The sequence below is a fragment of the Candidatus Diapherotrites archaeon genome, assembly GCA_040755695.1.
Classification (GTDB): domain Archaea; phylum Iainarchaeota; class Iainarchaeia; order Iainarchaeales; family 1-14-0-10-31-34; genus JBFMAK01.
In genome coordinates, this window is sequence record JBFMAK010000001.1 from 110215 (window position 1) to 166605 (window position 56391).

The 56391-nt window shown below is 37.6% G+C and carries 61 protein-coding genes and 4 pseudogenes (2 of these 65 cut by a window edge); 40 read left to right on the forward strand and 25 right to left on the reverse strand.

The window, feature by feature from the left end; genetic code table 11:
* The 7 genes and pseudogenes from AB1467_00665 to AB1467_00695 all read left to right on the forward strand — a co-directional run.
* On the forward strand, positions 1-1875 hold the 3' portion of the coding sequence (locus AB1467_00665; protein ID MEW6294793.1) for a DNA topoisomerase. 1821 nt of this gene lie to the left of the window's left edge; the window shows 1875 of its 3696 coding nt (coding positions 1822-3696); its start codon lies off the left edge, out of view; it ends in the stop codon at positions 1873-1875.
* A gap of 239 nt (positions 1876-2114) precedes the next feature.
* Positions 2115-2651, forward strand: coding sequence for a hypothetical protein (locus AB1467_00670; GenBank protein MEW6294794.1), 537 nt, complete (start codon positions 2115-2117; stop codon positions 2649-2651).
* A 1-nt stretch (position 2652) separates the two neighbouring features.
* Entirely contained in the window at positions 2653-3261 is a 609-nt protein-coding gene (locus AB1467_00675; protein ID MEW6294795.1) for a hypothetical protein, read from the forward strand.
* Positions 3258-4061 carry an NFACT RNA binding domain-containing protein gene (locus AB1467_00680; protein ID MEW6294796.1) on the forward strand — a complete coding sequence of 268 codons (804 nt, stop codon included), beginning with the start codon at positions 3258-3260 and terminating at the stop codon, positions 4059-4061. The genes AB1467_00675 and AB1467_00680 overlap by 4 nt, the downstream gene beginning before the upstream one ends.
* Before the next feature lie 4 nt (positions 4062-4065).
* Entirely contained in the window at positions 4066-4629 is a 564-nt protein-coding gene (locus AB1467_00685) for a hypothetical protein (GenBank protein ID MEW6294797.1), read from the forward strand.
* 184 nt (positions 4630-4813) lie between these two features.
* Positions 4814-6625 (forward strand): annotated as a pseudogene (locus AB1467_00690) (LAGLIDADG family homing endonuclease).
* 3 nt (positions 6626-6628) lie between these two features.
* Positions 6629-8128 (forward strand): annotated as a pseudogene (locus tag AB1467_00695) (CDC48 family AAA ATPase).
* 239 nt (positions 8129-8367) lie between these two features.
* Here the strand turns inward: AB1467_00695 and AB1467_00700 are convergent.
* Positions 8368-9048 (reverse strand): site-2 protease family protein, encoded by a 681-nt coding sequence (locus AB1467_00700; protein MEW6294798.1) that lies wholly within the window; start codon positions 9046-9048, stop codon positions 8368-8370.
* Between the two features lie 118 nt (positions 9049-9166).
* On the opposite strand from AB1467_00700, the gene AB1467_00705 reads away from it, so the two are divergent.
* Positions 9167-9343 carry a hypothetical protein gene (locus AB1467_00705; protein ID MEW6294799.1) on the forward strand — a complete coding sequence of 59 codons (177 nt, stop codon included), beginning with the start codon at positions 9167-9169 and terminating at the stop codon, positions 9341-9343.
* A 5-nt stretch (positions 9344-9348) separates the two neighbouring features.
* Positions 9349-9780: a hypothetical protein gene (locus tag AB1467_00710; protein ID MEW6294800.1), complete on the forward strand. Its 432-nt coding sequence runs from the start codon at positions 9349-9351 to the stop codon at positions 9778-9780.
* On the opposite strand, the gene AB1467_00715 is transcribed toward AB1467_00710, so the two are convergent.
* The 6 genes from AB1467_00715 to AB1467_00740 all read right to left on the reverse strand — a co-directional run bounded on the left by AB1467_00715 (position 9757) and on the right by AB1467_00740 (position 13879).
* Positions 9757-10116, reverse strand: coding sequence for a hypothetical protein (locus AB1467_00715; GenBank protein MEW6294801.1), 360 nt, complete (start codon positions 10114-10116; stop codon positions 9757-9759). The two genes, AB1467_00710 and AB1467_00715, sit on opposite strands and share 24 nt — an antisense overlap.
* A complete protein-coding gene (locus AB1467_00720; GenBank protein MEW6294802.1) occupies positions 10109-10576 on the reverse strand; it encodes a hypothetical protein in 468 nt (155 codons plus the stop codon). The genes AB1467_00715 and AB1467_00720 overlap by 8 nt, the downstream gene beginning before the upstream one ends.
* Positions 10560-10919: a hypothetical protein gene (locus tag AB1467_00725; protein ID MEW6294803.1), complete on the reverse strand. Its 360-nt coding sequence runs from the start codon at positions 10917-10919 to the stop codon at positions 10560-10562. The genes AB1467_00720 and AB1467_00725 overlap by 17 nt, the downstream gene beginning before the upstream one ends.
* Positions 10916-11452, reverse strand: coding sequence for a hypothetical protein (locus AB1467_00730; protein MEW6294804.1), 537 nt, complete (start codon positions 11450-11452; stop codon positions 10916-10918). The genes AB1467_00725 and AB1467_00730 overlap by 4 nt, the downstream gene beginning before the upstream one ends.
* 499 nt (positions 11453-11951) lie before the next feature.
* Positions 11952-12224: a hypothetical protein gene (locus AB1467_00735; protein MEW6294805.1), complete on the reverse strand. Its 273-nt coding sequence runs from the start codon at positions 12222-12224 to the stop codon at positions 11952-11954.
* A 104-nt stretch (positions 12225-12328) separates the two neighbouring features.
* Positions 12329-13879, reverse strand: a complete 1551-nt coding sequence (locus tag AB1467_00740; protein ID MEW6294806.1) for an L-histidine N(alpha)-methyltransferase — start codon at positions 13877-13879, stop codon at positions 12329-12331.
* A 120-nt stretch (positions 13880-13999) separates the two neighbouring features.
* On the opposite strand from AB1467_00740, the gene AB1467_00745 reads away from it, so the two are divergent.
* The 4 genes from AB1467_00745 to AB1467_00760 all read left to right on the forward strand — a co-directional run bounded on the left by AB1467_00745 (position 14000) and on the right by AB1467_00760 (position 15904).
* A complete protein-coding gene (locus AB1467_00745; protein ID MEW6294807.1) occupies positions 14000-14242 on the forward strand; it encodes a hypothetical protein in 243 nt (80 codons plus the stop codon).
* A complete protein-coding gene (locus tag AB1467_00750; protein MEW6294808.1) occupies positions 14239-14511 on the forward strand; it encodes a hypothetical protein in 273 nt (90 codons plus the stop codon). Before AB1467_00745 ends, AB1467_00750 begins: the two co-directional genes overlap by 4 nt.
* Before the next feature lie 327 nt (positions 14512-14838).
* Positions 14839-15105 carry a winged helix-turn-helix domain-containing protein gene (locus tag AB1467_00755; GenBank protein MEW6294809.1) on the forward strand — a complete coding sequence of 89 codons (267 nt, stop codon included), beginning with the start codon at positions 14839-14841 and terminating at the stop codon, positions 15103-15105.
* Positions 15106-15133: 28 nt separating this feature from the next.
* Positions 15134-15904 (forward strand): site-specific DNA-methyltransferase, encoded by a 771-nt coding sequence (locus tag AB1467_00760; GenBank protein MEW6294810.1) that lies wholly within the window; start codon positions 15134-15136, stop codon positions 15902-15904.
* Here AB1467_00760 and AB1467_00765 read toward each other — a convergent pair.
* Positions 15901-16440, reverse strand: a complete 540-nt coding sequence (locus AB1467_00765; GenBank protein ID MEW6294811.1) for a hypothetical protein — start codon at positions 16438-16440, stop codon at positions 15901-15903. The two genes, AB1467_00760 and AB1467_00765, sit on opposite strands and share 4 nt — an antisense overlap.
* A 237-nt stretch (positions 16441-16677) precedes the next feature.
* Complete coding sequence (locus tag AB1467_00770; protein ID MEW6294812.1) at positions 16678-17277, reverse strand: winged helix-turn-helix domain-containing protein; 600 nt, start codon at positions 17275-17277, stop codon at positions 16678-16680.
* 160 nt (positions 17278-17437) lie between these two features.
* Here AB1467_00770 and AB1467_00775 point away from each other — a divergent pair, with 160 nt between their 5' ends.
* The 3 genes from AB1467_00775 (at position 17438) to AB1467_00785 (ending at position 20363) form a co-directional block, all read left to right on the forward strand.
* Positions 17438-18823: a hypothetical protein gene (locus AB1467_00775; protein ID MEW6294813.1), complete on the forward strand. Its 1386-nt coding sequence runs from the start codon at positions 17438-17440 to the stop codon at positions 18821-18823.
* A 41-nt stretch (positions 18824-18864) separates the two neighbouring features.
* Positions 18865-19983 carry an AAA family ATPase gene (locus AB1467_00780; GenBank protein MEW6294814.1) on the forward strand — a complete coding sequence of 373 codons (1119 nt, stop codon included), beginning with the start codon at positions 18865-18867 and terminating at the stop codon, positions 19981-19983.
* Positions 19984-20048: 65 nt separating this feature from the next.
* Positions 20049-20363, forward strand: coding sequence for a hypothetical protein (locus AB1467_00785; GenBank protein MEW6294815.1), 315 nt, complete (start codon positions 20049-20051; stop codon positions 20361-20363).
* A gap of 7 nt (positions 20364-20370) precedes the next feature.
* On the opposite strand, the gene pheT is transcribed toward AB1467_00785, so the two are convergent.
* Together pheT and AB1467_00795 are read right to left on the reverse strand one after the other, a co-directional pair.
* On the reverse strand, positions 20371-22023 hold the full coding sequence (pheT, locus tag AB1467_00790; protein ID MEW6294816.1) for a phenylalanine--tRNA ligase subunit beta: 1653 nt from the start codon (positions 22021-22023) through the stop codon (positions 20371-20373).
* A gap of 2 nt (positions 22024-22025) precedes the next feature.
* Positions 22026-23537 carry a phenylalanine--tRNA ligase subunit alpha gene (locus tag AB1467_00795; protein MEW6294817.1) on the reverse strand — a complete coding sequence of 504 codons (1512 nt, stop codon included), beginning with the start codon at positions 23535-23537 and terminating at the stop codon, positions 22026-22028.
* A gap of 67 nt (positions 23538-23604) precedes the next feature.
* On the opposite strand from AB1467_00795, the gene AB1467_00800 reads away from it, so the two are divergent.
* Positions 23605-23985 carry a hypothetical protein gene (locus AB1467_00800; GenBank protein ID MEW6294818.1) on the forward strand — a complete coding sequence of 127 codons (381 nt, stop codon included), beginning with the start codon at positions 23605-23607 and terminating at the stop codon, positions 23983-23985.
* 12 nt (positions 23986-23997) lie between these two features.
* On the forward strand, positions 23998-24522 hold the full coding sequence (locus AB1467_00805) for a hypothetical protein (protein MEW6294819.1): 525 nt from the start codon (positions 23998-24000) through the stop codon (positions 24520-24522).
* 6 nt (positions 24523-24528) lie between these two features.
* Here AB1467_00805 and AB1467_00810 read toward each other — a convergent pair whose 3' ends face one another.
* From AB1467_00810 to AB1467_00830, 5 genes are all read right to left on the reverse strand, one after another.
* Positions 24529-24720: a hypothetical protein gene (locus tag AB1467_00810; GenBank protein MEW6294820.1), complete on the reverse strand. Its 192-nt coding sequence runs from the start codon at positions 24718-24720 to the stop codon at positions 24529-24531.
* A gap of 51 nt (positions 24721-24771) precedes the next feature.
* Complete coding sequence (locus AB1467_00815; protein MEW6294821.1) at positions 24772-24942, reverse strand: hypothetical protein; 171 nt, start codon at positions 24940-24942, stop codon at positions 24772-24774.
* Between the two features lie 86 nt (positions 24943-25028).
* Positions 25029-25511 carry a hypothetical protein gene (locus AB1467_00820; GenBank protein MEW6294822.1) on the reverse strand — a complete coding sequence of 161 codons (483 nt, stop codon included), beginning with the start codon at positions 25509-25511 and terminating at the stop codon, positions 25029-25031.
* Between the two features lie 4 nt (positions 25512-25515).
* A complete protein-coding gene (locus AB1467_00825; protein ID MEW6294823.1) occupies positions 25516-26721 on the reverse strand; it encodes a redox-regulated ATPase YchF in 1206 nt (401 codons plus the stop codon).
* Between the two features lie 24 nt (positions 26722-26745).
* Positions 26746-27957, reverse strand: coding sequence for a hypothetical protein (locus AB1467_00830; protein MEW6294824.1), 1212 nt, complete (start codon positions 27955-27957; stop codon positions 26746-26748).
* Positions 27958-28109: 152 nt separating this feature from the next.
* Here AB1467_00830 and AB1467_00835 point away from each other — a divergent pair, with 152 nt between their 5' ends.
* The 3 genes from AB1467_00835 to AB1467_00845 all read left to right on the forward strand — a co-directional run bounded on the left by AB1467_00835 (position 28110) and on the right by AB1467_00845 (position 33738).
* Positions 28110-31841 (forward strand): Ig-like domain-containing protein, encoded by a 3732-nt coding sequence (locus tag AB1467_00835; protein MEW6294825.1) that lies wholly within the window; start codon positions 28110-28112, stop codon positions 31839-31841.
* A gap of 61 nt (positions 31842-31902) precedes the next feature.
* On the forward strand, positions 31903-32232 hold the full coding sequence (locus AB1467_00840) for a hypothetical protein (protein MEW6294826.1): 330 nt from the start codon (positions 31903-31905) through the stop codon (positions 32230-32232).
* A 66-nt stretch (positions 32233-32298) separates the two neighbouring features.
* The gene (locus AB1467_00845) at positions 32299-33738 is read left to right on the forward strand and encodes a replication factor C large subunit (GenBank protein ID MEW6294827.1); all 1440 of its coding nucleotides are present in this window, start codon (positions 32299-32301) and stop codon (positions 33736-33738) included.
* 28 nt (positions 33739-33766) lie between these two features.
* Here AB1467_00845 and AB1467_00850 read toward each other — a convergent pair whose 3' ends face one another.
* Positions 33767-34426, reverse strand: a complete 660-nt coding sequence (locus tag AB1467_00850) for a class I SAM-dependent methyltransferase (GenBank protein ID MEW6294828.1) — start codon at positions 34424-34426, stop codon at positions 33767-33769.
* Between the two features lie 26 nt (positions 34427-34452).
* Complete coding sequence (locus tag AB1467_00855) at positions 34453-35796, reverse strand: hypothetical protein (protein ID MEW6294829.1); 1344 nt, start codon at positions 35794-35796, stop codon at positions 34453-34455.
* A gap of 260 nt (positions 35797-36056) precedes the next feature.
* Here AB1467_00855 and AB1467_00860 point away from each other — a divergent pair, with 260 nt between their 5' ends.
* Positions 36057-36743: a metal-dependent hydrolase gene (locus tag AB1467_00860; protein ID MEW6294830.1), complete on the forward strand. Its 687-nt coding sequence runs from the start codon at positions 36057-36059 to the stop codon at positions 36741-36743.
* Between the two features lie 5 nt (positions 36744-36748).
* On the opposite strand, the gene AB1467_00865 is transcribed toward AB1467_00860, so the two are convergent.
* Positions 36749-37450: a sugar phosphate nucleotidyltransferase gene (locus AB1467_00865; GenBank protein MEW6294831.1), complete on the reverse strand. Its 702-nt coding sequence runs from the start codon at positions 37448-37450 to the stop codon at positions 36749-36751.
* A gap of 96 nt (positions 37451-37546) precedes the next feature.
* On the opposite strand from AB1467_00865, the gene AB1467_00870 reads away from it, so the two are divergent.
* From AB1467_00870 to AB1467_00880, 3 genes are all read left to right on the forward strand, one after another.
* Positions 37547-37786, forward strand: coding sequence for a DUF4258 domain-containing protein (locus AB1467_00870; protein ID MEW6294832.1), 240 nt, complete (start codon positions 37547-37549; stop codon positions 37784-37786).
* Positions 37787-37792: 6 nt separating this feature from the next.
* A complete protein-coding gene (locus tag AB1467_00875) occupies positions 37793-38137 on the forward strand; it encodes a hypothetical protein (GenBank protein MEW6294833.1) in 345 nt (114 codons plus the stop codon).
* 62 nt (positions 38138-38199) lie between these two features.
* Positions 38200-39300 carry a DUF763 domain-containing protein gene (locus tag AB1467_00880; protein MEW6294834.1) on the forward strand — a complete coding sequence of 367 codons (1101 nt, stop codon included), beginning with the start codon at positions 38200-38202 and terminating at the stop codon, positions 39298-39300.
* A 2-nt stretch (positions 39301-39302) separates the two neighbouring features.
* On the opposite strand, the gene AB1467_00885 is transcribed toward AB1467_00880, so the two are convergent.
* Entirely contained in the window at positions 39303-40130 is an 828-nt protein-coding gene (locus AB1467_00885; GenBank protein ID MEW6294835.1) for a hypothetical protein, read from the reverse strand.
* Positions 40131-41060 (reverse strand): ribonuclease Z, encoded by a 930-nt coding sequence (locus AB1467_00890; protein ID MEW6294836.1) that lies wholly within the window; start codon positions 41058-41060, stop codon positions 40131-40133.
* A gap of 87 nt (positions 41061-41147) precedes the next feature.
* Between AB1467_00890 and AB1467_00895 the strand changes: the two genes are divergently transcribed.
* From AB1467_00895 to AB1467_00915, 5 genes and pseudogenes are all read left to right on the forward strand, one after another.
* Positions 41148-43556 (forward strand): LAGLIDADG family homing endonuclease, encoded by a 2409-nt coding sequence (locus AB1467_00895; protein ID MEW6294837.1) that lies wholly within the window; start codon positions 41148-41150, stop codon positions 43554-43556.
* Positions 43557-43608: 52 nt separating this feature from the next.
* Entirely contained in the window at positions 43609-44310 is a 702-nt protein-coding gene (locus tag AB1467_00900; GenBank protein MEW6294838.1) for a hypothetical protein, read from the forward strand.
* 169 nt (positions 44311-44479) lie between these two features.
* On the forward strand, positions 44480-46363 hold the full coding sequence (locus tag AB1467_00905) for a sigma 54-interacting transcriptional regulator (GenBank protein MEW6294839.1): 1884 nt from the start codon (positions 44480-44482) through the stop codon (positions 46361-46363).
* A pseudogene (locus AB1467_00910) lies at positions 46363-46479 on the forward strand (hypothetical protein). The gene AB1467_00905 and the pseudogene AB1467_00910 overlap by 1 nt, the downstream one beginning before the upstream one ends.
* Before the next feature lie 3 nt (positions 46480-46482).
* Positions 46483-47577: pseudogene (locus tag AB1467_00915) on the forward strand (S16 family serine protease).
* 9 nt (positions 47578-47586) lie between these two features.
* On the opposite strand, the gene AB1467_00920 reads toward AB1467_00915, so the two are convergent.
* On the reverse strand, positions 47587-48840 hold the full coding sequence (locus AB1467_00920) for a DUF373 family protein (protein MEW6294840.1): 1254 nt from the start codon (positions 48838-48840) through the stop codon (positions 47587-47589).
* Positions 48841-48934: 94 nt separating this feature from the next.
* Here AB1467_00920 and AB1467_00925 point away from each other — a divergent pair, with 94 nt between their 5' ends.
* The 4 genes from AB1467_00925 to AB1467_00940 all read left to right on the forward strand — a co-directional run bounded on the left by AB1467_00925 (position 48935) and on the right by AB1467_00940 (position 51183).
* The gene (locus AB1467_00925) at positions 48935-49951 is read left to right on the forward strand and encodes an SPFH domain-containing protein (GenBank protein MEW6294841.1); all 1017 of its coding nucleotides are present in this window, start codon (positions 48935-48937) and stop codon (positions 49949-49951) included.
* Complete coding sequence (locus AB1467_00930; GenBank protein ID MEW6294842.1) at positions 49948-50454, forward strand: hypothetical protein; 507 nt, start codon at positions 49948-49950, stop codon at positions 50452-50454. Before AB1467_00925 ends, AB1467_00930 begins: the two co-directional genes overlap by 4 nt.
* 118 nt (positions 50455-50572) lie before the next feature.
* A complete protein-coding gene (locus AB1467_00935; protein ID MEW6294843.1) occupies positions 50573-50833 on the forward strand; it encodes a hypothetical protein in 261 nt (86 codons plus the stop codon).
* Positions 50830-51183 (forward strand): hypothetical protein, encoded by a 354-nt coding sequence (locus AB1467_00940; GenBank protein ID MEW6294844.1) that lies wholly within the window; start codon positions 50830-50832, stop codon positions 51181-51183. Before AB1467_00935 ends, AB1467_00940 begins: the two co-directional genes overlap by 4 nt.
* A 98-nt stretch (positions 51184-51281) precedes the next feature.
* Here the strand turns inward: AB1467_00940 and AB1467_00945 are convergent, their stop codons facing one another.
* Positions 51282-51647, reverse strand: a complete 366-nt coding sequence (locus tag AB1467_00945) for a hypothetical protein (protein ID MEW6294845.1) — start codon at positions 51645-51647, stop codon at positions 51282-51284.
* A gap of 3 nt (positions 51648-51650) precedes the next feature.
* Positions 51651-52550, reverse strand: coding sequence for a stage II sporulation protein M (locus AB1467_00950; protein ID MEW6294846.1), 900 nt, complete (start codon positions 52548-52550; stop codon positions 51651-51653).
* A 156-nt stretch (positions 52551-52706) separates the two neighbouring features.
* Here AB1467_00950 and AB1467_00955 point away from each other — a divergent pair, with 156 nt between their 5' ends.
* The 6 genes from AB1467_00955 (at position 52707) to AB1467_00980 (ending at position 56152) form a co-directional block, all read left to right on the forward strand.
* The gene (locus AB1467_00955) at positions 52707-53273 is read left to right on the forward strand and encodes an exosome complex RNA-binding protein Csl4 (GenBank protein MEW6294847.1); all 567 of its coding nucleotides are present in this window, start codon (positions 52707-52709) and stop codon (positions 53271-53273) included.
* A gap of 21 nt (positions 53274-53294) precedes the next feature.
* The gene (locus tag AB1467_00960) at positions 53295-53570 is read left to right on the forward strand and encodes a DNA-directed RNA polymerase subunit L (protein MEW6294848.1); all 276 of its coding nucleotides are present in this window, start codon (positions 53295-53297) and stop codon (positions 53568-53570) included.
* On the forward strand, positions 53567-54112 hold the full coding sequence (locus tag AB1467_00965) for a DUF99 family protein (protein ID MEW6294849.1): 546 nt from the start codon (positions 53567-53569) through the stop codon (positions 54110-54112). The genes AB1467_00960 and AB1467_00965 overlap by 4 nt, the downstream gene beginning before the upstream one ends.
* 17 nt (positions 54113-54129) lie before the next feature.
* On the forward strand, positions 54130-54984 hold the full coding sequence (locus tag AB1467_00970; protein MEW6294850.1) for a hypothetical protein: 855 nt from the start codon (positions 54130-54132) through the stop codon (positions 54982-54984).
* A 49-nt stretch (positions 54985-55033) separates the two neighbouring features.
* Positions 55034-55783: a proliferating cell nuclear antigen (pcna) gene (gene pcn / locus AB1467_00975; GenBank protein ID MEW6294851.1), complete on the forward strand. Its 750-nt coding sequence runs from the start codon at positions 55034-55036 to the stop codon at positions 55781-55783.
* 87 nt (positions 55784-55870) lie between these two features.
* Positions 55871-56152 (forward strand): ribbon-helix-helix domain-containing protein, encoded by a 282-nt coding sequence (locus AB1467_00980; protein MEW6294852.1) that lies wholly within the window; start codon positions 55871-55873, stop codon positions 56150-56152.
* Here the strand turns inward: AB1467_00980 and AB1467_00985 are convergent.
* A protein-coding gene (locus tag AB1467_00985) for a hypothetical protein (protein MEW6294853.1) crosses the window boundary here: on the reverse strand, positions 56103-56391 show its 3' portion. 155 nt of this gene lie beyond the right edge of the window; 289 of the gene's 444 nt are visible here — the last part of the coding sequence; the start codon falls outside the window, past its right edge — the gene reads right to left on this strand; the stop codon is at positions 56103-56105. The two genes, AB1467_00980 and AB1467_00985, sit on opposite strands and share 50 nt — an antisense overlap.

A 56391-nucleotide genomic window follows, 5' to 3' on the forward strand; every position in this document is an offset into this window, starting at 1 on the left:
TTTAATGATGAATGCGCCGAATGCGAAGAAATCAATTTCAAAGATTTTTTAAAAATGTGCAATAAAAGCAGTTGTCTTTTTGCTTTGAAAAATGACAATGAATTAAAAAAAATCAGAAAAAAAGTAAATATGAGCCAAAGAGAGTTTTCACGTTTTTTGGGTTGCTCTCAAGGCAATTATGCAGCTTATGAAGCAAATAAAAGGCCTATTCCATTTTGGATATTAAAAAAATTGAACATTATCCCAAAAAAAATCACTACATTAAATAGAAAAGTTGTAATTCAAAATCCATTTCCGTTGAAAAAAAACAAGGCTTTTTCCAGGGTTCTAGCAAATCTGATAGGTGATGGTTCAATTGATTCAGAAAAGCTGAAAAGAGAGAATTGCATAGATTTTCGGTACCATAACACCAACCCAAACTTGATCCAAAGGTTTATTGGAGACATTGAAGAAATATTTAAAATAAAATTAAAAAAAATAAAACTTGCTCCTGAAAAAGGAAGAAAACAGCGCTATTTTGTAAGAATTCCTGCAACCATTGGACGAATTTTCTTAATTTTAGCTCCAGAGCTAACCTCAAAAAATGTTTCCTTGGTTCTACCAAAAAAGTTTTTTTCATACTTTGTTGGTTCTTTATTTGATGACGAAGGCCATGTGCACAAAAATGAAACAAAACTTTTCATTTCAAACACTAACCATAAAATGCTTGAAGAAGTTGGAACAATGCTGGCTTCTTTAGGCATCAAAACAAGAATGGATAAAAAGCAGCACAAACTCTATATAACTGGAAAAAATAATTTAAGTAAGTTCCTTGAAATAATCCCAATTCATTCAATTGAAAAAAAACAGAGATTAATTGATTTGCTTTCAACAAAATACAAATTCGGCAAGGAAAATGCCCCTTCTCTAATCATGGATAAAAAAATATTTTCCTTAATCCAGCATGACTCTCTCTCTTCTATTAAACTTTCACGTACGCTTGGGGTTTCCAAAGGTTGCATTAATTCACATATTAGAGAACTACTAAAGAAAAAACTGGTTAAAAAAATAGTGGAGGGCAATAACAAGGATTTGCCGCGAAAGATATATTATAAATCACTAGTTGATTTAAGCAAAAGTTTTTACTCTCTTTTAGGAGAAAGGGTTTTAACTCCACAGATCATAACGAAAACAGTCAAATCCGTTGATGAAATTCCTTTTAAAGGAGAAGTGTTTGATATAAGCAATGGTTATGGCTTCCCTAATTTTGTTTTATCTAATAATGTTGTGGTTCATAATTCAACAAGGCATGAAATCATAAATAAATTGTACGCCCGCAGGTATATTTCAGGAATTAAAGCAGTCCAGCCCAATGAAGTTGCATTTGCAGTAATCGATTCTTTGGACAAATACTCGCAGAAGGTCATTGAACCACAAATGACAGCAGAAATAGAGAAAAGCATGGAGGAAATAGCAGAAGAAAAAAAAGAAAAAAAGCAAATAGTAGAAAACTCTCGCGAAATCCTTTCAGCAATAGTGGAAGAATTAATAAAAAACAAGAACGAGATAGGCTCGGAGATAAGAAAGGCATTAACAAAAGACTCAATTGTAGGGAAATGCCCTTCATGCGGAGGCAACCTCAGAATTCTCATGAGCAAAAACAAAAAACGCTTTTTAGGCTGCAGCAATTACCCTAAATGCACTACAACATTCCCACTGCCCCAAAAAGGAAGGATAATTGCATTAAACACTGCTTGCAAGGAATGCGGAATGCCAATGATTAAAGTCTCAATTAACAGGTTTAATTTTAATGACTGCATTAACCCTGACTGCAAGAGCAAGGACGAATGGAAGAAGAAAATGCAAGAAAAAAAAGACAGCGAAAAGAAGAATTAAGTTCAAGAGAAAGGGGGATCAGAAACAAAATTTTTACCATATTAGCATGGTGAGCCTATCCCCCTTCTCTTCGTGTTACACTTTTCCTCCTTAGAATTGAATCCCTCCGAAATGCAAGTAACCTTGCATTACAGTAGAATAGTTATCCTCCGTGGCATATATAAATTATCATGTTTTTAATATCATAAAAAATACATTAAAAAACTTTATTGTAGCAATAATATTACAGTGAAACATATATGGTTATCCAAATGCGAATAGATGACGAGGTAAGGTTAAAGGTACTGGAAGCCCTCCTGAAGAAAGGCTCTGTCGTGCCTAACCTCAGGCAGATAAAGAAGCAGACAGGCCTGCATTTAGCCACAATAAAGTCTTCGATTGATTTTCTTATGAAGGAAGGCCTGCTTCACGGATTCGGCCCGAGGATTGACTTCAGGAAATTCAATTTAAAGGTTGATGCTGTTGAGCTCCTCCAGATTGATTTCTCGCAGAAGCCTTTGCTTGACAAATTCCTGAAAGAAATAAAGGGAGATGACCACCTTTACAGGCTTTCTTCAATCATTGGTTCGGGGAACCTGAACATTTTAGCCCAGCACATTTATTCTGACATTGAGTCATTCCACCACAACACGCAGAAGCATTATTATGAGATTCCAGGCATCCTCCGCTTGATAAAAGACAGGCAGATCTTCTACACAACAGAACCTTACTTCAAGAACGAGTCCAGGACAAGATCCATAATAAACATCATAAAAAAACAGAGGGGAATGGAGTAAAATGAAAATTTTTCCAGGAAAGAAAAAAATTGAAGCAAAAAGAATTGATTTACTTGTGCACCCCCTCTGGGGTGTATTGTATTTCAGACCAATGAAAACAAAAAATAAATTAAAGTTAGAAAAAAAGGATGTTAAATTCATGAGCAGTTTGTGGGGGAAGAGAATAAATGAAATAGCAAAGGACCCGAATAGAATAATTGTAATAATTAACCCAGTTTGTGGGGGGAAGCCTTATTTAACTCAATTAAACAGATTAATAAATTATGCTAAAACAAAACTGGGGCAAAGATTAATTTTAATAGAAAATTCATTAACTAACTATAGCAATAAAAAAATAATTAAAGAATTTAAAAAAAGAAATATTGTTATTAATCCGTTGAAGGTTGAAGGAAGATCTTACGGAGAACTCTATCAGGGGTGCGTTAAGGCAGAACAGAAGAGATTGTCTGAACTATTAGGCATCCCTAAAGAAAGATTTTTTTCTGAACAATGGATTTCAATTGACTCTGATATAAGACACAAAGGGCTATCAAAGTATGGTCTTAACCTGAGAAAGCAAAGCAGGCCTTTGAGAAATTTAAGGAGAAGATTAAAGAGGCAACCAAAATGAAAATCGAACTAGACTTAAAGAAAAGCCTGATGGAGAACGCCAACTCTTACTTCGAGAAGAGCAAGAAGGCAAAAAGGAAACTGGAAGGATTGAAGAGGGCGATAGAGGACACAAGCAAAAAATTAGAGGAACTTAAAGCAAGAAAAAGCGAGTTGAAAGAGAAGAAACTGCTGAAGAAGAGAAAAAAGGAATGGTATGAGAAATTCCACTGGTTTTATTCAAGCGATGGACTTCTTGTTCTTGCAGGAAGGGACGCGCAAAGCAATGAAGAGCTCATAAAAAAGCACATGGAGGAAAAGAACGACCTGTACTTTCATGCAGAAATCCAGGGAAGCCCACACTGCATTATAAAAACAAAAGAACATAAAGCACCAGAGGAAACACAGAGAGAGGCAGCAGAATTCGTTGCCTCCTACTCCAAGGCTTGGAATGAAGGATTAAGCAGCATTGACGTTTATTCTGTCCTCCCAGAGCAGGTGAGCAAGAGCGCCCCAACAGGCACTTCAATGAAGACAGGCTCTTTCATGATTTACGGGCAAAGGAAATGGTTCAAAAAAACCCCATTAGAATTTGCTATTGGAGTGAAAAAAGAAGGAGAAAATTTTATTGTAATTGGAGGGCCTCCTTCTGCGGTGAAAAAGCATTCTGTTGCCTTCCTGCAGGTAATGCAGGGGAAAGAAAAGAAAGGCGACACAGCAAAAAAAATCAAGGCATTACTAGAAAAAAAAATTGGTGCAGCAATAGATTTGGATGAAATAATTTCAGTGCTTCCTAATGGGGGATTAAAAATAAAAGGATGAGAAAATGTTTGACACAAAAATTTTAGAGCATTTGGTGAATGCAGAATTGAAAGAGGCAGGCATTTTCGGCTCAAGCCATATTGAAAGAACGAAAAAGAATTTTGATGCAATAAAAGAGGAAATGAAGTTTGATGAAGAAGTTGCTTCTCTGTCTTTAATGCTGCACTGTGTTGGCGCAAGGCAATGGCTTCAATTCAACCAGGACCTCACAGCAACCTCGGTGAATTTGACGAAAAGGTTTTTGGTTCAAGCAAATTATCCCAACAAGAATTTAGACCAAATCATTCACTGCGTGCAGGAGTCAGGCATGAGCGGAAAGCCGAAAACAATTGAGGCAATGCTTGTGCATGACTCAAACATGCTTGACGAAATAGGGGCAATAGGAATACTCAAGGATTCTATGCTGTTCGTAAAGCAGAGGAAAACCCAAGAACAGTTTCTGGATTACCTTAGGGCGAAATCATTCCACTTGAACGAAACATTCTTCACCGAAAAAGGCAGGGAATTAAGCGAGGAAGGAATTGAATACTATGTCTTCTTCGTGAAAATGCTCCAAAAAGAATTATAACAAAATTAATTAACTTTAAATGATTTCAATTCCACTGATTTAATCAGTGGATTGAAATATGTCAAGAACCAAAACACAGTTATTATATTTTTTATGGCACTGAATTTTATTCATTGGTTCTTGACATTAATTTGCAACCAGAATTTGTTTACAGCAAGAAGTGAGAGAAATGCCTGAAGAGCAAATGAGAAAAAAAGAAGTTGAATTAAAGGTCCAGGACACTGACCCAAGCCATGTTGGACGGAATATAGTCACATTAGACAAGAATACAAAAGAGAAACTGGATGTAACCTCGGGAGACATAGTGGAGATAGAAGGCACAAAAAAGACTGCAGCAATAATCTGGCCTGCAAGAGCAGAAGACGAAGGAAAAGGAATTATAAGAATGGATTCACTTATAAGGCATAATTCAGGCACTGCATTAGGAGAAAAAGTAAGGGTGAGAAAGGCAGAATACAAGGAAGCAAAAAAGGTTGTCTTGGCTCCAACAAGAGAGGTGAGGATAATTGCCTCAGGTTACGATAGAATACTAAAAAAGAGTTTTATTGGAAGGCCTTTAGTGAAAGGAGACAATGTATGGATTTCAGTTTTCGGCTCAGGATTCATTTACACTGTAATTGAAACAAACCCGAGAGGCACAGTGAAAATAACAGACTTCACTCAATTCATCCTGAAGGAAGAGCCAATAAAAGAGGCATTGGAAGGCGTTCCAAAGGTTGCATACGAAGACATTGGCGGATTGGATGAACAAGTGCAGAAGATAAGGGAAATGATTGAATTGCCAATGAGGCACCCAGAATTATTTAGGAAATTAGGCATTGAACCGCCTAAAGGACTATTAATTCACGGGCCTCCTGGCTGTCTAACAGGAGATGCACTAATAGCATTAGAGGACGGGCGATTAATTAAAATTGGAGATTTAGCTAAAGGATTAGAACCAAACATCTATATAGCTGATCTTCCAATATACCCGCCTGCTTCAGCTAAAGCAGTTCATATTTATGATGTCCCTGAAAGCATTGAAATAATAACAGGAACAGGAAAAAGACTGCAAACAACAACAAACCACCCCCTGCTTACAAACAATGGATGGATTGAAGCAGAAAAATTAACAGTTGAAGACAAAGTAAAAGTTTTTTCATGGATTCCCTCGCCACAAAACAAAATTTCAATTAACTTTAAATTTAATTTTAGTGGAACACACTATAAAGATCTTATCCTGCCAAAAGAATGGGATGAAAGTTTAGCATTTATAATTGGGGCCTTCATAGCTGAAGGTGATGTATGGAAAGGCAGGATTACTTTCACATTGAACAAAAACGAAGATGATTTCAGAAGCATAATTAAAAAAGAAATGAGCAAATTTGGAGAAATTTTTGAACGAACCTCTACTCCAACAGGAAAAAATTCTATAAAACTAAGATTCTCAAACGCAACCCTTGCAAGATTTTTTGAAAAATACCACAAAAAAGAAATTCCAGCACCAGTACTGTTATCCCCAAACAGTGTTTGTTCAGCATTTTTAAAAGGTCTTTTTGAAGGGGATGGATCCGCTGTATTTTCAACACACAGAAGAGTAAGAACAACTGGAGGAAAAGAATACAAGACATTTGAAACACAAAAATTAGTATCACTAAAATCATCTTCAAGAATTTTATTAGAACATTGCCAAACACTTTTATTGAGATATAAAATAAAATCTGTGATTTATGATTCCATCTATAAAACTAATGGAAAATTATTGGAAAGTCACGTGCTTTACATTAGAGGAAAAGAAAACCTGTTTAAGTTTAAAGAAAACATTGGTTTTGTCTCTGCCAAAAAGCAGAAAAAAATAGAAGAAATAATCAAAAGCATCAATAAAATTAGAAAAATGCATGAAGCCACAGAATTTGAAAAAATAAAAGAAATAAACAAAAAGTACGGCTGGGTTAGAGTTTACGACTTTGAGGTGCCCGAAACCCATTCTTTTTTCAGCAATGGAATCCTTTCACATAACACAGGAAAAACCCTTTTAGCAAAAGCAGTTGCAAGCGAGACAAACGCGCACTTCATTTCAGTAAATTCTCCGGCCATAATGAGTAAGTATGTCGGGGAGGCAGAGGAAAGGATAAGGCAGATGTTCAAGGAAGCAGAAGAAAGCGCCCCTTCAATAATATTCATTGACGAAATTGACGCTATTGCTCCAAAAAGAGAGGAAGTAATTGGAGAGGTAGAGAGAAGGGTTGTAGCGCAACTGCTTGCAGCAATGGATGGAATGGAGGCAAGAGGGAACGTAATTGTCATTGGAGCAACAAACAGGGTGAATTCACTGGATGAAGCCCTCAGAAGGCCTGGAAGATTTGACCGAGAAATAGAAATTGGAGTTCCAGACAAGAAAGGAAGGCTGCAAATACTGCAGATTCATTCAAGGGGAATGCCTCTAACAAAAGATATTGATTTGGGGTACTTTGCTTCAATCACTCACGGCTTTGTTGGAGCAGACTTGGCTGCACTAGCAAAAGAGGCTGCAATGAAGGCTTTAAGGAGATATCTGCCGAAAATTAATTTAGAGGAAGAAACAATTCCTGCAGAGGTATTAGAGGAATTGGAGGTTAACAGGCAGGACTTCACTGAAGGAATGAAGGAAGTCCAGCCTTCAGCTTTGAGGGAGGTATTGGTTGAAGTGCCTAACGTGAAATGGAATGATATTGGTTCATTGGACGAAGTGAAAGAGGAATTAAAGCAGGCCGTGGAATGGCCTTTGAAGTATCCTAATTCATTCAAGAAGATGGGCATAAGGCCTCCAAGGGGAATCCTCTTGTATGGTCCTCCTGGAACTGGGAAGACAATGCTCGCAAAGGCTGTGGCAACAGAAAGCGAGGCAAACTTTATTTCAATTAAAGGACCCCAGCTTGTATCAATGTATGTGGGAGAAACAGAGAGGGCAATAAGAAAGATTTTCAGGAAGGCAAGGCAGGTGAGCCCAGTGATAATATTCTTTGATGAAATTGATTCCATTGCTGCAGTGAGGGGCTCTGCGTTTGATTCAGGGTCTTCTGACAGGGCAGTGAACCAGCTTTTAACTGAATTGGACGGAGTAGAAGAATTAAAGGATGTTGTATTCATTGCTGCAACCAACAGGCCTGATTTGGTTGATCCTGGTCTTTTAAGGCCTGGAAGAATAGACAAATTAATTGAAGTCAAAGCCCCAGATGAGAAAGCAAGAATTGAAATATTCAGGATTCATACCAAAGGAGTTCCATTAGGAAGAGATGTTTCGCTTGAAGAATTAGCAAAGAAGACTGAAGGCTTCAGCGGGGCAGACATTGAAGGCCTTGTGAGAGAAGCAGCACTAATTGCCCTAAAAGAAAGCAAGATGCAGGCCAGCAAAGTTGAGTTAAATCATTTCCTTGAAGCAATGAAGAAAGCCAAGCCCACAATCTCAAAGGAAACAATCGAGGCATACGACGAATTCAAAGAGCACGCCAAAAACTTCAAGCCATCCTACGTTGAGTAAGAGACAATTTATTTCTCCAAATCTCTTCTGCTTTTTTTCTATGTGTTAATGTTGGGTCATTATAAATAATGTATTTAATTAAATAAAGTTTTTTTTCAGGGAAATTGTTTTGTCAGCACCAATTAGGAATGCGTGCTTGTCATAACATATTTTTTCGCCTTTCCCTAAAATAACCCCCTGCCTTTTTAGAATACTTAAAGTAGAATAAAAACCTAATGGATTTTCCTGCCCTAATTAATTCAAAAACCCGAAAAAACAAAAAACCATAAAAGAAGCGGAATGAAAAGAATTGCCCACACTGCCTTGTTCCACACGAAAACCTTTGCTCCATCCAACGGCCCAAAAGGAATCAAATTAAATAAAGCCAGAAACATGTTAATGCTGAAACCCATTGCAGAGATCGTGAAAAGAATTGAGTTCTGCGCGAAAACTAATGCCCCGCCAAGGAAAACAAAACCCAAAACAATGTTTGTGAGAGGCCCAGCAACAGATATGAGACCCAATTCATTCCAGGCCTTCTGCTCGCTGAAGTCCTCAAACTCATAGAACTCCTGCCTTGATTCTTCGTGCGTTACCTTTCTTCCCTTGAATTTCCTTTCCCCGATATATACAGCCCCAGGGGCAGCAAAAACAACACCCAAAAGCAGGGATAAAGCAACAGCAAAAATTAGCCCTAAAGGCCATAACCTGAATTCAGCGTGGTAATTGAAATGCCTTGCAGTAAACCTATGCATTAATTCATGAAACACAAAGGCTGTTCCAACAACAATCAAAGAAACAATTAGAGCAAAAGCAAAGCCCGCAAGGTTAAAACCTTTTCCAGCCAAATCTATTGCGCTGAATCCGCCTAAGGCTACAGCAAAAGCAAAAGCCAGCCCAAGCCACGCAACCACAAGATCCCTTAATTCAATTGAATTCAATCAAAGCACCAGAAAATTCTTTAAAAGAAAACAATTAAAAAACAATTTTTCCTTCAGTTCAGTTTCGTCAATTCCCGTACGAAAATTTATTTAAATTTATTTGTGCTGTTATTCTCTCATGCTACACAAAGAGAGAGTTGGACAGATTTCCATTGAATTAATCATACTGCTTGCTGCAGTGGTTGCTGTTGCTCTAGTTCTTGTAACGCAATTGCAGAAGACAGGAGCAAAAGGCGCTCAAGCCCTGGAAGACAAATCAGACGACATATTCAAGAAAATCGCTGAAATAAAGTGAAGCCCTTGAAGCAAAAAAAGGCGGCGCAGGCAAGCATTGAATACCTTATTGTTCTCAGTGCTTTCCTTGCCTTGCTTGCGCTCTTCACCCCCATTGCAGCAAAAATTTATTACTCCTCGCTCTTTTTCCTAGACGCAAGAAACGCCCAATCCCTCTCCCACGAAATAAAAAGCGCAGTAAAAGAAATGGAATTGCTTGAAGACGGCTCAAGCAAAAGCCTTCCAGCAAACCCCCTGAATGAATGGAGGCTTTCAGTCAACGAAGAAGGAATACAAATAAAAATTGAAAATAAAGAATCAGGGAAAACAAAAATTTTAGGGCAAAAATTTGAAGGCCAACAGAAAATACAGGAAAGCCAATTCACCCTAAAAAAAGGCTCCCTTGTAACAGTCTCAAAATCAAGCAATATTATTTCAATAGAATACAGTCAGCCTTAATTCCTGCACTTTCAGTGAGTCATCCAAATAAAAGCCTTTCACTGAAACCTTCTGCCCCTTCAGATTCAAATGCTTTGAATTAACAAAAATCTTTCTTCCCTCAAATTCAATCAACCCCGCATTAGAAGGGAAATTTTGAAGGAAATCTTTTTCTATTTCTTCTTTGCTGAAGTTTCTTTCCTTCACCCACACCTTGATTAAATCATGCTCTTTCTGCACCAAAACCAATTCATCTGTTCCTGCCTCGCTTCTGTGAACCGGAAATGCAATTATTCCAATGAGCAGAATAAAGCTCAAAAGCACTTCAAGAGAAAAATAAGCTGCCTTTTCATTCACTGCAGAAGACCCCAATAATTTTTGCCTTTTTTTCTCCGAGAATCCCCTGAACCAAAACAAAACGGCTCAAGGCAATGCAGTTCCCTGAGCTTTCCTCAGAAAAGATTTTTTCTTTTTTCCCGCCGAACTCCAAGTAAATGCCATTAACAAAATTTAGTTTCTCGTTTTTTCTAATTTTTTTCAGTAAGCCATAATCCATTACATTTGATTGAACCCTTTTCAGCCCAGAATCATAAAGAGCAGAGCCTAAAAGAGAATTGTTTTCATCAGCATTCTTAACAAGGGAATCCATTAGCGCAATAGCCTTTGAGTTCAGTTCCTTTTCCTTTAATTTCTCCCTGAAATAATCCGCCTCCCCCTCCAATGAATAAACCATCACAAAAACCATTAATAGAACAAGAAGGAAAGCAAAGCTTAAATCCAAAGAAAACAAAAAACCCTTTCTACTTATAGTGCGCATTCAATTTCACCTCTATTTCACTTGAATCCTTTCCTTTAATGTTTAAGACCTTTTCCGCAATAATGAATGAAGCAGAATTCCTGTCCTTTACAATGCTCTTGCTTTCGCCCCCTTCAACAAAACAGTTTTCCTTTACCTTGAATTTTCCCCCTGAATTAGAGAAAACAGAATTCACCAATTCAGCGCAGCGCAGGGAAGAAGATTTTGCCTCAAAAAAGTTTTTTGCGCTAAGAGCTTTTTGGCTTTGCATCGAGAGCGCTGAAAGCATTACAGAAATAAGGCCTAAGAACACTGCAAGCGAGAGCATTGCCTCCAATGAAATAATGCCATTGCTTTTCTTCATGGAAGCACCTGCCCCACAATTACTTTCTTTGAGTAATCAACTGGAATCTGAAAAAAGGATTCAAACTCAGGGAAAGAAATTTGCGCTGAAGGCATTGAGTCCTTCAGCACTCCCCCGTGAAAGCCGTAATCCACAAGGAAAACCCCTTTTCCCATTCCTACGACAAGAACATTGGATTTTTCATTCAGGGAAACATAATTAAATTTTATTTCGGGATTGCCTGAATAATTTTCTTCTATTTCAGAGTAAAACGAGCTTAAATTCAGGTTTATTTTTTCTTTGAGGAGAAGGGGATTAATGTTCTTCTTTTTCACTTCGTCTTTTATTGTTTTTTCTATGAGGAAATCAGTATTCTCTTCAAGCAGTGCCCTAAGAAAAGAGGCTTTTTCTGCTGCAAGCAATCCTGTTTTTGTTTCCCATAATTTTTCTTCGAACTCCTGTTGGCCTTCAATCAAGGCAAAATAAGTGAAGGCAAAAGCTATTACCAGTAAAAAGCTGAATAAGCCTTTAGAGTTCAATTCCAGCTCCCTCAAATTAAAAGGGAAAGGAAAAGAAATAAAAATTTTTTCCTTCGGCTAACGACGAACTCAAGTAGAATTTCCAGCAATTAACCCTGCAAAGCCTCAAAACGATAAAAAAAATGAGAAAAAGCTAAATATAAAATTTGGATAAATATTAAAGTATTCAATTATCACATTTTGATTGTACAGTCTACTCAATTTCGACTGGAATTTCGCATATTTCTTTCGCTTTCATGGATTCACCCTATGGGTAGCTGTTTAGTGCAGAAAGAATCTTCCAAAATGCAGGGTCTTTTATTGCAGTTACGAGTTTTTTTTGCTATAATAATTGCTTCATTAATATGGTTTTGATTTTGAAGTATGTTTTTTGCTGCGGGGCACTAGTCATCCACATAAAGCCTGACTCCACCATCTAATTCTCTCAAGACAAAAGGATATGTCCTGCAATCGACTGGTCTATGTTCGTAAATCGCGCATTGTTTCCCAATATCAAAATTGCAATCGCAAATCTTTATCCCCCGCCCAAAACAATGCTTTTATTGAATATGTCTTTTCCGCACCTTTGCGCGAGATATTCGTCCTCGCATTGATAAAGGATTACATACTTTTTTCTCTCACAGCCATTACAATTTTTGCAGCAAGGCATTCCACCAAAGCCCTTTTCATAAATATAGTCGTAAACCCTAAACAGTTCTTCTTTGTCTGTGTTCGTTAAAATTCCTCCTGCGGTAAGTAAGTTGTATACGGATAATTGTTTAAAATTGTATGGCTTTTCAGAGTACAAAACGAAATCTTTAATTGGTGTTATCGCCTACGTTTTTTCAGGCAATGATGAGGTGAAAACCAATTTTAGTTAGTGATGACGACATAAAGAGGGATTAAGACCTTTTATTGCTTTTGGTATAATACTACTGCAAAACCATTGTCTGAGAAAACCTTTATTCTCGTAAAGGAGTGCTTTTCAGCTATCTCATCAAGCGTCTTAAGTTCAAATTTCTTTGACCTAAAAACAAGCACATCTTCAAGCCAAACTTCTATCTGGAACTCTTTTTCATTGAATTTCCAGTTAAGTTCTGTTTCATCGATTATCCTTCCAAAGCTTCTGGCAACTGCATCAATAACAATTCTCTTGAATCTTAAATTCTGAGAATATTTGGCAAGAATTCTTTCTGGTTTCTCGTTCAATTGAAGGCCAAGCACAAGCAAATCCCCCGTATAGGAATTGTTTTTGAATATTGAAAATATTTTATCAGATTCAAAGTTTCCTACTGTGTTGCCAACGCAAATATGGGCTTTTCGTTCTGCTTTTAAATTTCTCAAATCAAACATTTTTTTGTCAGTATTTTCAAATAATGTATTGTACCCTTTGAACATAATTTCTGATTTTGGGTAATCCAAGTTAATGTTCTTCAGGCTTTGGATAAATCCATGAATAAAAACATCAATAACATCAATTGCAAACACTTCAACGATTTTATTTAACTTTAAAGAATTTTTCACGAAAATCATTTCTGTATCCCCGGTTCCAATGCCATAAAAGACAAGTGCAGCATTGCTGACAATTCTGGCAAGCTCTTTCTCATTCTGGTTCAAGATTTTCAGTTCAGTGTAAACTGTCTGGTAGGGGTTTGCATAAGCTGTTGTTGAATACCAGTTATCAAAATTCCTAAACCATTGCTCTGAACCAATTTGCTTCTTAATTTTGCCTTCCTGAAGAAGGTCGTCTAGCTTGTTGTCAGTTATTTCTTTTTCAATAATAATTTTTTTGCAGTTTATGTTCTCCAGCAGCATTTTTCCTGTCAAAGGCACGGTAATTAATCCTTCTCTAAGTATTTCCCATCGGTCATATTTTGCAGCCGTTTCCCAAGCCAACTCAAAAATTTTTTTCATCGCATCTGCAATTTCCTTCCCTCTAATAATTATCGCCGATTCTTCGCCTTTTTTCAGAGACATCACAATAACATTGTCTTCGTAAACATAAATTTCAGGGGTGAAGTCAAATTTTAATTGCAACAGTATTGTAGCTCTAAGCTCTTTTAATGCCAGTTCTCTGTGCCTTCTACCCTCAAGAGTGTGAGGTATAATTGAACGCATCGGAATGCCTTTTTCAACTCTGCGATTAATGTAATCCTGAATATAATCTGGCAAGGTTTCAAACATATCCCTTGAAGAGCTGTACGCAAGAATTTCTTCACTGGAATTCAAGGATTTTTCATAGGCTTGAATCAATCCATTCTTCCCATCAAGAAACTGGATACTTGGTTTGTTAGTTTTCTTGCTTTCCTCAAAAAAATTAGACAAATCTGACTTAAGGATGCGCCATTCTTTGCCAATTTTTGAAGCACTAATTTTTCCGGCTCTAGCCCAGCGATAGATTGTGTTTGAGTCAACTTGCAGAATTTTCGAAGCCTGCTTAACAGTTAAAGTTTCTCCAACCATATTATACAGTGTAATACACAACAATACTTTAAAATCTATTCACTCAATAATATGATTTATACTAAATCATAAACGATACATATTTAAATCATTTAAGCATTTATGTTTACAGGTGATTTTATGAATGTTATCTTAAGAGGCAGAACCAAAGAAATTGTTGAAACCCTTGTTAAAGAGGGTTATGCTAATTCCCAATCCGAAGCTGTAAGGCTGGCTATTGTTGACTTTGGGCAGCACCATTTAAGCGAAGTGGAATTGGTGAACCGAAAGCTTGACAAATTAGACGAAGAAATCAAATCAGGGAAAAGAAAATTGCTTAATGCTGACGAGGCCCTAGGCAGTTATGCAAAATATTTGAAGTGATTGCTATTTACAAAGCAACTTATGATGAGGATTGGCCAAAATACTTTAACGACTTGGACAATACAGTCAAGGAACGAGTGGCAAAGAAAATTCAAAAAATTCTTGAATTTCCAAAGAAAAGACATTTAGGCCAAAAAGCAAAATTCTTTGTTGATGAAGTTGGCCAATGCAGAATTCTTTACCGTGTATTTGATGAAACCAATGAAGTCAGGTTTTACTTTGTAGGAAACCATAAAGAATACGAAAAATGGTACAAACAATATTTTTAACTAATTTTGTAACGAGTTTTTCAAACCGCCAAAATTTGCCATCTTTACGTTATGCTTCCTTGCATTCCTTCCTTCATCTTGCCGGAAAAACAAGCCTCTTTACCGTATCATTTTTTGATGTCATTAACACCCACTCATAACGGCAATGATGAGGTGAAAACCAATTTAGTTAGTGATGACGACGCAACCAAGAATTAAGACCCTCTTTACTGATTTCTGAAAAAAAATTCGCCGGAAATCTACTCTCCGAAAAGCTTTAAATTACTTGTGTATCTTATACTTACTATGTATTTAAGTATTTATAGTTTTGTACTTAATTATAGATATATGGATTCAGAATTAATTAAACCAATTTCGCTACTAAAATCTTCAAAATACCGCCAAAAAATATTGGAGTTTATTGGAGATAAAACAATCACTCCAAAAGAAATTTCAAAAGGAATTGATGTAAGGATTAATCACGTTAGTATGTTTTTGCGTGATTTGAAAAAGAATAAGCTGGTTGAATGCTTGAATGAGGAAGATAAACGTGGAAGGCTTTATCAGTTAACCAGAATTGGAAAAAAGGTGTTAAAGGAATATGGAACGAAATAAAATCTACAATGGGGATTGTCTTGAAATAATGAAGGCATTTCCAGACGAATCAGTGGATTTGATAGTGACAGATCCGCCTTTTAACATTGGAAAAAAATACAATACTTATGTTGACCGAATGAAAAAAATAGAGTATGTTGAATGGTGTAAAAATTGGTTGGGTGAATGTATTAGAATGCTCAAAAAGAAAGGGAGCCTTTACTTGTTTAATTATCCTGAAAACAATGCATATCTTATGCCTTTTCTTGACGAAAAACTTATTTTCAAGCGTTGGATGACTTGGCATTACCCCACAAATACTGGAATGTCCCCAACAAATTTTACCCGCTCACAGCACAGTATTCTTTTTTACACAAAAAGCAAAAATGCTGTTTTTAACAAAAAGGAAATTGCAGAGCCCTATAGAAATCCAACAGATAAGCGGATTTTGGAGAGAATCAAAAATGGAAGCAATGGCAAAGTCCCTTATGATGTTTTTCAGTTTAACTTGGTTAAGAATGTTTCAAAAGAAAAAACTGAACACGTTTGTCAGTTGCCTGAAAAATTAGTTGAAATATTCGTTAAGGCAAGTAGCAATAAAGGAGACCTTGTTTTTGACCCGTTTATGGGTTCTGGAACAGTGGCAGTTGCGGCAAAAAAACTGAATAGGGATTATTTAGGTTGCGAAATAGACAAAAAATATTGTAAAATAATAGAATCCAGATTAAAGGACACAATGTTTCCTCTTGAAAGATTTATAAAAAATAGTAATGAACAAAAACAGTTGTTGAAAATAACAAGCGCTTTAACTCAAAGTTAAACTTTCTCACGCACTATTTTTATTGCGCCTCTACTGGTTTTCTCAAAAGAACCCAAAAACACTTCTTTGTCCTTTCTCTTGAACAGCTTTTGAGCCGAATAGGAAGGGCCATAAAAATTTTTTGAAAAATTTGATTTCCAGTCTGCCTTTTTGAGCTTCACCAAAGCAACAAAAAACTCATCAAAATTTCCGCCCCAAGAAACAAGCAAATAATCGAAAGGTCTTTTGCTAAATTCTCCACCAGTCCACGCAGTTAAGGTTGAGGTGGTTTTTATTTCAAGTGGGGTCTTTATTTTAGTGAAAAACAAATCTGGCTCACTATCTTTGGTTTCCTTCTTTATTTCATAACCAACGGCTTTTGTAAAGATGTCTTCAGCTTTTGCTTCCATAATCTTGCTCAGTAATTCGGATAACAGCTTATTGCTTACATTAACGCCATATTTGTCAAGATATTCCTGCCTAAATTTTTTCATTGCCTGTGAGGTTTCCTGTATTACCTTGAAAACAACATCTTTAGTTAAGCCAAATTTATTCATAAAGTAAATACAAGCTTGCAAAATATAATAAAACGCACAAGATAAATACAAAATAAGCAAATGCTAAAATATCCGTAAAACATCTTGTCTTGTAAAGAGCCTTTCAAATCGTAAAAAATTGCCATCTTTACATTACTTTTCCTTTCATTCCAGCCTTCCATCTTCCAGCAAACCACGCCTCTTTGCCATATTATCTTTTGATGTCATTAACACCCACTCATAACGGCAATGATGAGGTTAAGGCTTGCTGTTTCTTTTTTTAATTTTCCCGGCAAAAAAGCCTAGTGCCATAGATAAAGCAATTATTAATGCTAGGAAAGCAATTAATTGAATTATAGTAATCCCATAAGTTCCTGCAATAGGCCTGCCTAATTCGCTTGTCTCAGAATCGGCTGTTCCTGCAGTTTCTCCTGCAGAAGGGGCTGCTGTCTGGGGTGCAGTAATTTTTGCGCTGTAATCTTTTGATTGCGCCCGCATTCCTGCGCCCAAAGAGCCCTGCTGTAATGTAAATGAAAATAAATAGGTTACAAACATTAGTGCAATAAAAGAAATTCCGACAAGGATGAGAACATTGGTCTGCATGCTTGGCTCAAGGATATTTTTTCCCTTTCGCGTGAGGGCATAATACTTCCATTTCCTGCCTTCATCGTTCAATTGAACAAGATTGGACTGAACCAGAATGTCCAAGTGCTGTTTTATTGTAGGGGAAGCCAAATTCAATTTACTTGAAATTTCTGTTAAAGTATGATTCCTTTGCTTTAACAGCTTGATTATATGCACTCTCGTGTCAGAAGAAAGCGCTTTGAATTCATTTGAGGAAAGGGTGATTTCAACCATACACGACACAGTTATATATAATTGAAAAGCCTTTTAAAAGCTTTCATTTTGCTTAGGCAAAACCTTAACAGTGAATACAATTAAATATACTTTTAATAATAATAAAAATAATAAAAAAATTAATAATAAATTAATTAGGCAAAAGCCTAAGTGACCCAAAATGCACTTGATTTACATTGAAGCGCTCAAGCTTAATTTAAAGACTTTTCCTTTCACGTTGTACAGACTTGTATATTATTTTCTTTTCTCTGCTCTTGCTTTCGCAGTATTTTTTGTGTTCTCTTTTGCCATTGCATTAAACCAGAACCTTTTTTTCAAGGCTGCAGCGTCAATCGCAGCATTAATTGTATTCTTGGATTACTGGCACTTCTTCAGGAGGAGATTCATTTATTCACTCAAAAACGTGCAGGTGGCAATTCTTGCAGAAATAATAAGGGGAAAAGAGGTTCCTACATTCAAAGCCCAGTTGACTTTAGGTTCAAGCATCATAAAGGAAAAAATCGGGGACATTAAAGAATTAAGGGCTTTCGAGAAAAAAATTTCAGTTATCTCCAGAAAGATATCCAGAGAGCTAAAGGTGGTTGAATTTATCCCTAACATAATGAACTCCGTGACAGAAAACATTCTGATGTACATTTTCCTTAACAGGGACATTGAATTGAATACTACAGCAAGGGATGGCCTCATATTATTCCAGCAGAACAAAAGAAAGATTTTATTCGTAAATTTTGTGTTATTGATTTCCTCCTACATCCTTTTCCTGTGCTTTTACCTTCTTTCTGCATACGTTATTTTCGGGATAATGGGCATTCAATTAACTGAATTTTATTATTACCTCTTCCTTTCAGCTTTATTCCTTTTATGGGTGCTTGTGTACGAAATAATCTTTGCTTCCTTTCTTGTGTGCTGGAAGACATGGTTTTTCGTGCTGGCAGTAGAAAATGAGGTTCCATCCAAGGCTACAAGAAATTACCTGGAAAACATAAGCCCTGAATTCAATGAAATTTCCTGCCAGGCAAAAGTATTCTTTCCAATTAAGACAATAAAAGAAAGGGATTTAGTGAAATATAGAATAGAAAAGGTTTCAGCAATAATCAAGAAAAAGGCTGCAAAAGAAAAAAGAAAAGAGCAGATTCCAATAGAAAAAGAAAAGGTTTCATTGGAGAAAGTGATGGAACCCAAAATAATTCAACTGAAGAAGTTTGAGGAGGAAATGAAGAGAAGGCAGAAGGCAATGGAAGAAGAAATGCTTTCAAAACAGAAGCCACTGCACGAGGTAAAGCAGATTGACACAAAATTATTGGAGCAATTGGAAACACAGGAAATGCTGAAGAAAAGCCCTGAATTCAAGATAAGCTACCTGAAGATACTGGACAACCTCATAGTTCAATTAAATGAAGGCCTGAAAGGAAATAACAAGATTGAAGTAGTAAATTTAAAAAGGGAAGGCGAAAAACTCTGGAAGGCAAAGGTCTACATCAACGACGACCCCTACGAATTCGTTCTGGATGATTTTGGCTTAATAAAAGACTTCTTTGAGCTTTAAGGGCATTCACTTTAAAATTTATTTCAAGCACAAGAAATTCTATGAAGGAAAACATTTTCTCCAAGAGCCTGGTGCACGAGTTGTTTAAGGATGAAAGGTTTTTGTATCCTGAAAGCATTCCGGAAAGGCTGCCTCACAGGGACAGAGAGATAGAGGAAATTGCCTTTGCTTTAAAGCCTTTGAGCCAGGGCAGGAAGCCTACAAACCTTTTCCTTGCAGGAAAATCTGGGACAGGAAAGACTGTAACAGCAAAATTCGTTTTACAGCAACTGCAGGAATTTACAGATAGAGTAAAATCCTTGTATGTGAACTGCTTTGAATTCAATTCAAGGACTTCAATTCTAACAGCAATCTCAAACTTTGCTGGCTGGCCTACTCCAAGGAGGGGGATTGCAGTGGACGAAATCTACTCCAGAATGATTTCAGCATTAAAGAAAGCAGGATTCTCTCCTGTAATAGTATTGGATGAATTGGACCAATTGATTCAAGAAGGCGAAGCCTCAAAGCTATTATACGACCTCCTCAGAATAATTGAATTCGAGAAAATAAGGTTAGGCCTAATAATAATTTCAAATGATTTTTCGCTTACATCAAAACTGGATGCAAGAGTGAAAAGCTCTTTATGCGAGCGCATAATAATCTTTGACCAGTATTCGCCCCAGCAATTGAAGGACATCTTGAATGACAGGGTGCAGAATGCCTTCTTCCCAGAAAAGGTTGAGAGGGATGTAGTAAATGTTGCTGCCGCAAGGGCAGCAAAAACGGGGGGGGACGCAAGGATTGCAATTGAATGCCTTCTAAAGGCAGGAAGGCTTGCAGAAAAAGAGAATTCAGCAAGAGTGGAATTAAGGCACCTGAAGCAAGCATTGAATTTGATTGATGAAAGCATTTCAAGAAAGAAGGTGCTTCCCTTCCTTGATGAAAAAGAAATTCTCTTAATTAAAATCCTTTCAGAGAAAGGCTCTATGAATTCAGGCTCTCTCCTAAGGGAATTCTCCTTAAAGAAAAAAATCAGCATAAGGCACTTCAGGGAGATAGTGAACGAATTAGAGGACAAGAAAATAATTGATACAAAAAAGATTTCTCTGCCCACGAGAGGCAAAAGCAGGGAAGTTTCTCTCGCAATCAAAAAAGAATTGATTAAAGAAATCCTTGTTTAAAGCAAAAAGAATAAATATTAATTAAGGCCTAATAGGTATCCATTGAATTCAGGAGGAGGTATGAGATGCCGGCAAAAAAATTCAAGGCTGCAGCAGAAGAGAAATCAAGGCTCAGAAACATTATAATGGAGTTCCCTAAAACGCCAGGAGTTCCTGACGAGGAAATGGCTTTCAGGGTAGTGAAATTGTATTTTGAGGAGATTGCAAGGCTGGGCTTCAAGAGAAGGCTTGACTTGGACGCAATAATCAACGCATACTTTTACGCCCTTGCAAGGCTTGAAAGAAAAGACAAGGAACTGAAGTTCATCCAAAAGAAAGTCCTGAAAGAGGAATCAGTTCTCAGCAGGGAAACAAAAGAAGAAATGATTCCAGAGCCTTAATTTTTCTTTATAACTCCAGTTCCATTACTGTTGTATTGGCTTCCAAGCCGAAGTTGTTCAGGGTCTTCTGGTTTACTTCTCCAATGAGCCCCTTCATTTTTTTCTCTACAAGGATTTCTGCTACCCTGCCTTCAGTTAATGAAGGGTGAATTGCCTCCTTTAACTCGTAATTGAATGAAAGATTCTTTGCTATTGCTTCCAGCACAGACTTCATTTCATTGAAATTGGATTTGGAGTGAGAGAAAGCAAGGCACAATTTGAATGGCTCCTTTACCCGGGTCTCAGTCTTTTCATTCAATTCAACTGCCCTCCCCAATTCAAAGATTCTCTGCGGGAAAGGGCAGTGCTTGTTTCTGCCCAAAAAATTCAGTGCCTCAGGAATCAGGCTCAGCCTGAAGACGCTGAAAGAAGAGGATACAGGATTGCTTAATTCAATGAAATTCAATTCTTTCAAATTCATTTTGTGTTCCTGTATATCCCTTGAAGTCAAATGGAATGAAAGAATCTCCTGCATTCCAAGCCCAACGCATAATTCCCTTAAAGCCTCGAACTTCCCGCTTTCTGAAAGCCCTGAGCCTCTTGTTGGAAGAAGAACTTTTTCTGGAATGAATTTATTGAAGTCAAATGCAATTGCAATGTCTTCAATTACATCAATTGAATGCAGGATGTCAGCCCTGTAATCAGGGCAAAAAACTTTAATGCTCTTCCCCTTTATTTTTCCTTTCATTCTCTTTTTTTCAAGCAATGAAAGGATTTCTTTCTCCTTGAATTCCTGCCCTAAAATTTTTTCTATTTCACCTAGGGCAAAAGAAATCTTTTCTGCACCGAATTTTGGAGTGACAATCTTTTGTTTTTTTCCCTCATAAACAATTTTGATTGATTCAATTTTGCCCCCCCTGTCAGCCAAGGCCAAGCACATTATCTTCAATGCAATTTCCACCAGCTTTTGGTTAAAGCCTGTGACATCAACAAACAGATTCCTTGTTTCTTCTGTCACTTTTCCTGAGCCCTCAGAGTTAATTATAGGGGGCATTGAAAGAACTTCGTTCCCTGAATCCACAAGCAAAGGGAATTTGGCGAAGTTCTCTATTAAGTGCCCAAACTCTTTTCCTTTCGGGTGCTTCAAGAGGATTTCCCTCAAGCTCATTCTTTCATTGGAGCCCAAAGGAATGAATTCAAGAGAAGGTTCAGCTGCAAAGTATTTCACGTTGCCTTTCACTTTATCCAAGTCAAATACTCCAATTGCAATCTCTTTCCTTTTCCTCCCGAAGCTCTCGCAGATTTTCTCCTGCAACTGAATCAATTGGGCCAGCATGAAATCATTCACCTTCACTCCCTTTACTATAGCATAAGCTGCTTTAGGCCTAATGCCTTCCAAAGCAGAATCAACAAAAGCCTTTCTCCCGGACGGCTTCACGTTATACGAAGGAAGGCCTTTCTCTATTCCATACTGTGCCTTGAGTTCCCTTGCAATCCCTTCTGTGCTCCATAAATCAGGCCTGTTGGTGTCCTTTAAATCTACTTTAATTTTGTCTTTGTCTTCGCTCACTGCATTAATTTCGCCTTTCACGTAAAGCAATGCTTCCCCCAACTCCTTCAAGCTGAAATTTTTCTTCATCACGGAATTGAAGTCTTTCAATGAAATTTCAATTGTAGGCATTTTTATTCCACCATCACCTTTTGCCTTTTCAGCCAGTCCAGGTTATAGGAGAAGAGGTCTCTTGCATCGTTTATTCCTAGCTTGAACATGGCGAGCCTGTCGGCCCCAATGCCCCATGCCAGCGCCCTTCCTTTAATTCCAAGGTTTTCTGTAATTTCCGGCCTGAAGATTCCTGCCCCGCCAAATTCAATCCAGCCCATTTCAGGGTGAAGGGCATTCAACTGAACCGAGGGTTCTGTGAAAGGATAGTAATCAGGAATGAATTTTATTTTTTCTGCGCCTGCAATCTCTTCAGCGAATTCTTTGAGCATTCCAAGCAGGTGCCTGAAGGTGACAGTAGAATCAACAATGAAGCCTTCCAGCTGGTTGAATTCAATTAAGTGCGTTGCATCAACCACGTCAGGCCTGAAACATCGCGCAATAGAAAAATATTTTCCTGGCAGTTCAACCCCCTTCACCAGCTGCCTTGCGCTGTGCGCTGTGCCGTGGGCGCAGGGCATAAGCCTTGAAGCAATCCTCTCACTCCAATTGTATTGCCAGCCCCTACTCTTTGAAATGCCTCCATTCTCGTGGGCTGCCTTCATTTTTTCCACAATCTTTTTGTCCGGAAGCAATCCGAACTGGGGCCTTTTAAGCTGGTATGTCTGCGTCCAGTCCCTTGCAGGATGGTTTTGAGGCTGAAACAATACATCAAAGTTATAGAATTCCTGCACAATCAAAGGCGAAGGCATTTCCTTGAAGCCTAATTCAATCAATTTTCTTTTCATTTCATCCAAAAACTTAAGGTAAGGCTGCTTTTTTCCCGGAAAGATCTCAGGCACAGGCTCCTGGATATTGTAATGTCTTTCTATTACTTTTACATCATCTTGTGCTTGAATTTTTAATCCTTTTTCTTGCATTAAATTTATTCCTTTCATTCCTTGTTCTGTAATTGAAGCAGATCCGGTTTTTTTCTCTTTTATTCTGATAAAGTCTTTTCTCTGCTGGAACTCCTTCAGAACATTTTTTTCTTCTGCATTAAATTGTTCCAAGGGTAATTCTTTGTTAGAAATTTTCTTGAGCAGTTTTTCTTCCGGGATTTCTTCTTTAAGCGCATTAAATCCTTTCTGCGTCAATTTTAATTTTAATGTGCCTTCCTTTTTTACTTCGATCCATTGCTTTCTTTTTGCCTGTCCTAAAGAAATGTTTAATTCATCTTTTCCCAGGGATTTTATTTCTTCTATTGCCTTCCAGTCCCTTGCATTCAATTCCTTGGCCAGCTTTTTTTCCGGGAGGCCTTCCCTCAATGCCTTTAATCCTTCTTCGCCTAAAAGAATAAATTCCTTTTTTTCTGTTCTTGTTTCAGCCAGGTTCTTCTGCTTGAGCCACTGCATTGACCTTCTCGCGCTGTCAATATCCATGCCTGCTCTTTTAGCCAGATCCTCTGCGTTCAATTCCTTTTTTGCCTCGCTCAATGCCTTTAATGCCTTTCTCTCGATTTCGCTTAATTCACTTAACACCTTCTCCAAGGTCATAAAATCACTCTTTTACTTTAATAATTACTGAAAGTCTATTTAATTCTTTATCAATTATTATTTTAATATGAAAGAATTCGTGATGGATTCAGCTGTAATCCTGAACAACTTCAACTTCAGGTTTTCAGGCGAAGAAAAATACTACACCACAAATGAAGTATTGGACGAATTGATTGACTTTAGGAGCAAGAGACTCGTGGAGGCAGGACTAAAGCAAGGCCACATTGAAATAAGGGAGCCCTCAAGAGATTCAATCAAAAAAGTTGAAAGGGCAGCATATGCCTTAGATGCAAGGCACAGGCTCTCTAAGGCAGACATTTCAATCATTGCCCTTGCATTCGAATTAAAGCTTCCCCTTCTCTCAGACGACATTCAAGTCCAGAAGGTGTGCATTCAATTAGACCTTCAATTTGATTCAGTTTTCAGGGAAAGAATTGAAGAAAAATGAAGATGGTTTTGATTGGAAGAAGAAAAAAAGGGAACAGAAGCTAAGCCTCTTGAATATTATGTGGGGGTATTGTTCGCTACCACAATAAAAAAAATGCTTAAGGCAAGGTCTCCTTTTAAAGAAAAAATTATTAGAACAGCTGAATTAACTGTAAGCAACCAGATAAAGCAAATCCACGGACAAGTTGGCCTGAATGAATGGAATAATTCTGCAGGAATAAAAAGAATTGAACTGTTAAAAAAATACGGTTTCCGCTTGAGCCCCCATCAAATAGGCCTTTACCACAAGGCGCACCAATTATTGAACAGGTTAACAGAACTTCAAAGGAGAGCAAGAGGCGAAACAGATCAAAGGCTTAAGGAGCTTTACAGGGATGCAATAATTTCAGCAGAAGACAAAGGCCTTTCATCAAGAAAATTCCTTGAATTAAACAAACAAATCAATTTGGTCAGAATCCAGAAAGCAGAAAAATTACTGCAACTCAGAAAAGAGAAAAGAAAAGAAAAAATGCCCCCTAAAATCCACAGGGAAAGATGATTTAATTCAGATTCTTGAGATTTCTTTTCTTGTGTTTTTGCATTCTTCAAAATACTTAAAAGATTTCATTAGAATTATTCCTGCAGCCATAGAAGCAATTGTTATTGCTATTGCAATGTTTTCTTCTTTGAACCCGAAAAAGAAAGCAATCCATGCACTGAACCTCATTGAAAGAAGAACAGCTGCTTTTGTTTGCATAATGGAATGCTTTAAATCCAATACATTTTTTTTCTGTTAATTCATTTTTCTTCATTCAAAAGCCTTTACAACAAAAAACACTGCAACAAGCACTCCGACCACAGCCAAAAATGAATTTACATTATAATAAGTAATACTCAATCCAGCAATAATTGCCCCAATCACAAAAGAAAGTGCCTTCTTATCAGAAACAGACAAACTAAAAAACTTGAAAGAATTCATAATATCCTATGGAAATAAAACAACTTTAAATTTAAAAGCTTAATCCAACGACAGAAAACGAAATCATCTTTTGATGCTCAAACCTTTTAGAGGCTTAGGGATTTTTTCATAGATCCAACATTCATGACAATTATTTTGTTTTTTATTGTTTCCCTCATTTTTATGTACTCATCTATATCGCAATTAGCTTTTATTTTTCCGTAAAGGGCTTCTTCGAATTCAGGGTGCGCGCATATCAGCACATTTGCTTTCATAAGCTCTTCCAAAGCTTTTTTCCTTAATTTTTCTGCATCAATATCCCGTATCGCGAAGGTTTCCACATCAAATTCTTTTGAAATCCCCTTTTTTTTTGCAAATAACCGAAAACCCCCCCGCAATTGATTACTATAACCCATTCCGGAATCACAAACAAAAACTATTTTTATTTTCCTTTTTTTTCTCATCGAAAAAGCGATTGCTCTCCTAAGTCTTCTGGTTGCAGCAGTAATTAATTTTTTGTCTTTATGTCTTTCTTCAAATCTTATTATTGTTTTGAATAATCTGTTTTTTCTTGAAGTAATCCTTTTCATTTCATCATCTAAGCATTATCTTTACTACGTCTCCGTCTTTGAGTGAATGTTCTTTTCCTATCTTTTGTCCTGTCCTGCAGTCTATTGCTGCAACAAACCTTTCAACGAATTCAGTGTGGATTTTTCCAGCCAAATCAATTGCATTGGAGCCCTTCCTCAAAAGGAAAGAATCTGGTAATACTGCCCCAGTACCTGAAGTCCACTTATGCTGGTCCTGCACGGGATAGACAGCAATCAAGTCCAGTAGGCTGAAGGCTGTTTCGTTCACTGCTTCCTGCACGCCTGTACTTCCATACTTCTCCAGTATGTGCGTTCTAATAAATTCTAATGCGTGCTTTTGTTTCTCAGGGATATCCTGTTTCAATAACTTAAATTCCTTTTCTCCTGGAACATATTCAATTATGTCTGCCTTTGCTGCCTTCCTTAAAGCTAACTCAGATTCAGCGCTGCAGGCCACAATCTTTTTTTCAGGGAATTCCTTCTTCAGCCTCTCAAAGTTCTCTTGTGCTCCTTCAACATCAATCTTGTTTGCTGCAATCAAGATAGGTTTTGATTTCTCCCTTATCTTCTCGCTGAATTCAAGTAATGCTTCCTCGTTCCAGGAATCAGGTTTTTCATTGAAGTCTTCTTTCTTTATTACGCCTTTCACGTCCTCTTCCGTAATGCCCAATCCAGTCAGGTTTTTTGCTAATGCCTCATAAGGGCCTTTAGGGTCGAGTGAAGCCTGCTTTGAGATCTTCGCCCAATTTTTTGTGAGGATGCCTTTAATCCAGTGTGCAATCTCTTTCTCCAAGAATTTAATGTCCTGGGCAGGGTCGTGAGAGCCTCGCTGACAGGGATTTCCAATGGAATCAGTGACTCCCGCAATATCTAATACATGAATTAAACCTTGTGCTTGCATTAAATCTGACATAAAAGAATTGCCCATTCCTTTTCCTTGCCAACTACCTTCAATTAAACCAGCCACATCTAATAACTGAATTGGAATCAACCTTGTGCCATTAACACATTTACTATTAATGGGGTTGCATTGCTTCCCAAGATCTAAATGAGGGCATTTAGTATTTACATAAGCTGTGCCAGTGTTAGCCTTAATTGTTGTGAATGGCCTCATAGAAATTTCAACGTCAACAAGTGTCGCTGCACTAAAGAAGGTACTCTTGCCTGACGACGGCTTGCCAACACAACCTATTTGCATTAAATCCCACATAGATTTAAATTAAAAAAGTTTTAATTAAGTAACTGGTTTTAGGCAGTATTTTCCGCCGTTATTAGAAAAAATGCCTCTGTTCACAAGAGTTAATATTTTCTTCCTTATTTTATAAGGATGTAGGTCAATTTTTCCCGATAGATCTTTTACTCTGAAAAAACCTTTTTCCTTTGCAAGAAGGGTTCCTTCTTCACAGATTTTATTTAAAACATCTTTAGTAACAACTTTTTCTCTCAATTTAATCATTAAATCAAGTGTTTTTCTTTTTCTACTGCAATAAAACCCAATCTTATTGCTGAAATTTAATATAGATTCCTTTTTACCTATATCAATCTCCCAAAACGCAGTTACATACCCTTTTTTTCTTTTGATTATCCTTTTAAGTCTTAGATTGGACTCTACTAAAAAATTATCACATAAAATTTTTCTTGCATCGATTAATATTTTGGGCGGTTTAATGTGTTGCCTATTTTCTTTTGGGATTTTATTTATACTGTATGGTTTGCCTATTTTCATTTCAGATAAAAAACGTTCATTAATTGCTTTTGTACACTCATTGGCTTGTGATAGCCCAATCTTGTAATTAGTTGTTTCAGCCCACCCCTCATCATCAAAAAATTGTTGGAGAAATGCTTTTTGAATTTCAATAGAATTATCCATTATAACCTTTGGAATTCCAATGCCTTGATTTAATTTTTTGCCTGTCGGGACTCCTGTTATTTTTAGAACTCTTCTAACCATTCTGCTGGCTATCAAATAAGGCACTCCTTCATCAGAAATCCTGTTGCTAATTTTAACATCTCCAAAAATGTTTTTAATTTCTCTTTCAACTTTATTTAGCAATTCAGAATCGCTGTTTTTGTATTCAACATGTGCTTCATTTATGGTTCCATCCCCCATTATAGCAGCTAAGATTGTAGCCATAGAAATACTGTTCAATTTTATTGGTAATTTAACTCCTTTGCTCCAAGCAATTTCTTCAACTTTGTCTTCTGCAATCAAATAACCAATGCCTAAAAAATCAAGAATCTTCTTTAATCCCCCAACTGTTAAACTCGTGTTATGAAAATAATTGAAGATTGTTGCTTTGCTCACCCTTATTGCATAAGCCAACTTTGATTTTGAACTAGCTTTTAAGATTGCCTTATTAATTAGGTTTTTCCCAAAATCTTTTTCCAGCCTAATCCTTACAGTGTTGGGTTCGTCAAACCAATGATACTCTGTTTTACAGTCCAAATTTATCCCTTATAAATTTCTATTTTTTTATCTTTATAAATGGCTTCGGAAGAGTAGAGTGCCTGTGAAATTTGAAAAAAACGCAAACCTTAAAATAGGGGATAGCAACAATTTATTTAGCTGAATTAATTATTTTAGTTTAAAGAAAAATTTTGAAGGTAGATAAATTGCAGGAAGCATTAATTGCCATCATAATTGGAATAATTGTTGTTGCTGCAGGTGCAACATTCATTGTAATGCAGCCAACAGGAAAAGCTCCAACCGGGCCTCCGCCTGAATGTGACTGCGTTATAACTTCTTGTAATACTTCCGTGCCAGAAATAGCTCCAAGCTCAACGAATGATTTAGTTACAGTAAGCTGGAGTTTTAATTCAGGTGACAGAACAGAACTTCAAAGGTCGCTTAATGGGAGTACCTGGAATACAATATACCAAGATGATAATCCAACACAGACCGACCACCAGTACTCTGACATAAGTGTTTCAAACGGAACAAAATATTATTATAGGGCAGTGAATTACGGCCATGCAGTAGAATGCATGTGCGGCCGAGGAGCAGATTGTAGCCTCACTTCAGGCACAGTAAATGTAACGCCTGTTGCCCCCCCTGAAAAACCAACTGTAAGCCCGGGGAATGCACAAGTGAGTGTTTCCTGGAATTCTGTGCAGGGAGCAATAAATTATAAGATTCAAAGGAATGGAACAGATTTAAGCAATACAATTACTGGAACTACTTTCACTGACACAGGCCTAACAAACGGCCTCTCATATTATTATGCCGTTAAAGCCTGCTCTTCAACTGGCTGCAGTGAGCCCTCTGTTCAATCAGATACAGTTGTTCCTTCAGCAGGAAACCAGCCTCCTTCGCTGAACACTTTCGGTCCTTACGCATTAAACCTGCAGAAATTCAGCAATGTGCTGATTAAAGGCACTGCAACAGACTCTGACGGTACAATTGCTTCAATTGACTGGACTTCAAGCGATTGCACTATTCTCTCTCCAATGAAGCAGGGCATAGGCACTGCGACAGCAAACATTGCTGCTACAGCGCAATGCACTCAATTAGGAATAAAGACTGCTGCGCTCACAGCAACAGACAATGCAGGGGCAACAAATTCTGCTCAAGCACAAATTGATGTGTTTAATTTAAAGGTGAATTCAGCTTCAACAAATAAAACCTCGTATCAGGGAGGGGAAACAATTACATTTAATGCTTCATGGATTTCAAGCTATGTTCCTGCAAATGTTTACTTCTGCAAGAGTGCAACAATTAATTCTACTCCACCTTACTGTACGGACTTGGCGTGGTGTTCTATTCCAGTTCTGGACTCAAGCACTAATTCAGGCAGCTGCAATTACAATTCTTCGAATTCCGATACAGGAACAAAAAATTATTATCCCATAATAATTAACTCAAAAGGCTACATTGACAGCGCCTATCCTTCAGGCAGCTTCACTGTAATTCAAAGCAATGACACTCAAGCGCCAACAGTAACAATTACTTCACCCCAAAACAATTCTACAGTTTCAGGCACAGTGACAGTAAATGCAGATGCAAGCGATAATCTTGGGGTCTCAAAAGTTGAATTCTACATTGACGATGACAATATACCCAAGTTAACTGACACTACAGCGCCTTACTCCTATCAGTGGGACACAACAACATACTCTAATGCCCCGCACACAATCAAAGTGAAAGCATACGATGCAGCAGACAATAATGCTTCTGCTTCAATTGCAGTAACAGTAAGCAATAATTTGCCTCAGCCTCCTGCTGTTCCAGCAGGGCTTGCAGGGGCTATAGGAGACACCAATGCAATTCTCAGCTGGATTGCAGTTTCAGGGGCGAACTCTTACACGCTTGGATGGAACACAAACAATTCTTCCTCTTATATTGACATCAATAATATTACAGCAAATTCTTATGTTCACAGGAACCTGAACAACGAAACAACATATTATTATGCTGTCAAGGCCTGCAATGCCAATGGCTGCAGCGCCTTTTCTTCTCCAAATGTTTCAGTCAAGCCAATGGCGTGCACAAGAAAAGGAGATGTAACGCACGATAATACAATAAACTGCACTGACCTGCAGTGGCTCAGTGAAATGTATGCAGGAAGCCCGCGCAGGCAGGCCGACATGTGCGGGGACATGGACAACAGCGGCTTGATAAGCACTATTGACTTAATTAAATTAAGCCATGATTACAACCTGCAGTACTGCGGCGACACACTGCCGCCAATAATTTCAATAACCCGTCCAGTAAATTACGACACAGTCACAGGCACAGTGGATATAAATGCAACAGTTACCGATGTTGGAACAATAACAAAAGCAGAATTATATATTGATGACCTCCTCAAGTCAACTGATACAACTGCCCCTTACGGTTGGTCCTGGAATACAGTGGATTCAAGCGACGGAACCCATACAATTAAAGTTAAAGCCTATGATGCAGCAGGCAATAACGACTTTAATTCAATCATTGTAACAGTAAACAATGAAGGTTACGGGCCCCCTAAAATAAAAAGCTTTAATTGCACTGCAAGCAATCAGTCAGTAACCTTGAGCTGGACTGCAACAGGCAGCCCAACAATATACTACACTTTAAGCAGAGGCCTTTCAGCAGGCTCTTATACCGCAATAAGCAATGCAACAAACATTACCCTCACACAATACCTTGACTCAGGCCTGAGCAATGGAACAACTTACTACTACAAACTGAAGGCAACAAACAATTACAATGGAAGCAGTTCAAGTGAAAGCACCTGCAGTGCAACACCCCAAGCAAGAGTGTGCGGCAATGGAGTAATAGAAACAGGAGAACAATGCGAGGCAGACTCAGACTGCCATCAGCCAACCCATAAATGCGATACAGTGAACAGAAAGTACGGAACAAGGGATGTCTACTGCAGCAGCTGTTCATGCATTGCAGAGGACTGGAGCTGGAATTCAAGCACAAGTTCAGGGTCAGATTACTGCACTGAATGCGCAACCTGTGGCGACGACCAATGCAATTGTAATGAGAGCAAAAGCTCCTGTCCTGCAGACTGCGGAGGCACAACAACTGATACTATACCTCCAGCAAAGCCCTCAGGCCTTGAAGCGCAGGCCGGAAACTCCAAAGTGGAATTAAGCTGGAATGCAAACTCAGAGTCAGATTTATCAAAATACATTGTGTATTACGGCACAAGCTCAGGCTCTTATGGAACTGACATAATAGAAACAACAGGCAATTCAGCAACAGTTTACGAATTGCAGAACGGAACAACATATTATTTTTCGGTAAGGGCTGTTGATTCAAGCGGGAACAAGAGCACTTACTCAGATGAAGTTAGCTCTACACCTCAAGCCTCAATAAGCAATGTCAATCCCCCAAGCAATGTAAAGGCATCCTTCTCTGAAGGAAAGGTGAAACTGCAGTGGAATGAGGCAAGCCCTGCGCCTGATTCCTATGAAATATACAAGAAGCTTTCGACTGAAGGCTCTTACAAGAAAATTTCCTCTACAGGAAATACAAGCTATTATGACTCTGATGTCACTCCAGGAAAAACATACAATTACAAGATTAAGTCAGTGAAAGATGGAATAAAAAGCGATTATTCGGCCAAGGCCTCAATTACAATTCCTGGAGCTCTAGAATGCAATCCAGCAAAAGATGATTACTGCGACACAGCATGCGCGAGAGGAAAGGACCCTGACTGCAGTCCCTGCGTAAAGAACGGAGAATGCGAGAAAGACTTCAATGAAAGCTTCTCCAACTGCCCGGAAGACTGCAAGGAAGGAGTAGACATTGCCTCTCCTGAAATGGGAATAGGCGCAGGAATAGTTGCAGTTGCGGTAGTAATAGCAATAGCCTTCTTTAAGCTCATCCCTGGAACTTAATTGGATTATCTTTTTATTAAATGATATTTTGAAACCATATTTAAGGGAAGGCAATTCAATTATGAGTGAAGAAATAGAATGCCATCTGTGCAAGGGCAAAGCAAAACTGCAGTTTGAAGAACTATCCCTAGACAAAGGGAGGATAATAATAAAGGAGTCCCCTTACTATAAGTGCTCTAACTGCAAAGAAGAATTTGCCACAAGCCAGCAAATGGCAGGGCTTTCCGAACAAATAAACACAAAATTTACATTTCAGAGGGCAATAATAAATGCTGGAAGAAGCCTTGCCATTACATTGTCTTCGGACATAGCCCACTTCTACAAACTAAAAAAAGGAAAAAAAATAAAGATAATCCCAGAAAACAAGCACACCTTAAGGGTTATGGTTTAAGAAGCAAAAGAAAAAATAATTTAATTGAAATAAAATAAAATTAGCTAATAAAAAAGGTTTTTGCATATGCCCTCGCAGCTCTGGACTGAAAGATATTTTCCTGGAAACCTTACGGAATTCATTGGGAATACAGACATAGTTGAAAAGATTGTTGCGTGGGCCAATGAATGGAAGAAGGGAAAGAAAGGCAAGCCATTGCTCTTGTATGGCCCGACAGGAACAGGAAAGACAGCCCTTGCATATCTAATTGCAAGAATCAATAACTGGGACATATTCGAATTGAATGCATCAGACTTCAGGACAAAAGAAATAATTGAAAGGATTGTCTCAGGAGCAGCATTGAACGCAAGCTTTTCAGGGCAATTAAGGCTAATCCTCTTAGATGAAATTGACGGTCTTCAAGCCAGAGACAAAGGAGGGGCTGGAGCAGTTCTCGCAGTGCTCAAAGAAGCACAAAACCCAGTAATCCTTACAGCAAACGACATTTACTCCAACAGAAAGCTTGCGCCAATAAAAGCCTACTGCCAGCAACTCCAATTCAAGCGCGTTAACTATCTCTCAATAGCAAAAAGGCTGAAAGAAATACTGGAATTGGAGAAGGTTTCCTTTGACCCTGAAGCAATAACTCTCCTCTCAAAAAACTGTTCAGGCGACATAAGGTCTGCATTAATTGACCTGCAAACACTTTCCATGAAAGGAAGAATTGAAATGAAAGACATTGAAAGCCTTTCCTACAGGGAAAGAGAAGAAGATGTCTTCAAAATTCTGAGGAAGATCTTCACTGCAAAAGAATTCAGTGAAGCCCGCAATCCAAGATTCTCTTCAGAGATAAGCGATGAACTCCTGGAGAGATGGATTGAAGAAAACATTCCAAGGCACTTCACTGAACCAAATGATACAGCAAATGCTTTTGAGCGCCTGAGCAAGGCAGACATATTTAATGGCAGAATAATGAGGAGGCAGCATTACGGCTTCCTCCGTTATTCCTCGGATTTAATGACTGTTGGTGTTTCCCTTTCAAAATCAAAAGACTACCCTGGCTTCATAATGTACCAGTTCCCAAAGCTTTTGAGCTCCTTAAGCAAGAGCTCAGGCATTAGAGCAACAAAGAAAGGCCTTGCAGAAAAATTAAGCGAGAAAATCCATTCCTCAACACATGAAATCATTGGAGAAGACCTTCCCTTCATTAAAATCCTTTTCAGGAACAAAAATGAGGCGGTAGAATTCAGCGCGCAATTCGATTTAAGCGAAGAAGAAATTGCCTTCCTGCTCGGAACAAAGCCTGAAACAAAAAAAGTCAAAGAATTATACGAGAAAGCGCAGGAGAAGAAAAACAAAATCATTTCAGGCAAGAGGAGAGCCTTTTCAGGCATCACAGAATTCGAGCTGAAAAGAATAGAAGAAACAAAAAAAATTGAGGGGGAGGCAGAAGAGAGCGCAGAAGAAAAAAAGGAAACCATAGAAGAAGAAAAGCAAACTTCCCTGAAGGGTTTCCCGGGAAAATAATCATTAAATCGTTATTTAATATTTAGCGTCATAATTGTTTGTAGCCTTCCTTTTTTTCAATTATAATGCCTTTAAATATTCCAAAACCGCAAGGTTCACATTCAATCTTTTTTTTATTAAGCATAGCTGTAACATACGACAACTGGATTGGAAGCAGATGCAGAAATGCTATCCCCCCAACATTTAATGAATTATAAACATTTTTTACTGCTTTGGTCATGTCTGTCGACCAAGAAATCCCGGTAAGTGAAATGATTACATCGTATTTTTTTAGTTTCTTATAATTCTCAATTCTTCCAAGATGTACGTTATCTATTGCTTTGAAGGTCGTTCCTTTTATTTTTTTATTTGCAAGCTTCGGTCTTGTTAAAGAAATGCTTGAAGTAATAATTTTATTTCCAAATTGTTTTTTTAATTCAAGTAAAGCGCGTCCTTTGCCAGCCCCAACGTCAAGCACGCTTATTTTTTCTTTCTGTCTTAATTTTTTATTGATGAGTTGGGAAATATCTGTTCCAAACAGAAAATTATATCTTTTTAAACTCCGTCCTCTTACATAAAAAATTGAGGGCAATAATCTCCTGTCTTTCTTTCTCAATTTTTTGATAAGTTTTGCCTCTTTTATTCTTTTTTCTCTGAGTTTTTCCTTTAACCCTTCAAATTTCTCAAGAGGCATTTTGCGTTTAAACATACGAACTCTCTTTTAGTAACTAAAATTCACTCTAATTCTAATTCTTCCTGGACTTCCTCTTTGGATTCAAGGGAAGAGTTCTTCACGATATAGTTTTCTATTTCCTTTGAGATTTTTTTCCTGTAAAAGTAAAGTATTGCCCCAACCACAATTATTGCTGCCAGGACAAGGAATTTGTAGGGCGCCCCCATTAATTCCAAGGCGAATTTGGCTGTATCAAAGGCAGGAGCAATATTTTTTTCAAGAGTGTAGCCCAATTCAAGCCTGTTGTCTGAGGTGTAGCCCTGCCAGACAACCCTTTTGTCTAAAACAATTCCCTGAGGCCTTACAGGCAGGATTATTTCAGCATTAATAGGGAAAGAAAAAATTATTTTTGTTTTTTCAGGGATGATTATGGTGCTCCCGCTCTGGAATTTGCTGAATTCCTTCTGGTTCAAAGTCCATTTCACAAGTCTTCCTGGCGCTTCAGACTGCCTTGAAAAAATAGGGTTATCCAAAGAATAAACAAGCCTTATATAACTTTTTTTTAGGCCGTCCTCAATAAAGGACACAGCAGCACTGCTTATTTCAGTGTCCTTTTCCCCCATGTGGGCGAAAATCTTCTGGTTTGATGCAGTCCAAACAGAAAGTGTTGAGCCATTCTTTGAGGCAAGGTCCCTGAAGTAATTTAATTCATCCTGCGATTCAAAGGAAAGATAGTAAAATTCTTTCACTAAAGAAGCATATCCTTTTTCGTCAACCTCGATCTGGATTTCAGTCCCTGTTATCTGAGGCTGCTGGAAAGGCTTGGGCAGAGAAAAAGTCAGTTCAACGACATTGCTTGAAATAAAGCCATTCCATGTCACCTTATTATTTTCACTCAAGGCCTCAGGGCTTATTGGATAGGAGATTTCTGCCCCCACAGGCAAAGCAAAAGAAATTATTGTATTTTCAGGGATTACAAGGATTCCATCAGAATGGAACCCGTACATCTTTGTTTTATCCAAAGAAAAATAATTCTTCTGGCCTGAAGCCTGCTCTGAAAAAAGTTTTTGGGCAGGATAAGAAAGCCTTACATATTTCTGGCTTCCTTTTTCTTCAAAAGAAAAAGTTTTATTCTCTCCATCACTTTCGCTTGAACCAAGGCTGCTGAAGATTTCAGGATCAAAGGCCTTCCATGCAGCAGCATTCTGGCCCAAAGAAATTGCGGTTGCCTTAAATTCATTCAATTCTTCTAAGCCATTGAAATCAAAAAAGAATTTTTCTGTGATGCTTGCATTCCCTGAATTGCTTACAATAACATCAATTGAATGACCTGAGAGAACTCTTGCCTGAACGCCCGCGCCAAACAATATAAAGCATAGAACCAATGCAAAAAGCAATTTCTTCATTTTCCAAAGCCTTTTTTTTCTCACAGTAATATTATTACGAGCTCAAAATATTTATTCCTTGCACTTTTCAAAGCAAAAAACCTGAAATCCAAACATACTGATTTATAAATCCAAACATACTGATTTATATTCCAGAAAATACTTATATACTATCGTTTCAAGCAAAGCTTGAAACATTTCAATCCACTTCAGTGGAATTGAAATCATTTCAAGCAAAAGAATTCGCTTAAAGGAAACAAGCCCAGTACCCGTGATGATTAATGGTTGAAATCCAATACCTAGGCCACTCAGGCTTTAAGCTGAATTTCCCTCACACCTCAATCCTCATTGATCCTTTCCTGAACAATTCCAATGCTGAACCTGAATTCAAGACCCTGACTAAAATCCCTTTAAAGGAAGAAGAATTCAAGGGGATTGGGCTGATATTGATAACGCACGAGCACTTTGACCATTTCGACAAGAAAGCAATTGAAGCAATAGCAAAAAACAATGACTCTTACATTATAGGCCACGAGAGCGTCATACAGGAACTGAATGTCCCAAAGCATTTGCTCTGCCCTATAAAATTAGGCGAAAAGATTTCAATAAAAAGAATTGATGTAACTGCAGTTACAGCGCACCACCCCAATTCTTATTATCCTTTAGGTTACCTTATTGACTCAGGGAAAGAAATAATCTATCACGCAGGCGACACAGACTTAATTGATGAATTCACTGACATAAAGGCAGACATTGCATTGCTTCCAATAGGAGGAAACTTCACAATGGACTGCGTCGACGGCGTAAAAGCAACAAAGGTAATAAAACCAAAGGTCGTAATCCCAATGCACTACAACACCTTCTCCCTCATAAAAGCCGACGCCAATGAATTCAAGTCCAAAATAGAGAAATCCATCCCCGAAACAAAAACAATAATACTACAGCCAGGCGAAACATTCAATTACTGAAAAAATTAGTCCCACACATTTTTTTCTGCTTCAATTAATTGTTCTGGAGTACTTATGTCCAGCAGCCCAGCACTCAAGGGAATCCATTCCACTTTGCCGTGCACTGCAAGCCAGTTGATTGCGTCCGTTACCTCCAGTTCATTCCTCTCGCTTGGCTTAATGTTCTGTATTGCCTCAAAAATTCTTTCGCTGAACCTGTAAACTCCAGAATTAATCAAATTGGAGGGCTGCCTTCCCCTTTCAGGCTTTTCCACAATGCTTTTGAGAGTGCTTCCCTGCACTTCAAGGACGCCATAATTCCATGGATCAGGAACCTTCCTCCCAATTAACACTGCATCAAAGCCTTTACTTGCCTTAAGGCTCTCAATTACCTGTGGCTCAAAGATCAGGTCGCCATTAACGCAAATGAAATCCTTTCCTTCAGTGAAATCCCTTGCCTGCAGTACAGCGTCTGCTGTGCCCAAAGGCTTTTCCTGCTCAATATAAGCAATTCTTACCCCCTTAAAAAAAGAGCCAAATTGCTCTACAATCATTTCCTTCCTGTACCCCACAATTACTCCAACCTCTCTGATTCCAGCTTTCCTGAAGGAATCAAAAGCCCTCTCCAGGAAACTCCTTCCCTTCACCTCAATTAAGGCCTTAGGAATTTTTTCAGTGAGAGGCCGCATCCTCAAGCCTTTTCCTGCTGCAAGAATTATTGCCTTCATTGCAAAACCTTCAAAATTTAGGAAACAAAAAATTTAAACACTGATAAGGCAAAACATATTTAAATATAATAGAATACATGTATTATAGGTCTTACAATGGAATTAAAAATTAACTGGGACCACAAAAGGTGCAAGCACGCAATAGAAAGAATGTGGCTGAGAGGCATATCTCACTTAGAAGTTAAAGAAGCGCTTATGAAAGGGCAGAAAATAAAGAAATATCATGACATAATTGAATCAGTTTATTCTTATTACAGTGTTGTTTATGCCGAAAGGTTTTTTACCAAGGGGAATATAAGAAAAGTTTATCCAATAACAATAAAAATTATGGAGTGATTTTTGATGGCTGAAAAAGTTTTGCCTGTTACATGCTCTTGCGGGGGCAGACTGAAGAAGACTTTTGTTCCAGTGGAATTCTTCGGAATAGATTTTGGAATAAGAGAGGCAGAGGTATGCACTAGATGCAATGCAGAATACTTGGACGAAAAATTAATGGAAAAAATAGAAAAAGAAATAAAAAAGAAAGGCCTGTTCGGTTTGGAGTCAAAGGTAAAAGTAACAAAATCAGGCAACTCTCTTGTAATCAGAATTCCGCCAGAAATAGCAAAATTCACGGGCTTGCAATATGAAACTCTATTGAGGATATTTCCAGTAAGCAAAAAAAGAATAGAAATAGAGGCCCTCTAAATTAAATTCAAAGGCATTCTGCTTCCAAAAAACAATTAAAACCCAAAGAATCAATTTATTTCATGGTAGCCAGAGCAACAGCAGACCTTCCCCTGCATCCGGGGAAATGCCCTAAATGGCTTTTCTGGAGAATGAAAGAACTGTCAGGAGCAATAGCAGAAATAATTGTATTCGAATACGGAGAAAGAGAATTCCTTGAGCGAATATCAAACCCTTTCTTTTTCCAGGCATTAGGCTGCGTGATAGGATTCGATTTCCATTCAAGCGGCCTCACAACCACAACCTGCGGCGCGCTAACAGAGGCCCTGCGAGAAAGAGAATTAGGGGTCATGCCAGCAGGAGGGAAAGGCTCTGCCTCCAAAAAAACCCCTGCCCAAATAAAACAAAAAGGCATTCAATTGAATTTCCCTGAAAACAAAATCCTTGAATTAATCCAGGCAAGCAAGCTCAGCGCAAAAGTGGACTCCTGCTTAGTGCAGGACTCCTTCAACTTATACCATCATTCATTCTTCTTCTCGGAAAAAGGAGACTGGGCAGTAATACAGCAGGGGCTTAACCCTGAAAGCAGTTATGCGAGAAGATACCACTGGAACTCTAATTATGTAGAAGAATTTGATTTTGAGCCCCACACTGCAATCTGCTGCAATTTAAAGAAAGAGCAGACATTAAATCTGACAGCAAAAGAAAGCCAGGAAAACAAAAAAATTTCTTTAGACCTGGCAAGAGAGCCAACCCAAAAGCTGAGAAAAGAATTCAATTCCATTGTAACAGGAGAGCAGAGGAATTTATTCAACTGGAATTCAGAGAAAAAAGAAAAATACTTGTTCATGCCCCGCTCAGTTAACTGGAGTGCTCTTGAAGAAGCCTATGAAATCCAGCCCAAAAACTTTTCTGAGCTAATTCTAATTAAAGGATTGAGCGCAAAGACAGTGCGCGCCCTAAGCTTAATATCTGAATTGGTCTACGGAGAGGAAGCATCATGGAAGGATCCAGTGAAGTATTCTTTCTGTGTGGGAGGCAAAGACGGGGTGCCTTTCTTCATAGACCGCAGATTTTATGATGGCACAATAGAATTAATAGAGGACGCAGTAAAGCAGACCAAACTAGGCGACCACGAAAAAATGGAAGCAATAAAAAGAATGAAGCAATTCTGGCAGGAATGATTTCATGCCCTGACCTTTCTCGGCAAAAATTTCTTTAAAAGAATTCTTATTTTTTTTTCTTTTTTTGGTATTTTTAAATCTCTGGGGATTTCTTCTATTTTCCATTCTTGCTTTTCTTTGTTCCACCGAAACGAGTGAATATGCTTTAATCCCTTTTCTGTAAATATCCATCTGAAACTTTTTTCATATAGTTTTAATACCCTTTTTCTAGTTTTTGGTTTTTGTATCATTTTTTTTATTCCTGCGTGGCCTGCGCCATATTGAATTAATATTACAGGTTTTCTTTTGAGTTTTTGTGCTAATTTTGGCGCAATAATTTCTTCAACTGCATCAGCAGCCAATGCATTTACAAGCGCAACAGAGGTTGTTGGTATTAAATTACTTAAAAAAGAAGTTATGTTCACTAAAGGTTTTCTTAGTTTTATCTTTCCTTTAATAGCCAAAGGAAATGATACAATTGGGGTAATGATATTCCCTAACCCAATCATTGCAAGGCTTGTTAGCCCGATCTTTTTATTTTCTATGATATTATTAATTAGCTTAGAAGCTCCAAGAAAAGTTAAAGCATCCCCCGATAATAACTCTCCCCTAATTATCGTATGACCAGTGGGTATCTTAATAGGGTCTACTATAAAAAAATCAATATTTTTTTCAATTAATTTTTTTTCTTCACGCGCAAATCTTTCGTCTGCAAGAAATTCTAATGGTTCACTATGCCATTCTTTAATGTGTATGTCAAATTCATGAGGAACTTTTTCCCATCGCTTTGAATGCTTTTCTAACACTAAAATATACTTCGCATTCTCTGTTTCAAAAGGAATCCAGCCCATTTACAATTCAAACTCCATTAAGTCTTCTGATACAATGGAATTAGCGAAAACCTGCCTTGCCTCTGTCTCGAACTTCCTTGGGTCTTTATGCCTTGGAGAAAGATGGAATAAAACCAGCTTCTTCACTTTTGCTTTTTCTGCTATTCCTGCGGCCTGCATTGCAGTGCAATGGAAGGTATGCTTTGCCCTCTTCTTCATTTCCTCCAAAAAAGAGGATTCATGGAACAATAAATCGCTGTGCTCTATTGCTTTAACGTAATGGCTTGAAGGCAGGGTGTCGCAAATTACTGCAATCTTTTTTCCTATCTTCTTATTTTTTGAGTCAAGCACTTGCTCTGGCTTAATTCTTCTTCCTTTAAATTCAATTGTTTTTCCTTTCTGGAGTTCCCCCCATAAAGGGCCTTCAGGTATGCCTAAAGCCTGTGCCTTCTCCCTCAAGAATTTTCCCTGTGAATCCCTTTCCTTGAAGATGTAACCATAGCAGGGAATGTCATGATTAAGCCTTACTGCAGAAACAATAAAGTTTTCTTCATTCAATAAAACGCCTTCCCTTACCTCGATTGCCTTGAGCTCGAAATTCACTTTAAGCAGGCTCAATTCAATTGCCTTCTTTACTTTCTCTTTCACTCCTTTCGGGCCGAAAATGAATAAAGGTGAATCCCTTTGATGCATTGACATTGTGGCAATCAATCCAGGTAACCCTAAAATGTGGTCTCCGTGAAAATGGCTTAAAAAGATTGCGTGAACCTTCATGTAAGACACTTTTGCTTTCATCATCTGCCTTTGAGTGCCTTCCGGACAATCAAACAAGTAATTCAATCCATTGAAATTAATGTTAATTGCACTCAAGTTCCTGTCCTTTGTTGGAGTGCTGCAGCTTGAACCCAATACTGTTGCCTTCAATTCCTTCGCCTTCCTAATAAAAACCAAATCAATTTAAAATTATTCTTGCAATAAATTATTATAATACAGTATAATTTAAAACATCTTTTTTTAATAAAAATTGAGGGCTCACAAATGGCTGAAAGAAGAGATGATGCATTGAATTTCAATTCAACTGCAGAGCTTAAGGTGTCAGAAAAACTAGTAGACCAAGTAATAGGACAGGACAATTCAGTTGAGATAGTGAAGAAGGCTGCAGCGCAGAAGAGAAACATGCTTTTAGTAGGCCTTCCAGGCACAGGGAAATGTTTGACTGCTGATACTGAATTGCTTCTCGGAGATGGTTTAATTATTTCCTGCGAAGAGTTATACCCCCAACTTTATGATGCATCAGAAGTAGAATCAAAAAATGAAAAAATGGTTGTTTTGAAAGTATCAAATCTTTCACCTAATGTTTCTTCTTTGGTCAAAGGCGCGAAGGAAAAATTTTGGATTAGAGATTCAAGATTGTTAAGAATCAGCAAAGAAAAATTTTCCGGGGATATTCTTTTAATTAAAACAGCGTCAGGTAGAAAAATTAAGGTTACAGAAAATCACAAACTTCTATCAGTTGATGAAAATGGTTTTCTGTTAAAAAAAGCTAAAGAATTAAGCAGTAGGGATCATTTAGCTGTTCCAAGCAAATTGACTTTGTTGGATGAAAAGCCTACTGAAACAAATGTTTTATTGCCTTTACCTCCAGAAGGAATTTTTAAAAAAATTAAGGTTCCAACTAAACTAACAATAGAAATGGCAGCATGGCTTGGGCACTTGATTGCAGAAGGCAGTTTTTGCAGGAATCAGATAAGATTCACTTCCGCTGAACAACATAAAAGAGAGTTTTTTAAGGAATTAACAGAGCGGATTTTTGATATTAAACCTTATATGAAAGGAAAAGATGTTTTCATTAATAGCGTTGAACTATTAACTTATTTGCGTGAGATTCTAAGAATAAAAACTACAAATGCAAGAAACAAAGAAATTCCAGTTATTATAATGCGAGCCCCTCTACGAATAATTAAGTCATTTTTAGCGAGATTATTTGCAGATGACGGTTCATTTTATAGAAATTGTGTGGAGTTGGCTTGTAGCAATGAAAAAATGGCTTCTCAAATTCTTTATTTATTGCTTCATTTTGGCATTGTAGCAAGATTAAAAGAAAAAAAAGATTCTAAAACAAAGTGGACCTATTACAGAATTTTTATTCAAGGAGAATTTCTTGATGATTTCATGAAGAAAATTGGTTTTGTTAATAGAAAAAAATTTGGAAAATTGCAGAAATATATCTCAGAAAAAAAGTTTAATACAAATGTTGATATAATCCCTTTTGTTGGAAAACTGATTAAGCGGGCACGGTTGGCGAGGTCTTTAACAGTTGACAATTTCAGTCCCATTAATTCAAGCATGATTTGCAGGTATGAAAATGGAAAAAGAAATCCAAGCAAGAAAGCTCTCATAAAAATTGTAAATGTTTTAGATAAAAGATTGCCTTTGAAAGAAGATGACTGCTTACCCTTACTAAAAACTCTTGCTTTTTCAAATATATTTTGGGATAAAATTATTGAAGTAAAGGAAGTTAACTATGAGGGATATGTTTATGATATAGAAATTGAAGCTGATAGTCATGTCTTTGTTGCAGGTTTTGGTGGTTTGTTTTCACATAATTCAATGCTTGCGCAGGCAATGGCAGAAATTCTTCCTGTAAGCGAATTGCACGACATTCTAATTTACCCTAACAGGAGCGACCCAAACAATCCAAGGGTGAGAGAGGTAAAAGCAGGCGAAGGAAAAAAGATTGTGCAGAAAGCAAGAATGGAGTCAAGGGCAAAGGAAGACAACGCAAGATTCATGGGATTCATTCTGCCATTAGGATTCTTTATTATAGCAGGCTTTATGTGGAGGCCTTTGAACTGGATTCCGGATGTAGTGTATGCTGCGACATTAATTTTAGGCGGCTTTCTAATGATTGGATTTGCTTTAGGCAGCCAGATGAGAATGCGCTCTGGAACAGGAGGAGCACCAAAACTATTGGTTGACAATTCAGGGAAAAAGACTGCTCCATTCACTGAAGGCACTGGGGCACGAGCAGGAGCACTGCTTGGTGATGTGCGTCATGATCCACTTCAATCGTTTATTGACGAAAATAAATTAGTTGTTAAAAGTAATGGTTTTTCAGATGTTTTGAGCTTTGAATCACTGTGGAAAATGATGACTAAAAAATACCCTGAACTAATAGAAAAGCATGAAAATGGGTATGAAGCAATTGTTTTTCCTGAAAATGAAAAAGTATTCACTGTAGGCTTTAAAGACGGGAAAGTTGTTGAATCAAGGATTCTTTCCATAAATAGGAAACCCTATGATGGCGAGGTTATAGAAATTTCAGCTGAAAACTCAAAACTTACAGTTACCCCTGAACATAAAATTTTTACTGGTTTTAAAAGCAAAGAAGCTGAAAAAATTTTAAAAAACGACAATTTGATTAAATTGGTCAGTAAAAAAAGCTGACTACTGCAAGTTTGTTTCAGAGCCTGTTTGTACCATAATCAATTTAAATAATTTGAATGGCAGTTTATGTATGAGTTTTCTGTTTACGCATGAATGGATTGCAAAGTTAGTCTTAGGGAAGCTTAAAAAGAAAGCATTAATTTCAAACTATAATAATATTGATGACTATTTCTTTGGGGCTATTGCCCCTGACATAAGGTACATAAATAATTCATCCAGAACACTAACACACGAGATTGAAGGAAAGTATTCAATATTTGAAACTTCTAAAAAGAATAAATACTCAAAGGCGTTTCTTGCAGGATTTGAAACCCATTTGGTTGTTGATGACGCTTGGTCTAATAGGGAGAAATGGTTGGATGAAAGCATTTATGAATTTTACAGTGTTAATGCAAACAACCTTGCTCAAAAATTTGCTTTGTATTTTCTTGTCGATGATTATTTTCAGAGCGAGGCTTACTGGTTTTTTCCTTTTGAATGCGCTGGCAATATTTTCCGTGCTAACGATTTGCAGCTCTTAATTGATTTAGGCTTTAATCATAAAGATATTTTATTGTATAAATCTTTGGCGGCCGTTTATATGAGAGAGCCCGGCATAGACACAATGAATATTTTTAATTTTGTTCCGGGAAAATTAGATGAAATTTTGATTAGAACAATATTGGAACAAAAATCTACGTTAACATCGTTCTTAAAAGAATTCAAAAAAATTTCAGTAGAAAAAAGTCTGACTTTTTTGGAGAGCCATTTATGAGCCCTAAAATGAAAATAATTCTTGCAATAGCTTTGGTTAGTGCTACAATATATATCTACCTATTTATCAGCCTTATGATTTTTTCATTCAATTTGGTTTTAGCTGAATAAAATTGCATGTTAACACTAACTATTTTAACCTTTTTCAATTAATATTTTTTCATGATGCTATGAAAGAAAAAAATTTAAAGAGGGTTTTTCCCAAAATTTCACGAAGAAAATTTCAAGGCCACGTATACAATGTTACAACCGAAACAGGAAACTTGTTTGTAGAAAATGTACTTGTTCACAATTCAGGCGGCCTTGGAACGCCCCCTCATCTTAGAGTAGAGCCAGGGCTAATTCACAAGGTTTCAGGGGGCGTCTTGTTCTTAGATGAAATTGCAACCCTCTCACCAAAAGCACAGCAGGAGCTCCTTACAGCAATGCAGGAGAAAAAATATTCTATTACAGGCCAAAGCGAATTAAGTTCTGGTGCGATGACTAAAACGGATCCTGTGCCCTGCTTTCCGGCAGAAACCTGTTTGCTGACTGCCAAAGGAAATGTAAGCATGGGGGCATTTATTGATTCAATTTTATCTAAAAATTATGATAGAGTTGCTGTAGAGAATGGAGTGGAGGTTTTTGATTTGGATGAAAAAGAGACTATTATTACTTATTCAAATAGTAAAATTATTCCTTCAAATGCAGAAAGAGTTTATAGACGTAAATATTCTGGAAAGGTTCTAAAAATTAAATTTGATGATGGAACTGAATTAATTGCTACCCCTGATCATCCAATAAAAACAGTTAATGGTTTTGTAAAAGCAAAAGATTTGAAGGTTAATGATGTTATTGAAGCAACGGGGGATCTCGTAATAATTGATGAAAAAGCAATTGTCAACACCTATTGTAAGGATAACCAGAGAATTGCTAACACATTTAATAAGTGGATAGCTTCAGGCAAAAAACTTTCAGCTAAAGAGTTAGGTGTTGATTATAAAACAATTTTTTCATGGAAAAAAGGTTCCATACCGCGTGCACTTAAAAGTGTCAATCAACTCAACAGAAAAAAACTTTTACCGTTAAACCTTAATGATGAGAGAGTGCCTAAGATAGCCAGGGTTGTTGGAGCCCTGTTTGGCGACGGCGGAATAGATGGCAGAAGACTTTCAAGAGTATATTTCTCTACAGATTCAAACAGTATGGATGATTTAAATGAATTTAAGAATGATATTCTATCAATATTTGGAGAGGAAATTAATTCAGCAATAACCATTAAAAAAATTACTTCTAAGGGAGGGAGTGGCTTGGATTTATCTATTAATAATTCGTCCGTTGCCCGTTTTTTCTATGCTCTGGGTGTTCCAAAAGGAGATAAAGTTTCGCAGTCCTTTACAGTACCTTTCTGGGTTAAATTATCAGACAAACTAAAGAAAGAATTCTTTTCAGCTTTGCTTTGTTGTGAATTATATGGAAATATTAGAAGCAGTCAAGATACTATTTCCTTTGTTATGGCTAAATTAAAGAAATTTGAGAAAGAACACATTGAGTTCTTGAATGAAATTAGAAATTTTTTATTAAAAAACAGAGTTGAAGTGAAAGAAGTAGAACAGGACAAAGAATATTTTAAAGCTAAAGGATTACCTAACCCCGAGACTGCTGGGGCTTACTTGTTTAAACTAAATTCAGGTTATAAAAATATAATTCAATTAGCTGACATTATTAACTTTTACTATGCAAAAAACAAAAAATCAGCTATACCCAACGTAGTGAAGAATGGTAAAATATTTATAGAGTCTCAGAAACACCTAGATAGTTTAAAGGAAGAAGCATTGATGTTGAGAAATGCTGGAAAGACCATTCGTATAATAGCAAAAGAAACGGGATTGTGTAAAAATACTGTCTGGAAAATAGTTGGAAAGACATACAACAAATATTCCAAATTAGACAGAAAAAGAGTTTTTGGTTTATTGGGTAAAGGTATAATACCAAAAATTGTTGCCAAAAAACTTGAAATTCCTTATACTACTGTTCTTTATTGGAAGAATAATTATTTTAGTGAGGAGTCATGATGTTTTCCAAGATTACTAAAAAGATTACAGGTATTGAAGAAAGAGATTTCAATGGTTATGTGTACAATATAAAAACAGAAACAGGAACTTATATTGCCAATTCAATTGTCGTTCATAATTGCGACTTTGTCCTTGTAGCAGCAGGAAATTACGAGGACTTAAGGAGAGTGCATCCGGCTCTAAGGTCAAGGATCAGGGGTTACGGGTATGAACTGTACATGAACTTGGATATGCCTGACACAAAAGAAAACAGGGCAAAGATAGCACAATTTGTAGCTCAAGAGGTAGTGAAAGACAAGAAGATCCCTCACTTCAGCAGGGAGGCAGTTGAATCAATTATATTTGAGGCAAGAAGAAGGAGTGGAAGAAAGAATTCGCTCACACTCAAATTAAGAGACTTAGGAGGCCTTGTAAGGGCAGCAGGAGACATTGCAAAAGAGAAAGGCCACGAATTAGTGCAAGCACAAGACATATTTGAAGCAAAGATGGCTGCAAGAACTTTAGAACAGCAGATGATGAACAAGATAATTGAAGAAAAAAAAGATTATGAGGTTTACTTGAATGAAGGATTTGCAGTTGGAAGAGTGAACGGCCTTGCAGTAAGCGCTGACGGTGACGCAGGATTGGTTCTCCCATTAGAAGCAGAGGTTGCGCCAGCATTGTCGGCTTCAGAGGGAAAACTGATTGCAACAGGAAAACTGGGCGAAATAGCAAAAGAGGCAGTACAGAATGTTTCTGCAATCATAAAGAAGCTGTCAGGAAAAGACATTTCAAGGTATGACTTGCACATTCAATTCCTGCAGGCTTACGCCGGAGTTGAAGGAGACTCTGCTTCAGTTTCTGTTGCCACAGCGGTAATTTCCGCTTTAGAGAAAATTCCAGTAAAGCAATCATTGGCAATGACTGGTTCTCTGAGCGTGAGAGGAGAGGTGCTTCCAGTAGGGGGCATTACAGCAAAGGTCCAGGCAGCAATGGCAGCAGGCTTCAAGGAGGTCATAGTACCCAAAACCAATTTGGAGGACATAATCCTTCCAGAAAAAGAAAAAGCCAGAATAAAAATAATTCCTGTTTCCTCTTTAAGCGATGTATTAGACAATGCCTTCCAGAAATCCAAAGAGAAAGGCAAGCTCCTCAAAGAACTCAAGAAGATAATCAGCTTGGAGCTCCCCAGCATAATAGAAAAAAGTCTGCCGAAAATTCCAAAGATCGGGTGAATTAAGAAATTATTTTGCTGTAGCTGCTGTTAAAATTATTCTTCCGTGCCTTAAGGTGAAATCGTTTTTGTTTACTTTTGTTTTTGTTTTGCCTTTTAAGTCCTTGAATTCGATTGCCTTGTCTTTTGCGTCAATGTCTTCCACTTTCCCGATGTACTTTCCTTCCTTGGAGAACACAGGCAGCCCTATGAGCAATTTTGTGACCCTTCTCCTTACGTCAAATACTGTGCTGGCCTTGTAGGCAACCAAGAGAATTACAAAGCTTAATAGAATGCTCAGCAGAAAGAAATTGATGTCTGCCTCCTTTGTTATAACTAATGTCCCGGAATCAAGAATAAACCATAATAGGAGAACAGAAATAACTGAAAGGAAGTATTTCCTTAACTGGAACATTTTCTTGAAGTGGATTGCATCAATAGCTTTTCCTATAATAAAGGAAACAGCAGTTATAACCAAAAGAAAGTATGTTGTCTGAAGGGAAACAACAATCCTCAAGAACAGGTTCTCTATAGGATAGAAAGCATAACTGTTGTATGCGGTTATTGCAGCGAATACAAGGAAGAAGAGGCAGGCAATATAGAATGGAAAGCTTGTCCTCTGAACTGAGACAGTTGTTGTAAGGTCTCTTGCTGCAGCAACAATTTTTTCTTCAACTCCAAAGCCTTTGAGCAGTAAATAAATTCCAACCACAAGAAGCAAGCCTTGAATGAATTGCGCTTCTATGCCAAAGAACACCATCAAGCCGTAAAGAAGCAGGACGATTCCAGGCAGCCCGAAAGCAATCCTTGCAAGGAAGGGGTCCTTTAATGCTTCCCTTAAAGCATAATAGGCTCCCTCCATTTCCTTTGCCTGCTTTACAATTATTGTTTCCTTTGAAATTATTGGGGCCCTTGCCTGAAGCAATGGAATTACTTGGTCGTCTTCAGCTCCGTCTGTAACTAAAACAAAGCCGTCTGCATCAAAAGAGGAAAGCACTTCATCCAATTGTTCATTCAGCCTTTTGTCTGACTCAAAGCTTGTTTTTCCGACACCAGTAACTGCTGCTAACTCAACTTTAGGGTAATGCCCTTTCACTTCATCGAATTTCTTTATTGAGCCGAACAGGCAGTTTGAATCTGAATCCCCTGGGTCTGCTACTGCGAGCTTTGCTGCAGCATTCAGTACATTCTTTCTTCCAATTACGGGCCCTTGAACGTTAGCCTTTCTTCCAAGGTCATTGTCTCTATCTACACTCAAAACCAGTACGGCTTCATGCTTCGGCATAATTTCTTCCTTTTATAGCATAATTATTTATATTTAGGATAACTTATTTATTATTGCTGAAAGTTTAATTAAATTTATTGGTGTCCCAAAAAATATGGTCAAAAGATTCAGGCAGACGGAATCCTATAAAATAAAACAAATAATATTCGCTGTAATAGTAATTTTAATTATATTCATTGCATGGCTCATATACCAGAAAAAGGAGTTGGTCATCCCGTACATTGCAGGGATTGTCCTTGCAGTAATTCTTTTGTTCATAATATGGAGATATGACTTCCTGCTCACCCTAAAAGAATACGAGCGGGCAGTAATTTACACTTTTGGAAGGGTGTCCAGGGTAGGGGGCCCGGGCTGGGCTTTACTTATACCAGTAATTGAATCATTCAAGATTGTAGACCTAAGGACAAGCACAATAGACATTGAGCCCCAGGAGGTTGTGACAGCAGACAAGATAAGGCTTTCAGTGGACGCAGTAATATATCTTTACGTCAACAAAGACAAGCAGTCTGTAATCAATTCAGTAATAGAAATTGACGACTACAAGCATGGAGCAGAATTGTATGTTAAGTCCTCAATCAGGGATGTAATTGGCTCCCTCACAATGTCTGAAGTAATAGCAAACATAGAGAAATTAAACAACGAAGTGAAAGAAAAACTGGTTCAAGTTACAGCTTCATGGGGTGTAAGCATTGAATCAGTGGAGATAACAAATGTTACAATTCCCCCTGAAGTAATAAGTGCAATGCACGAACAAAAGGCAGCAGAGCAAAGAAAATTAGCCATAATGGAGAGAGCGCAGGCAAAAAGATATGAGATAGATGCAGTAAGGGATGCAGCAGACAAACTCACAGAAAAATCTTTATCTTATTATTACATCCGTGCTTTAGAGAAGATGGCTGACGGCCAAGCCACAAAAATCATTTTCCCTATTGAAGCCAGCAAGTTCGCTGAAGCCCTCACAGGCAGGCTTTCAACACCAAAAAGCGGAAGCGAAAGCGGAAGCAAACCATTAAGCTTGGAAGACATTGGCACCTACGCAGGCATGTTCAAGGAATACATGGACGAAATGAAAAAAAAGAAACAATCAAACAAGAAAGGAAAAAAGAAATGAAGCGGAAGGAATTTTTTAAAAGGCATGAAGCAAAACTTATTATTAGTGTGATTGCTTTGGGGATTATAGTCAGTTTTGTTTTGTATCTTAATCAGTCTAAAAATGAAAAAATTCCAGACCATATTCTTTTTGCCAAAGATAATGAAAAATATTGCGATGGAATGTTTGTTGGTTGCAATAGAAGTTTTGAGAAGGGCTGCGTTAATTCAATAGTGCAACCTAAATATCAAATGATAAATGATGACATTACCTGCTATTGTAATATGACAAAAAAGGTTTGTGAGACTGCAAAAGGGTTTCGTAATGGGGATGTAGAAGGAAAACTTTGCTATGATGAAAAAGATTGCCTCGTATTCTACCAATATAACAAGTGCGTTGCAGAAAATGGGTCATCAACTCAAGGAAACTGCAGTAATTCAGCAGTTCCTGTAGAAGGATGTAATTATTATATGGTAGAAGGGAAAGCACAAAAAATTTGTTATTCTATGTCTAAAACCTACTAAAAGGAAAATTACAACAAACTAAAAGTGAAAGATTTAACCAATACCTTTTTATGCTTTTTGATATATAATTGTTATTAATTAATAACTTTTAGTGATGTATATGTTAAAGCAGGTTCAAATGCAGAAATTAGAGCATGCCCCAACTCTTAATACTGTTATTATGGTGGAGAATGTCTTAAAGAATTTGAAGGAAAGCGTTGTAACCATTGCAGAGCTTAAAAGAAAGTTGCCAAAGCAGGTTAACCACAACACTTTGATGGTTATTCTTGATTATCTGGAAAAAAGCAATAAAATTGCAGTAAGCTTGAGAGGAATTACTTGGATTCACAATGCTAACCCAAACCTAAGAAGGGCTATTTCTAAAGGTCTCGAATTATGAAGGCAGTAAGAGTTATTTTGTCTGATGAAGCAGAAGAGGTCTACAAATACTTGAATGAACAGGCACCCAAATCAAAAGTTGAAAAAACAATTCTTAACGCGATAAACCACAAAATCGAATTGATAAAAGCAAACATCCATTACGGCAATCCTGTGGGAAAGGATTATATTCCAGAAGAATACAAAGAAAAATATGGAATAACAAATCTGTTTAGGGTAGAGCTGCCAAACTATTGGAGAATGCTTTACTCGCTGACGGACAGCGAAAACAAAATAGAAATTGTTGCTTTTGTCCTTGACTTAATGGGCCATGACAAATATAACAAAAAATTTGGCTACAAAAAGAAATAAATTCAATTAATTCTTTTTCTTCGGGACAAACAGCAGTTTTCCTATTTTCCTGAAAACATTTTTCTTTCTTTTGGTCTTTTTGGAGTTGAGTTCTGACCTTAGTTCTTCTGTGCTTTTTTTTCCATTTCTTTGATAATTTCAGGGATATTGTAATCCTTACTGATTTTCCTCGCGAAGTAACATTCACCTAAATCATTAATATCATATAAATTTCCTGTTTTCGGCTCAAAAGCAACTGGAAGACCATGAGGATAGAGCTTGACATAAACAGTTGAAAATTTATTGTCTTCATTTTTCATTTTTGCCCTGAACAATTTGCCAGCTTTAATTGCATTATGAAACTTCTCCTCGGAATCAAGGCATAAATAGTTTCTACCGCTTACTTTCTTTAATTTAAGTTCTTTTGGCAGCCTCTTAAACGGGCCAATGTTTTCTTTTTGTTTTCTTTTTCTTAAGCGCAGCATTTTTCATCCGCCCACTATGAGCGCTGCCTCTATCAATGCCCCCACAATCAAGAGCATGAAAGCGAAGAATGTTAATAGTAAAGAGTCTTTTGTGATTATCTGGAATTCGTGAGTCCTGTACTTCTTTTTTGTTATTGCCACGCTAATAATGCCCCCAGCGATTGCCCCTATTAGATAGCCGCCGATTTCTGGCAGGCCGTGGGGTATAAGGCTCAAGCCATTCACCAGGCTTCCGCCATAGCTTGTCACTGCCTCCAAAGGTCCTTGGGTTGGAGAAAGAGTGATTGACTGCATGGCATCCTTTCCAATCAGAACGCCAATAACAGAGGCATTCCATCCAATAAGAAAGAGTGCGCCTGCACCATAAGCAAAAGAGATTAAAATTGAAAGAAAGAGGACAGTGGAATTGTTTGCTAATACAACTTTAAAGATGCACCAGTAATCATTAGTGCATTTCACGTCAGAGCCCACAACGCTCCCACGGTATTCTCCTGTTTCAGTCAAATCATTCCTTATGTCGCTTATCTCCCCTAAAGCGCCTTCCTGCTCGCTGAATACAATGCTTCTTGTGTCTTGCGGCAGGAAGAAATACCAGAAAGAGTAACTGATTATAAGCCCGATAAAGAACCAGCCAAAAATCTTAAGTATATCAAAATGCCTTTCAATGAATGTAAGGGTTGCACCAGGCCTTTCTGCTTCCTCTTCCTCTTCTGCAACAAAAATTGAGTAAAGCACTGGCATTGCGGCAATTGTGACGAAAGCAATTCCAAGGGTGCTTGCAGTAGAAGGAAAGGTGAAATAGGAAACCCATAATCCTACACTTGAAAGAGCAATGCTGAAAAGCATCATTACAAGAGGATGCTTCCTTGCATCCTTCTCACCTAAAATTGATTCTAGTACCATTTTGGAAAAAACTCCTTTTGCCTGTTTTTCTGCCTTCGTTATTAATTTAAATATGTTTTCCTTCTTATTAATTATATCTGTTTTTATGTTTAAACCATGAAACAATTAATATTAAAATGTTAATTTGATGGATTCAAAAGTTAAAGGGGATGAAAAATGGACAAAAAGAATGAGCTTGTTCTTCCAGGGCAGTTCCTTACAGTGGAAGAAGAATACGAGCCTGGAAAGAACACTTTTGAAGACGAAAAAGGAAAAATTTACTCCACAAAAGTAGGGGAAGCAGAATTCAATGAAAAGGAAAGGAAAGTCAACATAAAAGAGAGGGCCCGCTCAATCAATTTAATTACCCCTGGGAGCATTGTGATAGGCAATGTAATTCTAGTGAAAGACAACTCTGTTGTTCTCTCAATACTTAAAGCAGAAAAGAACGGGCAGGAAAGGATTCCACAATTTTCCAGCGGGCAGGTCATGATTTCGAATGTCTCAAGGAACTACGTTAAAGAATTGAGGAGCGAATTCAAGATAGGCGACATAGTGAAAGCAAAAGTAATTAATGTAACTAATTATTCTATTGACTTGACAACAGCAGAAGAAGGCTTAGGGGTAATAAAAGCTTTCTGCAGCAAGTGCAGGAACGAGTTAGGATTGTTTGGAAGGCAGCTTAAATGCTTGAACTGTGGGTCCATAGAAAACAGGAAGCTGTCCTTTGACTACAGCAAATAATTGAATAAAAGGTGAAAAAGGATGGAGATAGAAATAATAAAAGACACAAAAAACCAGATAGAATTCATTCTCAAGGGAGAGAGATACACTTTCCCCAACCTTCTTAAAAGCAAATTACTCGAAGACAAGGATGTTGAATTCGTTGCATTCAAATTAGAGCATCCAATGGACAAGGACAGCAAATTCGTGCTCAAGACAAAAGAGAAAACCGCAAGAAAAGCTTTAAGCGATGCCTCAAAAACAATAATGGAAGAATTGGGTGAATTCAAAAAGGCATTAAAAAAGGCAGTCAAATGAAGGCTCTTGTAAGGGTAATAGGCATTGACGACGGCTTCTTGGACAAAACAAAAAAAGACTCAATTCTAGTAGGGGTTATTTCAAGGATTGACGGCAGAATTGAAGGCATTCTCTCAGAAAAAATCCTGATAGACGGCCTTGACAGCACTGAAAAAATTGCTTCAATGATAAAAGAATCAAAATTCAGGCAGGAAATAAAAATCCTGTTCCTCCATGGAGTGAATTTCGCGGGCTTCAACATTGCAGACGTACAGCAACTGCACAGGAAGCTTGGCGTTCCGGTAATAACCTGCTTCAGGAAGTTCCCTGACATGAAAAAAATAAGGAAAGCATTAAGCCATATCCCCCAGACAAAAAAAAGAATTAAATTAATAAAAAAAGCAGGCAAAATAAATTCATTTGAAGGCATTTACTTCCAGTGCTCAGGCATTGCACCAGAAAAAGCGCGAACAATAATAAGGAAGACAAGGAAATACTCCTTGCTGCCTGAGCCCTTAAGGCTTTCCCACATGATTGCCTCAGGGATAACAAAACCCAAATGAAAATTAAAGTGAATTGAATGGCAAGAGAAAAATACAGGAAAGAAACAAAAAAAGAAAATTCCCTGAAAGAAAAATACAATAAACTCAAGAAAAAGCTTTCTTTCCTGAAGTGGATTGACCCTTTCACTTACATTGAAATTGCCTTAAGAAGGATTCACCCAAAAAAGGCAAGGCCTTCAGCAATGGATGAAACAATTGACTGGGCAGTATACTTAATTTCGGCTTTTGTTATTGCATGGCTTCTTTATACACTCTTGGGGGTCGTCCTCGGAACAAATTATCCAATGGTAATAGTGCTGAGCGGTTCAATGGAGCCCCTAACTTACCGTGGAGATGTAATGGTATTGGTTGGAGCAAACCACGAGAATGTCAAGGCACAGGAAATAGATTTAAGCAGCATTGACCTCAAAGGAAAGCAATTGCAGGATATTGCTTCGGTCAGCCCTGCACAATACCAAGTGCAGGTAATACTGAACCAGTTAGGCGCAATGCCCCAGACAACAAAAGAATTAACTTTTTTTGACATCAATAAAACAATCCAATTGAATACAAAAGGAGACATAATAGTTTATTACTCTGCATTAAAGCAGGAGCAGATAATCCACAGGGTTATAGCCAAAATCAAGGCAAAGGACGGCTATTATTTTCTGACTAAAGGCGATTCAACAAAAAATTACTGGGTTGACCAGGACTGCCAGCAATTAACATACAAAAGCTATATTCTAAGGAACCAGAATTCCTGCATTACATTATATCCAATAAATGAATCAGAACTCCAAGGAAAGGTTTTATTCAAGATCCCATGGCTTGGGTGGGTTAAATTGATTCCTTTCGATGAAATCCCAAGACTCCTCACAGGAAGGCAACAATAGAATTAAAATATTATTCTAACCTCAATCATAATGCTAAAAAGGGAATAAAATGAAATTGATTCTTTCAAATGCAGGGGAATTCAAGAGAGCAATTGACGCCATATCTGTACTAATAGATGAAGCAGAATTCATTATAACAAAAGAAGGCCTTTCCCTTAAAGCAACTGACCCGAGCCAAATCTCAATGGTTGACTTCAAGATGGAGAAAAAGGCATTCAAAGAATACAATGTGGAAAAGGACACTAAGATTGGATTGGACTTGGATTACTTAAGCCAGGTCATGTCACGCTGCAAGGCAAACGACGAACTCACAATGAATATAGATGAAACCAATTCAAGGCTGGAATTAATATTCAAGAGCGACTCCACAAGGCGTTTTTCAGTTCCATTAATTGACATAAGCACAACAGAATTGCCTTCGCCCAAAATAGAATTCGATGCAGAAGTGAAAGTCATTGCAGGCCTCATACAGGACGGCCTCAAGGACTCAAGCCTTGTGAGCACACACGTAACCTTAGGGGTTACAGGCAAGAAGTTCTTCATAAAGGCAACCTCCTCAAAAGGCGAAGCCCATAATGAAATCATTTCAGCAGAAGACAAGGGCTTAAAAGAATTAAAGGCAAAAAAGGAATGCTATGCAATGTTCCCTTTGGATTACCTTCAAGACATGCTTAAAGGCGCAAGCTCTGACACTACGGTTGAACTTCACCTTAAATCCAATGCGCCAGTGAAGATCTCCTATCCAATAAGCAAAGCAGAAATAACCTACTTCCTGGCCCCAAGAATCGAGACCAGCTGAATTTTCAATAACTTTTTATTTTTTTCTTTATTTAATTCTTATTTAAATTTAAATAAAGCCTTTTTTCGGGTTTTTTGTGGTGAGATAGTGGTTGAAAGTTTTTCCTTGAATAAAGAGGTAATTAAAGACATAGAAAAATTGATTAGATCATCAGGTTTTTATAGCTCTAAGAGCGAATTCTATAGGGATGCAGTAAGAGATAAGTATTTTGAGTTAATTAAATTAAAGCAGGAAAAGGTTAGGAAAGAATTTTCCAAAAAAATCAGGGCTAAGGGTTATAAAGGCAGGTTTCTTTCAAGAGAAGAAAGAATAAAAATAGCTAATGAGCATCTAATGGAACATGGTTTTCAACCTCGTCAGGCGAAATAACATCAATTAAATGTTTTATTGGCTCAAAGTCTTTTTTGTTCCAAGTTACAATAAAATCACTTTTTGACTCTAGTGCATAAGCTACATGCAATGAATCTGGAAAATGAATTCCCAACAGCCTTAGTTCCGGCTCTCTTTTTTCTATTGAATTGGCCATCCGAATTATCCCAAATCTCACTCCATGTCTTTTGAGCAATTCAATTAAGTCTTCTTCTGCACAAAAAGAATTTTTATTTACC

Coding starts and splice junctions, on each gene's coding strand:
- AB1467_00670 (MEW6294794.1), top strand. CDS start 2,115: ATGGTTATCCAAATGCGAATAGATGACGAGGTAAGGTTAAAGGTACTG.
- AB1467_00675 (MEW6294795.1), top strand. CDS start 2,653: ATGAAAATTTTTCCAGGAAAGAAAAAAATTGAAGCAAAAAGAATTGAT.
- AB1467_00680 (MEW6294796.1), top strand. CDS start 3,258: ATGAAAATCGAACTAGACTTAAAGAAAAGCCTGATGGAGAACGCCAAC.
- AB1467_00685 (MEW6294797.1), top strand. CDS start 4,066: ATGTTTGACACAAAAATTTTAGAGCATTTGGTGAATGCAGAATTGAAA.
- AB1467_00705 (MEW6294799.1), top strand. CDS start 9,167: ATGCTACACAAAGAGAGAGTTGGACAGATTTCCATTGAATTAATCATA.
- AB1467_00720 (MEW6294802.1), bottom strand. CDS start 10,576: ATGCGCACTATAAGTAGAAAGGGTTTTTTGTTTTCTTTGGATTTAAGC.
- AB1467_00725 (MEW6294803.1), bottom strand. CDS start 10,919: ATGAAGAAAAGCAATGGCATTATTTCATTGGAGGCAATGCTCTCGCTT.
- AB1467_00740 (MEW6294806.1), bottom strand. CDS start 13,879: ATGGTTGGAGAAACTTTAACTGTTAAGCAGGCTTCGAAAATTCTGCAA.
- AB1467_00745 (MEW6294807.1), top strand. CDS start 14,000: ATGAATGTTATCTTAAGAGGCAGAACCAAAGAAATTGTTGAAACCCTT.
- AB1467_00755 (MEW6294809.1), top strand. CDS start 14,839: ATGGATTCAGAATTAATTAAACCAATTTCGCTACTAAAATCTTCAAAA.
- AB1467_00760 (MEW6294810.1), top strand. CDS start 15,134: ATGAAGGCATTTCCAGACGAATCAGTGGATTTGATAGTGACAGATCCG.
- AB1467_00765 (MEW6294811.1), bottom strand. CDS start 16,440: ATGAATAAATTTGGCTTAACTAAAGATGTTGTTTTCAAGGTAATACAG.
- AB1467_00770 (MEW6294812.1), bottom strand. CDS start 17,277: ATGGTTGAAATCACCCTTTCCTCAAATGAATTCAAAGCGCTTTCTTCT.
- AB1467_00775 (MEW6294813.1), top strand. CDS start 17,438: ATGCACTTGATTTACATTGAAGCGCTCAAGCTTAATTTAAAGACTTTT.
- AB1467_00780 (MEW6294814.1), top strand. CDS start 18,865: ATGAAGGAAAACATTTTCTCCAAGAGCCTGGTGCACGAGTTGTTTAAG.
- AB1467_00785 (MEW6294815.1), top strand. CDS start 20,049: ATGCCGGCAAAAAAATTCAAGGCTGCAGCAGAAGAGAAATCAAGGCTC.
- pheT (MEW6294816.1), bottom strand. CDS start 22,023: ATGCCTACAATTGAAATTTCATTGAAAGACTTCAATTCCGTGATGAAG.
- AB1467_00795 (MEW6294817.1), bottom strand. CDS start 23,537: ATGACCTTGGAGAAGGTGTTAAGTGAATTAAGCGAAATCGAGAGAAAG.
- AB1467_00800 (MEW6294818.1), top strand. CDS start 23,605: ATGAAAGAATTCGTGATGGATTCAGCTGTAATCCTGAACAACTTCAAC.
- AB1467_00810 (MEW6294820.1), bottom strand. CDS start 24,720: ATGCAAACAAAAGCAGCTGTTCTTCTTTCAATGAGGTTCAGTGCATGG.
- AB1467_00815 (MEW6294821.1), bottom strand. CDS start 24,942: ATGAATTCTTTCAAGTTTTTTAGTTTGTCTGTTTCTGATAAGAAGGCA.
- AB1467_00820 (MEW6294822.1), bottom strand. CDS start 25,511: ATGAAAAGGATTACTTCAAGAAAAAACAGATTATTCAAAACAATAATA.
- AB1467_00825 (MEW6294823.1), bottom strand. CDS start 26,721: ATGTGGGATTTAATGCAAATAGGTTGTGTTGGCAAGCCGTCGTCAGGC.
- AB1467_00840 (MEW6294826.1), top strand. CDS start 31,903: ATGAGTGAAGAAATAGAATGCCATCTGTGCAAGGGCAAAGCAAAACTG.
- AB1467_00845 (MEW6294827.1), top strand. CDS start 32,299: ATGCCCTCGCAGCTCTGGACTGAAAGATATTTTCCTGGAAACCTTACG.
- AB1467_00850 (MEW6294828.1), bottom strand. CDS start 34,426: ATGTTTAAACGCAAAATGCCTCTTGAGAAATTTGAAGGGTTAAAGGAA.
- AB1467_00855 (MEW6294829.1), bottom strand. CDS start 35,796: ATGAAGAAATTGCTTTTTGCATTGGTTCTATGCTTTATATTGTTTGGC.
- AB1467_00860 (MEW6294830.1), top strand. CDS start 36,057: ATGGTTGAAATCCAATACCTAGGCCACTCAGGCTTTAAGCTGAATTTC.
- AB1467_00865 (MEW6294831.1), bottom strand. CDS start 37,450: ATGAAGGCAATAATTCTTGCAGCAGGAAAAGGCTTGAGGATGCGGCCT.
- AB1467_00870 (MEW6294832.1), top strand. CDS start 37,547: ATGGAATTAAAAATTAACTGGGACCACAAAAGGTGCAAGCACGCAATA.
- AB1467_00875 (MEW6294833.1), top strand. CDS start 37,793: ATGGCTGAAAAAGTTTTGCCTGTTACATGCTCTTGCGGGGGCAGACTG.
- AB1467_00880 (MEW6294834.1), top strand. CDS start 38,200: ATGGTAGCCAGAGCAACAGCAGACCTTCCCCTGCATCCGGGGAAATGC.
- AB1467_00885 (MEW6294835.1), bottom strand. CDS start 40,130: ATGGGCTGGATTCCTTTTGAAACAGAGAATGCGAAGTATATTTTAGTG.
- AB1467_00895 (MEW6294837.1), top strand. CDS start 41,148: ATGGCTGAAAGAAGAGATGATGCATTGAATTTCAATTCAACTGCAGAG.
- AB1467_00905 (MEW6294839.1), top strand. CDS start 44,480: ATGAAAGAAAAAAATTTAAAGAGGGTTTTTCCCAAAATTTCACGAAGA.
- AB1467_00920 (MEW6294840.1), bottom strand. CDS start 48,840: ATGCCGAAGCATGAAGCCGTACTGGTTTTGAGTGTAGATAGAGACAAT.
- AB1467_00925 (MEW6294841.1), top strand. CDS start 48,935: ATGGTCAAAAGATTCAGGCAGACGGAATCCTATAAAATAAAACAAATA.
- AB1467_00930 (MEW6294842.1), top strand. CDS start 49,948: ATGAAGCGGAAGGAATTTTTTAAAAGGCATGAAGCAAAACTTATTATT.
- AB1467_00935 (MEW6294843.1), top strand. CDS start 50,573: ATGCAGAAATTAGAGCATGCCCCAACTCTTAATACTGTTATTATGGTG.
- AB1467_00940 (MEW6294844.1), top strand. CDS start 50,830: ATGAAGGCAGTAAGAGTTATTTTGTCTGATGAAGCAGAAGAGGTCTAC.
- AB1467_00945 (MEW6294845.1), bottom strand. CDS start 51,647: ATGCTGCGCTTAAGAAAAAGAAAACAAAAAGAAAACATTGGCCCGTTT.
- AB1467_00950 (MEW6294846.1), bottom strand. CDS start 52,550: ATGGTACTAGAATCAATTTTAGGTGAGAAGGATGCAAGGAAGCATCCT.
- AB1467_00955 (MEW6294847.1), top strand. CDS start 52,707: ATGGACAAAAAGAATGAGCTTGTTCTTCCAGGGCAGTTCCTTACAGTG.
- AB1467_00960 (MEW6294848.1), top strand. CDS start 53,295: ATGGAGATAGAAATAATAAAAGACACAAAAAACCAGATAGAATTCATT.
- AB1467_00965 (MEW6294849.1), top strand. CDS start 53,567: ATGAAGGCTCTTGTAAGGGTAATAGGCATTGACGACGGCTTCTTGGAC.
- AB1467_00970 (MEW6294850.1), top strand. CDS start 54,130: ATGGCAAGAGAAAAATACAGGAAAGAAACAAAAAAAGAAAATTCCCTG.
- pcn (MEW6294851.1), top strand. CDS start 55,034: ATGAAATTGATTCTTTCAAATGCAGGGGAATTCAAGAGAGCAATTGAC.